At 54.3% G+C, this 47,016-nt stretch carries 64 protein-coding genes and 1 pseudogene (1 of these 65 cut by a window edge); 59 read left to right on the top strand and 6 right to left on the bottom strand.

The features are described 5' to 3' along the window. Positions 1–217 (top strand): hypothetical protein (locus BJ885_RS23530; RefSeq protein WP_259467247.1); only part of this gene is annotated, 217 nt, incomplete at its 5' end. Positions 218–432: 215 nt separating this feature from the next. Here the strand turns inward: BJ885_RS23530 and BJ885_RS22240 are convergent. The 3 genes from BJ885_RS22240 to umuD all read right to left on the bottom strand — a co-directional run bounded on the left by BJ885_RS22240 (position 433) and on the right by umuD (position 3,348). Next, positions 433–1,155, bottom strand: coding sequence for a replication initiation protein (locus tag BJ885_RS22240; RefSeq protein ID WP_029403849.1), 723 nt, complete (start codon positions 1,153–1,155; stop codon positions 433–435). Positions 1,156–1,645: 490 nt separating this feature from the next. Beyond that, complete coding sequence (locus tag BJ885_RS22235; RefSeq protein ID WP_121932814.1) at positions 1,646–2,917, bottom strand: Y-family DNA polymerase; 1,272 nt, start codon at positions 2,915–2,917, stop codon at positions 1,646–1,648. After that, the gene (umuD, locus tag BJ885_RS22230) at positions 2,917–3,348 is read right to left on the bottom strand and encodes a translesion error-prone DNA polymerase V autoproteolytic subunit (protein WP_045337362.1); all 432 of its coding nucleotides are present in this window, start codon (positions 3,346–3,348) and stop codon (positions 2,917–2,919) included. The genes BJ885_RS22235 and umuD overlap by 1 nt, the downstream gene beginning before the upstream one ends. Before the next feature lie 231 nt (positions 3,349–3,579). On the opposite strand from umuD, the gene parM reads away from it, so the two are divergent. The 10 genes from parM to BJ885_RS22175 all read left to right on the top strand — a co-directional run bounded on the left by parM (position 3,580) and on the right by BJ885_RS22175 (position 11,717). Next, on the top strand, positions 3,580–4,551 hold the full coding sequence (gene parM / locus BJ885_RS22225; RefSeq protein ID WP_121932813.1) for a plasmid segregation protein ParM domain-containing protein: 972 nt from the start codon (positions 3,580–3,582) through the stop codon (positions 4,549–4,551). A 2-nt stretch (positions 4,552–4,553) separates the two neighbouring features. Further along, complete coding sequence (locus BJ885_RS22220; RefSeq protein ID WP_029403854.1) at positions 4,554–5,216, top strand: plasmid partitioning/stability family protein; 663 nt, start codon at positions 4,554–4,556, stop codon at positions 5,214–5,216. A 3-nt stretch (positions 5,217–5,219) separates the two neighbouring features. Continuing rightward, positions 5,220–5,483: a hypothetical protein gene (locus BJ885_RS22215; protein ID WP_047650774.1), complete on the top strand. Its 264-nt coding sequence runs from the start codon at positions 5,220–5,222 to the stop codon at positions 5,481–5,483. A 28-nt stretch (positions 5,484–5,511) separates the two neighbouring features. Continuing rightward, entirely contained in the window at positions 5,512–5,715 is a 204-nt protein-coding gene (locus tag BJ885_RS22210) for a hypothetical protein (RefSeq protein WP_029403856.1), read from the top strand. A gap of 312 nt (positions 5,716–6,027) precedes the next feature. After that, positions 6,028–6,495, top strand: coding sequence for a hypothetical protein (locus BJ885_RS22205; protein ID WP_029403858.1), 468 nt, complete (start codon positions 6,028–6,030; stop codon positions 6,493–6,495). A 528-nt stretch (positions 6,496–7,023) separates the two neighbouring features. Then, positions 7,024–7,716: a DNA methylase gene (locus tag BJ885_RS22195; RefSeq protein ID WP_023337959.1), complete on the top strand. Its 693-nt coding sequence runs from the start codon at positions 7,024–7,026 to the stop codon at positions 7,714–7,716. Next, complete coding sequence (locus tag BJ885_RS22190) at positions 7,713–7,934, top strand: hypothetical protein (RefSeq protein ID WP_013087144.1); 222 nt, start codon at positions 7,713–7,715, stop codon at positions 7,932–7,934. Before BJ885_RS22195 ends, BJ885_RS22190 begins: the two co-directional genes overlap by 4 nt. Before the next feature lie 56 nt (positions 7,935–7,990). Beyond that, a complete protein-coding gene (locus BJ885_RS22185; RefSeq protein WP_121932812.1) occupies positions 7,991–8,413 on the top strand; it encodes a DUF1380 family protein in 423 nt (140 codons plus the stop codon). A 471-nt stretch (positions 8,414–8,884) separates the two neighbouring features. Continuing rightward, entirely contained in the window at positions 8,885–9,970 is a 1,086-nt protein-coding gene (locus BJ885_RS22180) for an SIR2 family protein (RefSeq protein WP_121932811.1), read from the top strand. A gap of 1 nt (position 9,971) precedes the next feature. Beyond that, complete coding sequence (locus tag BJ885_RS22175) at positions 9,972–11,717, top strand: ATP-binding protein (RefSeq protein ID WP_121932810.1); 1,746 nt, start codon at positions 9,972–9,974, stop codon at positions 11,715–11,717. Positions 11,718–11,943: 226 nt separating this feature from the next. On the opposite strand, the gene BJ885_RS22170 is transcribed toward BJ885_RS22175, so the two are convergent. Continuing rightward, entirely contained in the window at positions 11,944–12,915 is a 972-nt protein-coding gene (locus BJ885_RS22170; protein ID WP_121932809.1) for an IS110 family transposase, read from the bottom strand. 523 nt (positions 12,916–13,438) lie between these two features. Here BJ885_RS22170 and BJ885_RS22165 point away from each other — a divergent pair. The 18 genes and pseudogenes from BJ885_RS22165 to BJ885_RS22085 all read left to right on the top strand — a co-directional run bounded on the left by BJ885_RS22165 (position 13,439) and on the right by BJ885_RS22085 (position 25,019). Then, entirely contained in the window at positions 13,439–13,870 is a 432-nt protein-coding gene (locus tag BJ885_RS22165; protein ID WP_023337957.1) for an antirestriction protein, read from the top strand. 42 nt (positions 13,871–13,912) lie between these two features. Then, a complete protein-coding gene (locus BJ885_RS22160) occupies positions 13,913–14,110 on the top strand; it encodes a hypothetical protein (protein WP_102889977.1) in 198 nt (65 codons plus the stop codon). A 779-nt stretch (positions 14,111–14,889) separates the two neighbouring features. Continuing rightward, on the top strand, positions 14,890–15,162 hold the full coding sequence (locus BJ885_RS22155) for a hypothetical protein (RefSeq protein WP_121932819.1): 273 nt from the start codon (positions 14,890–14,892) through the stop codon (positions 15,160–15,162). A 43-nt stretch (positions 15,163–15,205) separates the two neighbouring features. Then, the gene (locus BJ885_RS22150) at positions 15,206–15,571 is read left to right on the top strand and encodes a hypothetical protein (protein ID WP_121932808.1); all 366 of its coding nucleotides are present in this window, start codon (positions 15,206–15,208) and stop codon (positions 15,569–15,571) included. A gap of 67 nt (positions 15,572–15,638) precedes the next feature. Next, the gene (locus BJ885_RS22145) at positions 15,639–17,651 is read left to right on the top strand and encodes a ParB N-terminal domain-containing protein (protein ID WP_121932807.1); all 2,013 of its coding nucleotides are present in this window, start codon (positions 15,639–15,641) and stop codon (positions 17,649–17,651) included. Positions 17,652–17,688: 37 nt separating this feature from the next. Continuing rightward, positions 17,689–18,123, top strand: a complete 435-nt coding sequence (psiB, locus tag BJ885_RS22140) for a conjugation system SOS inhibitor PsiB (RefSeq protein ID WP_121932806.1) — start codon at positions 17,689–17,691, stop codon at positions 18,121–18,123. Further along, positions 18,120–18,848 carry a plasmid SOS inhibition protein A gene (locus tag BJ885_RS22135; protein WP_029404097.1) on the top strand — a complete coding sequence of 243 codons (729 nt, stop codon included), beginning with the start codon at positions 18,120–18,122 and terminating at the stop codon, positions 18,846–18,848. The genes psiB and BJ885_RS22135 overlap by 4 nt, the downstream gene beginning before the upstream one ends. Next, the gene (locus tag BJ885_RS22130) at positions 18,845–19,171 is read left to right on the top strand and encodes a hypothetical protein (RefSeq protein ID WP_029404096.1); all 327 of its coding nucleotides are present in this window, start codon (positions 18,845–18,847) and stop codon (positions 19,169–19,171) included. The genes BJ885_RS22135 and BJ885_RS22130 overlap by 4 nt, the downstream gene beginning before the upstream one ends. Before the next feature lie 55 nt (positions 19,172–19,226). Continuing rightward, positions 19,227–19,601 (top strand): hypothetical protein, encoded by a 375-nt coding sequence (locus tag BJ885_RS22125; protein WP_121932805.1) that lies wholly within the window; start codon positions 19,227–19,229, stop codon positions 19,599–19,601. A gap of 170 nt (positions 19,602–19,771) precedes the next feature. Beyond that, positions 19,772–19,921 (top strand): annotated as a pseudogene (locus BJ885_RS23525) (DUF5431 family protein); the annotation flags it as partial. Then, positions 19,869–19,988, top strand: a complete 120-nt coding sequence (locus BJ885_RS22120; RefSeq protein WP_310886301.1) for a type I toxin-antitoxin system Hok family toxin — start codon at positions 19,869–19,871, stop codon at positions 19,986–19,988. The pseudogene BJ885_RS23525 and the gene BJ885_RS22120, both read left to right, overlap by 53 nt. Positions 19,989–20,865: 877 nt before the next feature. Next, positions 20,866–21,180: a hypothetical protein gene (locus BJ885_RS22115; RefSeq protein ID WP_121932804.1), complete on the top strand. Its 315-nt coding sequence runs from the start codon at positions 20,866–20,868 to the stop codon at positions 21,178–21,180. A 59-nt stretch (positions 21,181–21,239) separates the two neighbouring features. Continuing rightward, positions 21,240–21,701 carry a DUF1419 domain-containing protein gene (locus tag BJ885_RS22110; RefSeq protein WP_074173299.1) on the top strand — a complete coding sequence of 154 codons (462 nt, stop codon included), beginning with the start codon at positions 21,240–21,242 and terminating at the stop codon, positions 21,699–21,701. An 87-nt stretch (positions 21,702–21,788) separates the two neighbouring features. Then, positions 21,789–21,989: a hypothetical protein gene (locus BJ885_RS22105; RefSeq protein ID WP_031494497.1), complete on the top strand. Its 201-nt coding sequence runs from the start codon at positions 21,789–21,791 to the stop codon at positions 21,987–21,989. Between the two features lie 40 nt (positions 21,990–22,029). After that, positions 22,030–22,821 (top strand): N-6 DNA methylase, encoded by a 792-nt coding sequence (locus tag BJ885_RS22100; RefSeq protein ID WP_121932803.1) that lies wholly within the window; start codon positions 22,030–22,032, stop codon positions 22,819–22,821. A gap of 42 nt (positions 22,822–22,863) precedes the next feature. After that, positions 22,864–23,199, top strand: coding sequence for a hypothetical protein (locus tag BJ885_RS22095; RefSeq protein ID WP_023345479.1), 336 nt, complete (start codon positions 22,864–22,866; stop codon positions 23,197–23,199). A gap of 688 nt (positions 23,200–23,887) precedes the next feature. After that, positions 23,888–24,181, top strand: coding sequence for a hypothetical protein (locus BJ885_RS22090; RefSeq protein ID WP_032663725.1), 294 nt, complete (start codon positions 23,888–23,890; stop codon positions 24,179–24,181). 16 nt (positions 24,182–24,197) lie between these two features. Continuing rightward, positions 24,198–25,019: a DUF932 domain-containing protein gene (locus BJ885_RS22085; protein ID WP_063854612.1), complete on the top strand. Its 822-nt coding sequence runs from the start codon at positions 24,198–24,200 to the stop codon at positions 25,017–25,019. Positions 25,020–25,047: 28 nt separating this feature from the next. Here the strand turns inward: BJ885_RS22085 and BJ885_RS22080 are convergent, their stop codons facing one another. Then, a complete protein-coding gene (locus BJ885_RS22080) occupies positions 25,048–25,587 on the bottom strand; it encodes a lytic transglycosylase domain-containing protein (protein ID WP_032663727.1) in 540 nt (179 codons plus the stop codon). A 644-nt stretch (positions 25,588–26,231) separates the two neighbouring features. Here BJ885_RS22080 and BJ885_RS22075 point away from each other — a divergent pair. Beyond that, positions 26,232–26,618: a relaxosome protein TraM gene (locus tag BJ885_RS22075; protein WP_032663732.1), complete on the top strand. Its 387-nt coding sequence runs from the start codon at positions 26,232–26,234 to the stop codon at positions 26,616–26,618. Between the two features lie 38 nt (positions 26,619–26,656). On the opposite strand, the gene BJ885_RS22070 is transcribed toward BJ885_RS22075, so the two are convergent. Next, positions 26,657–27,298: an Arc family DNA-binding protein gene (locus tag BJ885_RS22070; RefSeq protein WP_121932801.1), complete on the bottom strand. Its 642-nt coding sequence runs from the start codon at positions 27,296–27,298 to the stop codon at positions 26,657–26,659. Positions 27,299–27,494: 196 nt separating this feature from the next. Between BJ885_RS22070 and BJ885_RS22065 the strand changes: the two genes are divergently transcribed. The 29 genes from BJ885_RS22065 to traG all read left to right on the top strand — a co-directional run. After that, the gene (locus BJ885_RS22065; protein ID WP_032645467.1) at positions 27,495–27,848 is read left to right on the top strand and encodes a type IV conjugative transfer system pilin TraA; all 354 of its coding nucleotides are present in this window, start codon (positions 27,495–27,497) and stop codon (positions 27,846–27,848) included. Positions 27,849–27,851: 3 nt separating this feature from the next. Continuing rightward, positions 27,852–28,154, top strand: a complete 303-nt coding sequence (gene traL, locus BJ885_RS22060; RefSeq protein WP_023338040.1) for a type IV conjugative transfer system protein TraL — start codon at positions 27,852–27,854, stop codon at positions 28,152–28,154. Positions 28,155–28,160: 6 nt separating this feature from the next. Beyond that, the gene (locus tag BJ885_RS22055; protein WP_023338039.1) at positions 28,161–28,742 is read left to right on the top strand and encodes a TraE/TraK family type IV conjugative transfer system protein; all 582 of its coding nucleotides are present in this window, start codon (positions 28,161–28,163) and stop codon (positions 28,740–28,742) included. Positions 28,743–28,753: 11 nt separating this feature from the next. Beyond that, complete coding sequence (gene traK, locus BJ885_RS22050; RefSeq protein ID WP_085841620.1) at positions 28,754–29,494, top strand: type-F conjugative transfer system secretin TraK; 741 nt, start codon at positions 28,754–28,756, stop codon at positions 29,492–29,494. A gap of 2 nt (positions 29,495–29,496) precedes the next feature. Then, a complete protein-coding gene (gene traB / locus BJ885_RS22045) occupies positions 29,497–30,900 on the top strand; it encodes an F-type conjugal transfer pilus assembly protein TraB (protein ID WP_121932817.1) in 1,404 nt (467 codons plus the stop codon). 95 nt (positions 30,901–30,995) lie between these two features. Next, positions 30,996–31,460: a hypothetical protein gene (locus BJ885_RS22040; RefSeq protein WP_085841619.1), complete on the top strand. Its 465-nt coding sequence runs from the start codon at positions 30,996–30,998 to the stop codon at positions 31,458–31,460. A 130-nt stretch (positions 31,461–31,590) separates the two neighbouring features. Next, positions 31,591–32,418 (top strand): prohibitin family protein, encoded by an 828-nt coding sequence (locus tag BJ885_RS22035; protein WP_196481024.1) that lies wholly within the window; start codon positions 31,591–31,593, stop codon positions 32,416–32,418. A gap of 61 nt (positions 32,419–32,479) precedes the next feature. After that, on the top strand, positions 32,480–32,875 hold the full coding sequence (locus tag BJ885_RS22030) for a hypothetical protein (RefSeq protein WP_121932800.1): 396 nt from the start codon (positions 32,480–32,482) through the stop codon (positions 32,873–32,875). A gap of 58 nt (positions 32,876–32,933) precedes the next feature. Further along, entirely contained in the window at positions 32,934–33,488 is a 555-nt protein-coding gene (gene traV, locus BJ885_RS22025) for a type IV conjugative transfer system lipoprotein TraV (RefSeq protein WP_063854606.1), read from the top strand. Continuing rightward, the gene (locus BJ885_RS22020; protein WP_121932799.1) at positions 33,485–33,739 is read left to right on the top strand and encodes a hypothetical protein; all 255 of its coding nucleotides are present in this window, start codon (positions 33,485–33,487) and stop codon (positions 33,737–33,739) included. The genes traV and BJ885_RS22020 overlap by 4 nt, the downstream gene beginning before the upstream one ends. Continuing rightward, entirely contained in the window at positions 33,736–36,345 is a 2,610-nt protein-coding gene (gene traC, locus BJ885_RS22015; RefSeq protein WP_121932798.1) for a type IV secretion system protein TraC, read from the top strand. Before BJ885_RS22020 ends, traC begins: the two co-directional genes overlap by 4 nt. Further along, positions 36,342–36,758 (top strand): type-F conjugative transfer system protein TrbI, encoded by a 417-nt coding sequence (gene trbI, locus BJ885_RS22010; protein ID WP_029403797.1) that lies wholly within the window; start codon positions 36,342–36,344, stop codon positions 36,756–36,758. The genes traC and trbI overlap by 4 nt, the downstream gene beginning before the upstream one ends. A 23-nt stretch (positions 36,759–36,781) precedes the next feature. Further along, on the top strand, positions 36,782–37,390 hold the full coding sequence (traW, locus tag BJ885_RS22005) for a type-F conjugative transfer system protein TraW (RefSeq protein ID WP_404851416.1): 609 nt from the start codon (positions 36,782–36,784) through the stop codon (positions 37,388–37,390). Then, positions 37,387–37,779 carry a hypothetical protein gene (locus BJ885_RS22000; RefSeq protein WP_121932796.1) on the top strand — a complete coding sequence of 131 codons (393 nt, stop codon included), beginning with the start codon at positions 37,387–37,389 and terminating at the stop codon, positions 37,777–37,779. The genes traW and BJ885_RS22000 overlap by 4 nt, the downstream gene beginning before the upstream one ends. Next, complete coding sequence (locus BJ885_RS21995; protein WP_029403802.1) at positions 37,770–38,048, top strand: hypothetical protein; 279 nt, start codon at positions 37,770–37,772, stop codon at positions 38,046–38,048. The genes BJ885_RS22000 and BJ885_RS21995 overlap by 10 nt, the downstream gene beginning before the upstream one ends. Continuing rightward, positions 38,039–38,584 (top strand): hypothetical protein, encoded by a 546-nt coding sequence (locus BJ885_RS21990; protein WP_183128645.1) that lies wholly within the window; start codon positions 38,039–38,041, stop codon positions 38,582–38,584. The genes BJ885_RS21995 and BJ885_RS21990 overlap by 10 nt, the downstream gene beginning before the upstream one ends. Positions 38,585–38,688: 104 nt before the next feature. Then, positions 38,689–38,904: a hypothetical protein gene (locus BJ885_RS21985; RefSeq protein ID WP_029403804.1), complete on the top strand. Its 216-nt coding sequence runs from the start codon at positions 38,689–38,691 to the stop codon at positions 38,902–38,904. A 55-nt stretch (positions 38,905–38,959) separates the two neighbouring features. Then, entirely contained in the window at positions 38,960–39,283 is a 324-nt protein-coding gene (locus BJ885_RS21980; protein WP_121932795.1) for a hypothetical protein, read from the top strand. Continuing rightward, positions 39,280–40,278, top strand: coding sequence for a conjugal transfer pilus assembly protein TraU (traU, locus tag BJ885_RS21975; protein WP_029403807.1), 999 nt, complete (start codon positions 39,280–39,282; stop codon positions 40,276–40,278). The genes BJ885_RS21980 and traU overlap by 4 nt, the downstream gene beginning before the upstream one ends. Positions 40,279–40,288: 10 nt before the next feature. Continuing rightward, complete coding sequence (gene trbC, locus BJ885_RS21970; protein WP_121932794.1) at positions 40,289–40,912, top strand: type-F conjugative transfer system pilin assembly protein TrbC; 624 nt, start codon at positions 40,289–40,291, stop codon at positions 40,910–40,912. Next, positions 40,909–42,768 carry a type-F conjugative transfer system mating-pair stabilization protein TraN gene (gene traN, locus BJ885_RS21965; protein ID WP_121932793.1) on the top strand — a complete coding sequence of 620 codons (1,860 nt, stop codon included), beginning with the start codon at positions 40,909–40,911 and terminating at the stop codon, positions 42,766–42,768. The genes trbC and traN overlap by 4 nt, the downstream gene beginning before the upstream one ends. After that, complete coding sequence (gene traF, locus BJ885_RS21960) at positions 42,765–43,547, top strand: type-F conjugative transfer system pilin assembly protein TraF (RefSeq protein ID WP_121932792.1); 783 nt, start codon at positions 42,765–42,767, stop codon at positions 43,545–43,547. The genes traN and traF overlap by 4 nt, the downstream gene beginning before the upstream one ends. A gap of 9 nt (positions 43,548–43,556) precedes the next feature. Further along, a complete protein-coding gene (locus BJ885_RS21955) occupies positions 43,557–44,024 on the top strand; it encodes a hypothetical protein (RefSeq protein WP_050485045.1) in 468 nt (155 codons plus the stop codon). Further along, positions 44,021–44,239, top strand: coding sequence for a hypothetical protein (locus BJ885_RS21950; protein WP_121932791.1), 219 nt, complete (start codon positions 44,021–44,023; stop codon positions 44,237–44,239). The genes BJ885_RS21955 and BJ885_RS21950 overlap by 4 nt, the downstream gene beginning before the upstream one ends. After that, positions 44,229–44,840, top strand: coding sequence for an F-type conjugal transfer protein TrbB (gene trbB, locus BJ885_RS21945; RefSeq protein WP_029403815.1), 612 nt, complete (start codon positions 44,229–44,231; stop codon positions 44,838–44,840). The genes BJ885_RS21950 and trbB overlap by 11 nt, the downstream gene beginning before the upstream one ends. A gap of 17 nt (positions 44,841–44,857) precedes the next feature. Next, the gene (locus tag BJ885_RS21940) at positions 44,858–45,121 is read left to right on the top strand and encodes a hypothetical protein (protein WP_029403816.1); all 264 of its coding nucleotides are present in this window, start codon (positions 44,858–44,860) and stop codon (positions 45,119–45,121) included. Beyond that, positions 45,118–45,522, top strand: coding sequence for a hypothetical protein (locus BJ885_RS21935; protein WP_085841608.1), 405 nt, complete (start codon positions 45,118–45,120; stop codon positions 45,520–45,522). The genes BJ885_RS21940 and BJ885_RS21935 overlap by 4 nt, the downstream gene beginning before the upstream one ends. Beyond that, positions 45,515–46,879 carry a conjugal transfer pilus assembly protein TraH gene (traH, locus tag BJ885_RS21930; RefSeq protein ID WP_085841607.1) on the top strand — a complete coding sequence of 455 codons (1,365 nt, stop codon included), beginning with the start codon at positions 45,515–45,517 and terminating at the stop codon, positions 46,877–46,879. Before BJ885_RS21935 ends, traH begins: the two co-directional genes overlap by 8 nt. After that, on the top strand, positions 46,879–47,016 hold the start of the coding sequence (gene traG, locus BJ885_RS21925) for a conjugal transfer mating-pair stabilization protein TraG (RefSeq protein WP_121932790.1). Its footprint extends 3,183 nt past the window's final position; 138 of the gene's 3,321 nt are visible here — the first part of the coding sequence; its start codon is at positions 46,879–46,881; the stop codon falls past the right edge of the window. The genes traH and traG overlap by 1 nt, the downstream gene beginning before the upstream one ends.

Here is a 47,016-nt window from a genome sequence, read left to right as displayed (position 1 = left end):
CTGTGGGAAACAGGTCAACTTCACAGACATCCCGGGCTGTGGGAAACAGGTCAACTTCACAGACATCCCGGGCTGTGGGAAACAGGTCAACTTCACAGACATCCCAGGCTGTGGGAAACAGGTCAACTTCACAGACATCCCGGAATGTGGGAAACAGGTCAACTTCACAGACAGCCTGGACTGTGGGAAACAGGTCAACTTTATGGCCAGCCGGTAGTGTGGGAAACAGGTCAACTTGGCGGGCAGTCAGGACTATGGGAAAGAGGTCAACTTTAAGGCCAGCAGGGAATGTGGGAAACAGGTCAACTTAGAGGGCAGCCCAAACTGTGGGAAATAGGTCAAGTTCGGCATGTAATGTGGGAAATACAGCAAGTTTAGTATCCCCCCAAATGTAAGAAACAGACCAGGGGGGGATATAGGAAAAATTTCAGATTATTGTTTTTTATCAAGAAAATTAAACAATAAGCGACCATCTTCTTCGGTTGTATAACTTACCTTTAAGGGCGTCTTCTCATTAATTTTCTTCAGCGCAGGTTCCAGGAAGGTACGTTTCATTTCCGCAATATTGTTCTTCTGCGAGGTTGGAAGCATAAACCTTTCACATAACCAGTCATGTGTGGTGATCCAGACACCTGTGCTCCGGAACTGACACAGGCTTTCATAAAGCCGGATGACACGAACACTATTGAGCTGGCCGCAGTCATACAGAGAATAGGTAGTGAACTGGGAGGTTAAGCCAACAAGGAATGGCATTACCTTGTAGTTAAACTCAATCTGCCAGGAACCCCGGCCTCTCTTCATTCCTGCTTCAGCAAGCCAAGGACGTTTAACTTCTTCAAACTCACCTTCTTTTGGATAGAAGGTAACCGTTGATTCGCCCAAAGCATTTACCCCAGCCTTTACATCACGACTGGCGACAGACGTAGCGACATTGAAGTATTTGACGTAATCGGAAACGCTAATTTTGAAGAGAGGTAATACGTCAGAATCATCATCCTGACTGTCGTTGAAATAGGCCTGCATAAGGCATAACCACAGCACACGTTTTGCCTGAAGAGGCAAGTAATATGCGGCTTCGGTCAATTCGTTAGATTGCTTTATACTGGCGCGTTTTTTAAACGTTTTAGTAGCTGGCAAGAGTGCTTGAGTATCCATTCCAAGACCTATGGGTAAATTATTATTCACCCATAATGACAGTGAAAACAGAAATTGCAAGCTATCGCGTTACTTATCCACTGGGAAAATATGCAATTTATCCACAAGTGGATAGTTGAGATCTAAACTTGACCTGTTTCCCATAGCTTGTTGATGCATATCCCATAGCTTGTTGCTATGGAACCCACAGATACGTGATTAATTACCCATAATATGTTAACCAGTTGCCCATAATGAACTCCTCTCAGGGCGTGCTGCACGCGGCTTTCAGGCTCCCTAAAAGGGGTAAAATAAAGAAAAAAGAATTAAAAAAGACTTTATAAAAATATGCCCGTGGATAAGTGGATAAAGCAGAGTGGGGTATCCATTTAACACCGAGCGTAAGCAGAAATTATCCGTGCAGTTCCCTGGTGCTTCCTCGCTCACTCGCGGGCTTCGCCCTGTCGTTCGGCTGCGGCGAGCACTACTGGCTCTCTCTGAAAAGCGAAATTTAACTGATCCTTGCTATGGGGATATCTTTCCAGCGGGTGGTGTACGCAGGGGAGAGCATGTCGCGTTTCATTTGCCAGGATGGCGCAATCCCTCGTCCGGCAAACCAGACCTGTCCCAGACCGGAATGATTAATGCCATCGAGAACCTTCATCAGCTCGGTGCTGTGAGGACGTGGCGGACGTTCGTCGAACAGCTGCAGCTGCGAAACGCCGGAGCCGGTGAAGTCATTCAGCATCACACCGGCTTTGGCATACCGGTGGCCATCCTTCCAGATACGCTCCAGAGCCGTTGTGGCGGCCGCAATGATGTCTCGGGTGTCCTGAGTAGGGGTAAGCAGTTTCTCGGTAGCCACGTTGCCATAGTAAGGCTCTTTAACGGCGAACGGGGACGTTTTGATGAATACGGAGATATGCCGGCAATACTGGCGCTCTTTCCGCAGCTTTTCTGAGGCCCTCTCTGCGTACTGACAGACAGCCTGCCGCAGCGAATCGTACTCCGTGATTTTCTCTCCAAAACTGCGGCTGCAGACGATCTGCTGTTTCACTGGCGGGGCTTCCTCAAGCGACATGCAGCTTTCCCCGTTCAGGGCGCGTACTGTTCGCTCGAGAACGACGGAGAAGTTTTTCCGGATAAAGGCCGGGTTCGTCAGGGCCAGATCGAGCGCGGTTTTGATGCCCAGAACATTGAGCTTGCGTGCAATACGGTTTCCCACGCCCCAGATCTCTTCGACCGGCTGCAGTGAAAGCAGTTTCCGCGTTCGCTGTGGATTTCCCCGGGTCAGGGCGAGCACACCACGAAACTGTTTCCACTCCTTTGAGGCCCACTGGGCTGATTTTGCAAGGGTTTTCGTCGATCCGGCGCCCACTCCGATGGTCAGACGGGTACAGTCATACACGTGCTGGCGCAGCTGTCGGCCGAAGTCCTCCAGGTCCATGCAGTGCTCCACGCCGGTCAGGTCGAGGAACATCTCGTCAATCGAATACTGTTCCACCCTGGGGGCCAGCTCTTCCAGGCAGCTCATCACTCGCGCTGACATCGAGGCATAAAGTTCATAGTTGCTTGAGAACGCGTATATTTTTTCCGGGTATCTTTCGTTTTTCATCTGAAACCACGGCGTGCCCATTTTGATCCAGGGCTTCGCCTCGGCACTTCTTGCGATTACGCAGCCATCGTTATTACTGAGCACCACAACCGGCTTTCCTTTCAAATCCGGGCGGAAAACACGTTCGCAGCTGGCATAAAAGCTGTTCACATCTGCCAGGGCAAACATCAGTACATCTCCCTCGGGCGGTGGATGATGTGCGTGACGACGCCAAAGATATCCAGATCGTCCGGGTCGGGGTAAATCGGCGACCAGGCCGCGTTCATGGGTTGCAGCGTGAGTCGTGGCGTGAGCAGAAGCCGTTTAACCGTAAACTCCCCCTGCACGCTGGCCACAACAATATCGCCGTGCCGGGGCTTCTCTGCACTGTCCACAACAAGCAGATCGCCATTGTAAAGACTGCCGTCGGACATGCTGTCACCGCTGGCACGCAGGTAGTAAGTCGCGCTCGGATGCCGTATGCAGTAATCATGGAGATCCAGGTCGGACTCGACATAGTCAGCGGCAGGGCTGGGAAAACCGCAGCTGGCCAGGTCGGCAAACAACGGATGGGCCTGTGGCGGGAGTGCTTTCCCGGTGCTGAAAAGCTGCAGTTTCATCTTTCCTCCTGACGTTTAAATATACTGGTTATGCATACAGTATATTTAACAGCGTGAGGATAATCCAGATCACCTGCTCAATGTGCCGTGTGAGTAACCTAAGCTACTCAAAATGTTCTTCTATATCATTTTGGTTATCTTAAATTACTCATAATGAGAAATAAGCCTTTTATTTTTCCATTCTGCTCTTATAATATGTATCAAATTGAGTTTAATTGACGGAGCATAATGATGAATATTTACTGCGATGATGGTTCAACTAATGTTAAGCTGGCATGGTTTGAAGGAAACGAGCTGCAGACCCGGGTCTCTGCTAACTCCTTCCGGCATGGCTGGAAAGTGGCGGAATTCAGTGCTGCAACGTTTAACTATCAGGTGGGCACGCTGAAATACACCTGGGACAGCGTCAGCCGGGATGCCATTCCGACCACAAACGTGGAATATCAGTACGGTGATCTCAACCTGCTGGCCGTGCATCATGCGCTGCTGAACAGCGGACTTGAGCCGCAGCCGGTGAGCCTGACCGTGACGCTGCCCCTGAGCGAGTATTACGACGGGGACTGCCAGCGGAACGAGGAAAATATCCGACGCAAACGGGAAAACCTGATGCGTGAGCTGGTCCTGAATAAGGGCAGGGTATTTACCGTAACGGACGTGAAGGTGATGCCGGAGTCACTGCCGGCAGCGTTCTCCCGTCTCGCGGAGCTGAAGCCCGGACCTGCGGAAACCACCCTGATTATCGATCTCGGCGGGACCACGCTCGATGCCGGCGTGATTGTCGGACAGTTTGATGATATCAGTGCGGTGCATGGTAATCCGTCTGTTGGCGTGTCACAGGTCACCCGAGCAGCTGCAGGCGCACTGCGCGCTGCAGACAGTGAAACCAGCGCGCTCATTGCTGACACGGTCGTCCGCAACCGCAATGATCGTCAGTATCTGCAGCGTGTGATCAACGATGCCGGTAAAATTGACGATGTCCTGAGCAAAATTACAGAGGCCATCACCTCCCTGGGCGCGCGCGTCACCAGTGAGCTGACGGCCTTCAGGAACGTTAACCGGGTATTCCTGGTCGGGGGAGGGGCATCCCTCATTGAAGAGGCTGTCCGTCAGGCCTGGCCTCTGGCTCCTGACCGTATCGAGGTTATAGGCGATCCGCAGCTGGCGCTGGCCAGAGAGATTGCCCTTTACAACAAAGAGGACTAAACGTGCCGGACGGCCTGTATTCTTTCTATCTGCACAGCGACGATCGCACCGACATCGCAGCGATGGCGACCATCAGCACCATCTCACAGCCCCTGCGCGGAGACTTCATCCGGACCGCAGCCACCGCCGGGGCGGTGATGTACCAGACGGATGCCCGTTTACCGGCACTGATCCCGGTGTTCTTTGACGGGCAGCTGAGCGCCATCCGGCTTTGTGCCGTGATGGCCCTGGTCTCCGGCACCTGGTCTTCACTTTCCGGACTTCCTGATGAGCCGGATGGCGGTGTGGCCGCGCTGGCCATGTCACCGGAGACGAAATATCAGCGCCGGCGTTACACCCTGACGCTTCAGGATGACCGTAGCAGTGAACGGGTTGAGCGTGTGCTGACGGGGGTGTCATCGCGCCTGCGTGGAGAGCTGCTGAGAAACCTGATTATCACCGGTCTGGCCCTGCACACGACCGCACCGGAGCTGCCGCGTCTGCTGGCCAGCATGCCGGTACCGCCCGGCACGGTCAGCGAGCTGCAGGTTCTGGTTCAGCAGATGGCCGGTACAGCTGTCGCGAGTAAGGCTGCAGTACCGGAGAAACCAGCAGAGCCTGCCGCACCGGCAACCGGTGATGCGACCAGGATAAAGAAAAATATGCGACGGGCATTCGGAGACTAGAACATGTCAGTGATTAAACAAAAGGCAGAGCAGTGCATTCATAACTTTCTGCGTGCCCGGAATGTGCCTGAATCTCAGTGGCCGGAACTGGTCAAAAAGACCGGCAGGGGAATGATACTGGCAGGCGTGGCCGTTGTGGTTCCCGGCGTTCTGGCTGATAACATCTCCCTGCCGGTGACAATCGCGATGCAGGTCTGCTACGCCTCACTGATCGGCCTCGGGGTTCTCCTGGCGTTTGACGAGAAAAAACCAAAGGGACGGGGATGAATATGAACATTAACCTGAAGGAAACGGTATGAAGCTTGAAGACCTGTCAGGAGACGAACGCACGCTGGTCGTTGTGGCACTGCAGGCGCTGCACCGTGAGAGATTAGCCGCATCAAATGCCGTCTTTACGGTCTGTAGTCTGGCCGGAAAGGAGCAGCCGCCGGAAGATATTTTTGGACTGCGGGAAGTGCAGGATGCTCTGAGGCGTATGGGGGCAGCTCCTGCGCGTTAAATCCTCGTGATACTTCAGGGCTAAAAAAATGGCAGGGTGACATCACATCCCTGCCGTCAAAACTAAACGCTTAATTTTCCTCCGCTTTACTTAAGCCGTAAAAATTACCCGCCGTGCCTTCACGCTAACCCGGCCGCTTCTGCCTCCAGGGAAGCTGTCGCCTCCGTCCTCACCCGTTCGCGCCCTGCACGGTGCATTCAGCCCGTGAAGGGCTTGCGCTGCGGCTTCGGCGTCGCCCTGGCGTCTTCCGCTTTTCGCCGGGTTTTTGTGGCGGCACGGCGCAAGAGGGTGCCGGATGCTGAGGACACAACCATGTTCAGACTGACCTGTATTGAACTGAATAACGGCGAATTTGCCGTGTATATCAACAACCACTACCTGGGGAGCGAGGATGCCAGCAGTGAACGACTGTGCCTGGGTGAAATCCGGGAGCAGCTTTCCCAGCTCCCGGGCGTGGAATTACAGACCCTTCATGAAGCGGTGCCGGAGGAGGATGACTGGTGCTGGAATGACATCGCCGATCGCGTGCTGCCGCCTGTTTCAGCCTGCCGGGATGATGTGACGGTGGCAGGACTCATGGCCAGGCTGAAGCAGTACCCACCGGATGCACTGTGTCTGGGGACATTCTGGCTGGCAGATGATTTTCTTTCACTTGATGACAGTCTGTCTGAAGAGAAAATTGCAGAAGCAATGCGTACCTGCGACCGAAGCCATGATGCCGGAATCGGATTTAACTGGGACACGCTGCAGATTGCCATTGACGGAGTGAAGGGGCGCTGACGAAAAACGCAGGACGCTTTCCGGGAAAAGAGCGTCCTCAAATGTGTCATATTCGTTTTAAGTGAAAACCCATCAGATGTTTTCGGCACAGATAATTGCACAATCGCTGCTTTTTTTCACCTGCCATATATCCGACTGAAAAAAAGGACGTCTCCGGTCGGGGACGTCCTGAAATCAAAGGCACACATGTAAGATAACGGCGCGAATCCATTATCAGTGTGCATTCTGCCATACCCTGCCTGACTCATCAGCTACCAGAACCGGCACCGAAGGATGTCGGTTCCCTCCGCCTTATTGCCGCCAGCCGGCGGCGTGTTCAACGCCGTGCCTTCACGCTAACCCGGCCGCTGCGGTCGCAAGGGTTCACGTTGTCTCCGTCCTCACCCGTTCGCACCTTTCACGGCGCATTCAGCCCGTGAAAGGCTTGCGCTGCGGCTTGCGGCGTCGCCCCTGCGCCCTCCGCTCAGAGCCGGGTTTTTGTGGCGGCACGGCGCAAGAGGGTGCCGCATATCAGAGAGGAGTGTGTCTATGTCCCGTTTTATTCTGGGTGACTGCGTGCAGGTGATGTCCCGTTTCCCGGCGCGTGCCGTCGATTTTATTCTTACCGATCCGCCGTATCTGGTTGGCTATAAAGACCGTACCGGGCGCACCCTGGCCGGGGACAACTCAGCAGAATGGCTCCAGCCCGCCTGTCATGAAATGTACCGCGTGCTGAAAAACGACAGCCTTATGGTGAGCTTCTATGCCTGGAACCGCGCGGATCTGTTTCTGAATGCGTGGAAAGCGGCCGGTTTCCGGGTGGTTGGCCATATCGTCTTCGCCAAGTCCTACGCCTCAAAATCGACGTTCGTGGGTTACACCCATGAGAGCGCCTACCTGCTGGCGAAGGGGAGGCCGCAAACCCCGGACCGTCCCATTCCGGACGTGATCCCCTGGAAATACACGGGCAACCGACACCACCCGACGGAGAAGCCGGTGCAGAGCCTGCGACCGCTGATTGAATCGCTCACGCATCCGGGGGCCATTGTCCTTGACCCGTTCGCCGGCAGCGGCTCCACCTGCGTGGCCGCCGCCGAAGCCAGCCGCCGCTATATCGGGATTGAGATGCTTGAGCAGTACCACGCCGCCGGCGTTCGCCGCCTGGCGCAGGTTGAGCGGGCGAGAAGGATGCCGGCGGCCAATGACGGTGCGTTTTATCCCGACTATCCGGAGGCGGCATGAACTACCCGGGCCTTGAACACCTGCGCGCGGACGTGGCCGCGCTCAGCAATGCCATGTGTGACGTGCGGATGCTGCTGAACCGCCTCGAATCGCAGCACCGGCACGACGCGGCAACGCTTACCGAACGTATGGCTGCGCAGACCCTGCGCCGGATCAACACCCTGCTTCTGGAAGCCTACCGTGAAGCCCTGGTGCTGGACGAAACCTTTCAGGACTGACTGACCCTGCCGGGCTGAGGCCCGGCCTGTAACCCCCTAGCAAGAGAGAAAAAACGATGTACGGAATCCGCGAAGAACTTTGTGTACAGCTTGAAAACATGTTCACGGCTGACGAACCCCTGGTCCTGCTGGTCTGGACGGAGGAGGGGATTAGCGTAGCCTGCCGTGAAGCCCAGCCAGAACCGGACGGGGCTGAAATCCGGGAGGTGATGAAGGCCCTCGGCGAAATGAAAATGACGCAATACCGCCAGGAAGGGGTAAATCATCAGACTATCAGCGATCTCCTGACCCGTCAGCGGGAGGCGGCAAACCATCAGGTGAGTGTTCCGGCGGTACTTCTGTCCCGCGTCCTGCGTAACTATGAATGCGAGCTGGAAAACCGGATCGGTATGGCCTGGGAAGCCGGGCGGCGGGAGCCTGAATCCGTCAGGGATGAGCTGAATAACGTTCGCGCACTACAGGAGGCGCTGGCCGCCTGAGAGAAAGCCGGGGTAACGCCCCGGCAACCGGTGGCCATCCACAGCGAATAAGATACCCTCTTAATTAGCAACCTTCTATTGGGGCCAAAAGGATTCAATCTAGTCGGGAGTGCATGTGAAGGTCAGCTTTGAACGAACTGCGGACATCGACAATGCTCCCCACAACTAACGGAAGCATTACTAACATTACGATTTGTTCATTAGTGGGAGTAGGTTTGACTGTGGGCCAAACATTAATACAGGGGACATTCTTGCTGCCATAACATCCATTTGTCTCAATGACGATCTAAAAGATGTTTTACGCGGAGCGAAACCTACGATTGGCAGAAACTTGATATAGCTCTACAAATGAGTGTTCTAGATTATTGCTCCGCAATAAAAACTTGAAGCATTAAAGCAAGAGAATAAAGTACTAATGCTGCAGAAGTTAGGTGGTAAACACTGAAATTTGATGTTTTAAGTGGGGGGAACATGGAGTTGACAAAAGAATCTGCATATCAAGCGATTGCAGAGTTTTTTACTGAGAAGCCGTTTGTTTTATTTGGCACAGGAACTTCATGTGCACTTGATCTAAATTTTGGGATGCCAGCATTAGAGCGCCACCTTCGAGCCGAATTGATCAGTGGTATGACGGATACCCAGGAACAACAATGGCAGCAAGTTATCTCTGCACTTGATGGGGGGAGCCATGATTTTGAATCTGCTATGGACTTCATCAAGGATGAGGCTCTGACCACTCGAATAGTCGAGCTAACTGCAAGCTTTGTTGCACATCATGATAACATTCACGCCCATCAAATCATTTCAGGATTACGCGATTGGCCTGCTGGTTCACTACTGAAAAAGCTCGTTGAGACTCTGCCACAGGCCGATAAACAACTTCACGTCGCAACGCCTAATTACGATTTATTAGCTGAGTACGCCTTTATTCGATATAAGATTCCATATATTACGGGGTTTTATGGCGGCTTTCTTCAACGTTATGACTGGAGTGAAGCAAAAAAAGCAGTTCAATCTATTCATAAAGGCTTAGGCAAGCCGAGACAGCCATCAAGAATCGTTGAATGTAAACATGTTCGACTACACAAACCACATGGTTCATTAAATACGTTTGAATGGGAAAATCACCTTATTGAGTGTAATAGCTGGATTCTCAACAAACCTGAAGGCGTTGTGCGAGCGATGATCACTCCTGGCACAGCCAAATATCAGCGATTGCATAAAGACAGGGCCCAGTTGGCTGAATATGATAATGCTGTTGGAAACCATACCTGTTTTCTGTTTTTAGGATTTGGCTTTAACGATTCCCAACTTGTAAATAACGCATTTAGACAAAAACTCGAACAAGATCAGTGCCGTGCGTTGGTTATTACTCGGGATTCAAACTCAAGAGTCGAGGAATGGTTAGATAAATGCCAAAATATGTGGCTTATCTGCAAACAGACAAATTCAGATAAAAGCAGAATCTACAATTCAAAGTTTGAAAACTGGCTGCATTTAGATGACAAGGAATTATGGCGTTTTGACGCTTTCGCTAACGAGTTTTTAGGGGGGTAATATGGCTCTTTTTACTTTAAATGACGACAGCTACATACTTGGCAATATTCGTGAGGTAGACACCAGAAAAGTAACCATACTTGTAAATAGTGACAAGGATCTGCGTAAGGCCAGAGTTGGACAACTTGTAACAGTGCAACTAAGCGGAGCAACAGAATGTTGGCTCATTGGCATGATTGATAAAGTAATCAAAGCAGTAGTTGCTCAGCCCCTTACCCAGGAAGTGCAAGAAGATGATGCGGACGAGATAGACGCATTTGAAGATAGTGTTATCAACACAGTCAAGATTACGTTAATGGGCGGGACCCGATGGGACGCAATTGAGCAAAAGTATAAGTTTTCAAGGTCTCTAGATCACGTCCCGGAAATCGACTCAACCTGTTACGTACTTAAAGACGCCCACCTCGAAGAATTCATGCGTGTGATTTCTGAATGTGGCGATGGAGAGCACTCACTGGAACTGGGCTCTTATAAGCTCAATGAAAATGCACGTGCTTATGTTGATGGCAATAAATTGTTCCAGCGGCATGCCGCTCTACTTGGTAGTACGGGATCTGGTAAATCATGGACGGTTGCTTCGATTCTGGAAAGGAGCTCGAAACTGCCATCTTCAAACCTCGTTGTATTCGACTTGCACGGTGAGTACAAAGAACTTTCCTATGCCAAACAAATGAGAATACCAGGGCCGGATGAGGTTGATACAGATGATGACTCACTCCTCTTCCTACCTTATTGGTTGCTCAATTCGGAAGAGATTCAGTCATTATTCGTTGACCGAAGTGAGTTCAGTGCACATAACCAAGTTGTGGTTGTGCAAGATGCGATTACAGAGCAAAAGAAATCTTTCCTACTAGCGAATGAACGAACCGATCTGTTGCAGTCTTTTACACTTGACAGTCCAATTCCCTTTTCTCTCGATAATGTCATTGAAAAGTTAAGGTTTTTAAATGAAGAAAGGGTTCCGGGGGCGCAAGCTGGAAAGGAAAAAAATGGCCCTTTTAATGGTGAGTTTTCTAGATTGCTAGTCCGTATGGCTAGTCGCTTGCAAGATCGACGTTATGGATTTCTTTTCAATAGTCCGGAAAAATACAATCAGTACAGTTCGTTGAGTATGATTGCCGAAAAGCTGATGGGTTTTGGTATTCAAAAAAAGAGTATTAAAGTAATCGACTTCTCAGAAGTTCCGGCCGATATACTACCAGTAATCATTGGGTTGGTTGCCCGTATCATTTATCAAGTTCAATTCTGGACTGATCCGACAGATCGCAGACCAATTGCATTTGTCTGTGATGAAGCTCACCTATACTTGCCAAAAAAAGAAGGCAATCCAGTTGAACGCAGAGCCGTTGAAGCATTTGAAAAAATCGCTAAAGAGGGCCGGAAATATGGCGTTGCATTAATGATTGTAAGCCAAAGACCTTCAGATGTAAGTACAACTATTCTGAGTCAGTGTAACAACATTATTTCACTGCGTTTAACAAATGCGGATGACCAGGCAACTGTACGAAAATTACTGCCAGAAAGCCTAGAGAGCCTATTGGAGGCATTACCCATCATGGATGTCGGGGAAGCTATGGTTGTCGGTGACTCAGTACTTCTACCAAGCAGAATTAAAGTTGACCCTCCAACAGAAAAACCGTTAAGTGCAACAATAGATTTTTGGTCTCGTTGGCAGGAGAACGTTACCAATGCAGACTTTGTATTGGCTGTAGAAAACATGCGTCGACAAAATAGAACGAAGTTATAACCAGAAACAACCCCTCAGGCGAGGGGCATAAGCAGGTCAGGTTTGTTCAACCTCGTATTCGGATGGAGTTGTATCCCTAAAAAATAACAAACTATGATAGGTATCCTGCTACTCGTTGATTAATACATCGTGATATCAGCAACGTCCGCCCCTGGCACAAAGCTGCCCGTTGGCCAAATGGAAGTAGGCACATTTGAACCTGTCCTGCATCAGTCAGTTCTTTAAGTCAGCTTGTAGTAACAGAATCTAGAGCTATACGTGAACTGAACGCTATATTTGACTTTAGTACCCCGAAGACTATATGGATTAGCTTCCGCATGACGGCTCCGACGACGAGCATTCTCGGTTTGCCTGCAAGCAACAAACGTTGCCCGAATGCCTTAATGTCGGGGTTATGCTTCAATGCAGTCAGAGCTGGCATATATAGGGCACTTCTTAGTCGCGCGTCTCCCATTTTTGACATGCGCGTCTTACCTCTGACAGAGCTACCTGATTGATGATGACGAGGATTTAGACCTAAATACGCAGTTACTTCCTTAGCTTTCCTGAATTCTTTACCAGATATGAACGATAGGATGAGATGGCTTGATATAGCTCCTATACCTGGAACTGACTGTATTAGCTCGTCCTGCTTTTTCAGCTCGTCATGGCTCCTTACATGAGCGTATAACTCCTGACGGACGGCCTCGATTTCCTTTTTCAATTGGTTAATGATGCGATCGAGAGAAGCCTGAATATTTGCGTCAGCATTCTCACGACGGTTGCACTCCATTCTTAACATGCCATTGAGCGCGCTGATACGACGAACGAGGGCCTGCAACTTTCTCACTGGTGCAGGCATCGGTTTCCATCTCTCAGGATTGGATGCTTTGCAGAAGCGGGCAATCAGTTTTGAGTCTGCCCTGTCAGTTTTAGTGCGCGAAAGCTCGGATGCGCCGTATCCCTTAATACGAGCAGGATTCACAACACTGACCTTTAAGTTCCTTTCATACAGAAAGGTTGCGAGCCCCGTGCCGTAGTCACCAGTTGCCTCTAAGCATGCGTGAATGTCCTGCTTGTTCTCTGTACTGAGCCACTTGTAAAAAGCCAAGAACCCGGCAGAAGTGTTTGCAAAAGCTCTGCATCGGTAATTTCCGTCACTGAGTTCTGCTACATCAAATTTCTTGCTGGCGATATCGATACCAAGATAAACAGTCATAACCTTTCCTCATTGAGTTCAGCACTGACCTACCTTGCAAATACAGGCTCACCGGTGTGCGGGGCCTTAGATACCCTTCGGTCATTCACTGAATGAAAGGCAAAGCGGTAGTTATCTTATTCACTGGCTTGTTAGCCACAGGATGTCACCGGCCTGCTTTGCCCTGAACATGGTCGTTAACGTAGAGAATTAACTCATTCTGTATAGCCGATAATACAAGGATGTCAGTGCCTTCCGCTTTTATCCGCCGCCGCCCTCCGGGCCGCGTCGGGACAATGAAACTCCCCTGAAGCTCCGTGCGGTGACGGCATGCGCCGTGACTTCACTGTAGCCCGGCCGCATCGGCCACAAGGGTTCGCTGACGCCTCCGTCCTCACCCGTTCGCACCCTTCACGGTGCATTCAGCCCGTGAAGGCTTTGCGCTGCGGCTTGCGGCGTCGCCCCTGTGTCCTCCGCTTTTCGCCGGTCTGTCGTGTCGTCACGGCGATGCCGGAACCGAGAATATGTTAACCGTGGAGGATCTATGAACCAGACCGTGACCTGTTGTGATGCCGTTCGTCTTGAGGGGGCGCAACGCCTGACTTTCCTGCCTGATTTGTTTGGCGGCGATTTTATGACGTCCGAGGCATCCGTGTACGCCTACGCCCAGCGTTACTGCCCGGAGTATCAGGGGGGATTCTGGCAGTTTTACCGGCTGCCGGACGGGGGCGGATATATGGCGCCTGACGTGGATAGTCTGACCCTGTGCAATCCGGAGAACTGGTTTGAGCAGACTGTCAGCGGGGAAGTGGCGGGGATCATCCTCACGGCGCTGGTACTGAATCACCGGAGCTGGCACCACAGTAACCATGACCATGAGGAGCTGTGTCGCCACTTCTGCCGCCGTTATGAGCAGCTTATGGCATTTGCTGATACCCATCCGGAAAGCGCCACTATCTGGCGTGCCCTTGACTGACTGACCACGGGCGGCAATGCCGCCCGATTAAAGGAGAACACCATGCAGCTTTCAACTGAAACCCGTTCCATATTGCGCCAGTACAAAACGCTCATCAACGAGCGACGTCGTGAATCCGGACTCAGCCCCGTAACCACGGCAAAAGTGATGGAAGAGATCTGCGAATCGGCGACCCGCCAGTGCGCAGTGTACCTCTGCGGCCACTTCATCCTTCAGGGCGGGAAGGGAGACGGTCAGTAACAGGACGGGCGGGGCATATGCGCCGCCTGTTCGCGCGCGAAAACCCTGTCATCCCTTCGGGCTGACGGGCGGAAAGGACAGCGCCTGCGGCGCTGCCTTACTCCGCCCCTGTATGCACAAAGCTCGGCCCTGAAAAAGTTGCGAGGGGAATTTGACTCAGACACGGTCCTGCGTGGCGTGGCGTGGCGTGGCGTGGCGTGGCGTGGCGTGGCGTGGCGTGGCGTGGCGTGGCGTGGCGTGGCATGGTCGCCAGCTCTGAAACCCGATCAGCAAATCCTCAGAAATTATCTTAATTATCCCGCTTATGGCCCCCTTCGGCTCCCGGCCAGCGTTGCTGCCCGGTCGTCGAGCCCCACTCCGCCAGGGCGGCCGCTGCGCACCCGCCGGGCTCCGCCGAACCCCTCCGGGTTTCGGGCTGACGCTAGGGTCTGATGGCTAAGGTCAAAGGCTGCGGCTTCTCCGGCCGTGCCGTCCGGAACGCCTTCACCGCGCCGGCTGATGCCGTCGCTTTAATGGCGCCACGCCGTTCCGCCGTGTCGGGTGTGTGCATCCTGTTTCCCCGGTGAGGCCATCCCCCGTGCGTCCTCACGCGGAGGGCTTGTCGTAGCACCGTCAGTTCGTCATCCGAAGGGTGAAATGCACTCCGCCAAAACTTTTTGCGTGCCGCAAAAACTTTCGTCTCCGCCCTTCTCCTGCCGCCCTGCCGTTGCTCCTTTGCCCTTTGCCGCGAGAGAACTCACCAGGGAGATGGACAACCATCACCACAGGAGAAAACCAGGATGCACACACGAAACGTCAACGTCAAAACCGCCGCTCAGGAATCTTCCAGGAAGATGGGGGAAGAACAAAACCCTGTTTCTGTCGCACGGGAGTGGGTGGCTCAGGCCACTTCGCTGAAAGCGGGGGTCACCATCACCCTGTCCGATGTGTCCCGGTACGGCGACGTTCAGGTGGAGATCCGTACCAACGGAACGCTTAACTGGCGCGCCTGGTCGTTTGAGCCGGATTTTCTTTTTGAACTGAAACGCAACCTGCAATACGTGCAGTTTTAACCGGAGGCCGGATGTCCGGCCTTAACCCAGAGAAGGAGGAAACATGCAGAACCTTAACACCCGTCCGGCGACCCGTAAGGTCGGGCAGAGCACCGAAATCGTGAAGCTGCTGCGCATTCAGGCCAGCGACACCCACGTGGTCGAGTTTGACAACGTGGACACCCGATTTAACGACTGCAACAACTGGCAGGTGATGGCAGGAGGCAAACGAGTCCTGTTCAGCAACCGCATGTATGAGCGTTTTTCAGATGTGAAATCGGGGATCGTGGCAACGATCAACGTATGTGAAAACAGCGCCAGCGTAACGGATAAAGCGATGCTGGAAGGGGCAAAAGTCATGATGCAGGTTCTTGATGGCTATCCGTCCTTTGCAGCACTGGCAGCACACCCGAATCGCATTACCGGTTAACCGAGTGCCGTGACCGGAGGGCAATCCGGCCACGGCTAACCACAACTATCACTGAGAGGTAAAAATCATGGTCGCCACCAATATTACGGCAAAAAAACCAGCCAGGACCACCCCTAAGGCAAAATCTGCGGAAAAAATCGCGCAGTCTACCGAGCAGAAGCTCGTCCAGCTGCTCGCTGATACGCCCGTGCAAATCTTCCCGTACTCCCGCCTGTCACGCACTGACTTAAACACGCGCATCATTCCGCATACCGATCGGGAAGTGGAAGAGATGGCAGACAGCATTCAGGCAATGGGCATCCTGCAAAACCTGATCGGTGCAGAACTGCCGGACGGTACGATCGGCATTGTCGGCGGGGAAGGTCGCCGAAGAGGCACAGGCATTCTGGTGATGCGCGGTGTGCTCGATGCAGACACGCCGTTTGTTCCCGTGAAAGTCCTGCCCGTGGAGATGGCGGTGGCGGCCTCGATGATCGAGAACGGTCGACGTAAAAACATGCATCCCGCCGAGCAGATTATCGGTTTTCGTACCCTTCAGCAGGAAGGTAAAACGGCTTCTCAGATCGGCGCACTGATGGGCTATCACCCGCGCCACGTTCAGCGCTGTCTGAAGCTGGCGAATCTTGCCCCCTCCCTGCTGGATGCGCTGGCGCGGGATGAAATCTCCCTTGAACAGTGTGAAGTCCTGACGCTTGCTGATACCCATGAGCGTCAGGAGCAGGTCTGGAAAGAGGCTGTTGTACAGTGGCGCGATCCTGCTGTACAGACCCTGCGCAAAATGGTGACCGACGACAAGATGGCCATCAGTCACCCGATGTTTGAGTATGTGGGCGAGGAAGCCTATACCGCCGCTGGCGGTACGCTGACCGCCGATTTGTTCAGCGATAAAGACAGCACCTTTGCCGATGCGGCGCTGGTGAAATCTCTGCTGGCTGGCAAGCTCACCGTGCTCGCCGCGCGCGTTAAGCAGGAGCAGGGATGGGGCTGGGCTGAGTTCCGTATGACGGAACTGCTCGCCAGCGGTGAGGACGGTGAACAGTACCGTTTTGCGATGCCGAAAGCTGTCCTGACGGATGCAGAACAGAAGCGTGTCAGTGAGCTGGAAGAACAAATGGAAGCTACTGAAACCTACGATGACGAATACGAGCTTCAGCAGCAGATCGATGACATTTACTGCGAGGCGGAGTACCGCGAAGCCACGCCGGAATTTCGCGCCGCACACGGTATCTGGGTGTCATGGGATGGTGACAGTTTTCAGGTTCAGCCTGGTATCCGCAGGCTGACCGACGAAGACCGGGCAGAAGAAGAACAGGCGCGTCAGGAACGTGAAAAGAACGTTATCAGATACACCACGCCTGACATTCCCGCTGACGCCTATCCGGCAACGCTGGTTAAGGCCATGTCTGCGGAGCGCACTCTCGCCGTTCAGGCAGAACTGGCGGGTCGCCCTGATGTATCGGTGGCACTCCTGACGTGGACGCTGTGTCTTGCGCTCTTTGACCGCACCCACGGCAAGCGCAATGAACCGCTGAAAGCCTCCGTGTCCTCGAATCAGTATCACCTTGCATCACTGGCTCCATCCGGTGAAGAAGGGAAGGCGCTGATGGCGCTCAAAGCACAGAAAGAGGCGCTTCAGGCAACGCTGCCCGAAAACTGGCATCTCGATTTCACCTGGCTGCTGTCATGGTCAGCAGAGCAGGTGAACACCCTGCTGGGATTCTGCGCGGCACACGGTATCAACGGTATTCAGGAACGTATGTATAACCATACGCAGAAAAGCGAACTGGACGGGCTGGAAGCGGCGCTGGACTTTGACCTGCGCAAATGGTGGCAGCCGGATGCTGAGAGTTACTTCGGCAAGCTCACGATTTCCCAGATTGGCAAAGCCTATGAAGAAGCCGGACTCAGCGCCCGTGCGGGTGAAGTTGTGAAGCTCAAGCGCCGCGATGCGGCGAAGGCCGCCGAGCAGGATCTGAATGCTCAGGGCTGGCTGCCTGACTGGATGGTGCGCACAGCGCCAGCCGCTGGGGCTGAAGAAGCCACCGAAACCGACGCTAACACCACTGACCACGCTGCTTAATACCGGAGGCCGCCGCCTTCGGGCGGCGGGAACAGACATGACCATGCAATATGACCTGAACCGAATCAACACCCTGACCGCATCCAACCTGGAGTTTATCCGTCAGCAGGGCGAGGACGCGCGCCGCGCCCTCAGCGATGCCGTGACCGGCCTCCTGTCGACACCTGAAGGATGGCGCGTCTGCACCGAGTTCCGCAGCGAGTTCGGCGGCTTCTTCCCCGTCCAGTGCCGCTTCAGCGCGGACGGCAGTGATGACTGGCATCTGTGCGTGTGCAGCCCCGGCGAAGTCTCGCCGTACTGGCTTCTGGTGCTGCTATCCTCCGGCGGTGACGTGGTGCGTACCCTTTACCAGAGCGACACGCTCCAGCCTGATCGGATAAACCAGCTGGTCGCGCAGCTGGCAGGTATGCGCCGCTTTAACTGCACTGCCAGCACCGTGGTGAAGCTGATGAATGTGGAGGTGACAGCATGATCCCGTCCTCACACGCGCTCGTTTCCCTGAAGCCCGCCCGTCAGGCTGCAATACAGGCTATCAGCCATGTTGAGTCTGCCCGCGAACGCGGCGCACGGTTGCCCGCCATGCCGTATGTCCGTACCTTTCTGCGCCTTCTCACGGGTAGCGGACGTCTCAACGCCACGGTGGCCAATAAAATACCTGGCCTGCACTGGGTGCCAAATAACCGTCATTCAAACCTGAAACAGGTCGAGGAGGCGCTTAACACGATGATCGCCACCAGTGGCGAAGCCTGCCCGCTGCCGCTCACGATTGACGTACAGGCCGAACTGTTTCCTGAAGTCATGCACACCCGCACGGGTCGACGGCTGCACAGGTCCGGCATTAAGACCACGCGCCAGCTGCGCCGCCAGTCCCGCGAGTACGAACAGCGCTGGAAACTGCGCCAGAACCTGCTGGAGCAGGCGAAAATCGACCTGAATTTTCAGTCACCGGAAACCGTCTGCACCTGGTACACCCGGTGGAGCGACGAGTTTGACGCGGCAGAGCTTGCCGGACCGTTCTGGCGCTGGCAGTCGCGGTTCGCGTCGCTGAAGGAACTTGACTGGCTTCGCATCAGCGGTGAGCCGCTGTATACAGTGATGTACGAAATCCCGTTTATCGTGCGGGAAACACCTGAGCATGTTCGTGTTGCTGAACGCTGGCAGGTGCCAAATAAGCTGGCTGATCGGAGCGGTGTATGAAGTGGCGCTATTCCCTGCGCTGGAAATTGCCACACAAGCCCTGCCCTGGCCCACTGGAGCTGGTTTCAGTTGTCGTGGAAGCAGGGCAGGCGGCACCTGAAGAGGTGATGTCGCGCTGGGTTGCTGGCTCAGGTTACGCTGTATGCGTGGATTTTCTCGGTCAGAAACAGCTCCAGCGCTGGAGCGATGAACGGAAAGCCGCAGTGAGAAGGCGCAATATGCAGGCACGTATTAACCGTGTTGCCCCTTTGTTTGCCGATGAGTTAATCGAGCGTGAGCTGGCAGCGCGTCCGGCGTATTTTGATGGTAAGTCCGTCCGGTGAGTCAGATACAATGCTGTCTGACTGCTCAGACGGAACATATAAGGAAAGCAGAATTATGAGGTACTGGTTACTCGTTATCTTACTGAACGTGCCGTTCTATGTAATCGTTAAGCATGTTGCGCCAGAATGGCATGGTACGCCTGGATATTATGCAGGCCAGCTCATCCTCACACTAATAGCTGTGGTCATCACATGGCGTGATCCGCCTGGCTGGTTAGATGAAATCCTGCTCGGCGTAATGAAATACGTCGTTCTGAGTGCCGGGATTATCTTCTTTGTCTGGGGTGTCGGGTACAAGCTGGCATTCTGGGGGCAAGGTAATTCTGATGCCGTATTTGTAAGTGCCGGGGACGTGATTCTGCCTAATCTTGCGCTTGTCACGGGCGTAGTGATCGCGGGATGGGGATACGTGAGATATTTCAGGCGCTAAGCAGAATAAAGCGTGGATATACCTGGTAAGAAATAGCACCTGCCCGGTATAATCGACGTGGCGCTTGAGGCTTTTTGCCTCATGACGTGAAGGTGGTTTGTTGCCGTTGTTGTGTGGCAGAAAGCAGAAAGCCCCGTAGTTAATTTTCATTAACCCACGAGGCCACCTGTATGCCTAGACAACATCAGGATAGCCTCTTAGATGCCGCAAGGCAAGGAGAAGAAGGCCATGAAACTGCCGCGAAACACCCTGCTCTGGTGCGTATTAATAGTGTGTCTCACACTGCTGATATTCACTTACCTGACACGGAAATCGCTCTGCGAAATCCGATACAGGGACACGGACAGGGAGGTGGCAGCTTTGATGGCTTACGAATCCGCTAAGTAGCTAACCCCGGCGGGGGGAAACCCCCGCCATTCAGGGGCTGAGACTGTGTGGACATGCCTGAAGCGCCTTTATGAAGGGGTTGCCGGTTTACCGGTAGCCCCTTTTTCCATCCCGAAGGGTGCAGTCGCATGCATGAACAACCCGGAAGGTCTGTTCCCCTGCGGGGAACGGGGGAAGGGGGACGCGCCTCCGGCGCTGCCCCTCGGCTCCCTCCGTCTTGTCAAAACGCCTGCCCTTCCTGCCTGATTTTGCTGAAGTCAGAGCGCCATGAGTTACCTGCCTGTACCTGGCTTCAGCCTGGTTTTCCCTGTGTTCTTCATCCCGGGCGTCATATCCGTCGTCCTGCTGGTTATCTTTCTCCGCTGCAGCTCCGTGGCCATAACCCGAAAACAGGGCAGGGCGATGGCCCCCTTCGGCTCCCGGCCAGCGTTGCTGTCCGGTCGTCGAGCCCCACTCCGCCAGGGCGGCTGCTGCGCACCCGCCGGGCTCCGCCGAACCCCTCCGGGTTTCGGGCTGACGCTAGGGTCTGATGGCGAAGGTCAGGGGCTGCGGCTTCTCCGGCCGTGCCGTCCGGAACGCCTTCACCGCGCCGGCTGATGCCGTCGCTTTAATGGCGCCACGCCGTTCCGCCGTGTCGGGTGTGTGCATCCTGTTCCCCCGGTGAAGCCATCCCCCGTGCGTCCTCACGCGGAGGGCTTGTCGTAGCACCGTCAGTTCGTCATCCGAAGGGTGAAATGCACTCCGCCAAAACTTTTTGCGTGCCGCAAAAACTTTCGTCTCCGCCCTTCTCCTGCCGCCCTGCCGTTGCTCCTTTGCCCTTTGCCGCGAGAGAACTCACCAGGGAGATGGACAACCATCACCACAGGAGAAAACCAGGATGCACACACGAAACGTCAACGTCAAAACCGCCGCTCAAGAATCTTCCAGGAAGATGGGGGGAAAAACCGTGTCGTACACGATCCTCGTCGCTGAGACGAAAAAAAACTCTGAGGAGGAATCGGACGTTCTGAAGTTCAGCAGCCTTGCTGAGCTGAAGAAACTGCGCAGACGTTGCCCCGAAACAATGCGCTGCACCTATTTCTACGCCCTCAGCAGCGGCGTCGATAAACAGTTCCGCCATATCCATGTGGCTGAAGCTGACCACTTCAAACAGTTTGTGCGCCTGATCGAGCGCGCAGGTATCGACATTTAAATCCGGCTCACCCCGTGCGGCAGCCGCCGCACGGAATCTCATCAGACAGGAGCATGAAGATGAACGTTAACACCCCGGCCGCTGCACCAATGGCCTTTTTCGTTCCGTCACATAACGCCGTTTATGACCGGGCAACACAGCTGGAAGGGCAGTGGGTGACTCAGCGTGAAGCGATAACGCTGGAATCCCTGCGCCGCCTCTATCCGGATGCGGAGCTGATCCCCGCGACTCTGGTACAGGAAAAGCAGAATGACGGCTATCGCCGTCCCTGGGTGGAAATCACCGAGGCCCGGTACATCGACCAGATGGAAACGCTGCCGCCTGTGGACTGGTGCCGAGGTTTTGGTGGGGAGTCGTTCAAGTCGATGGAGTTTACGGGCGGGGACGTGACCGCGATTTTTGTACGGTACGGCGCGCGTTTCTTTGAGAGCCATGACCTGCACACCCGCCATCACCGGGAGCTGATTGGCGACGTGATCGCCCGTTTCTGTCTCGATGCGCCGCTGAATTCCGCGCATTAAAAAAGCAGGGTTGCCCCTGCTTTCTCAACGCCGGTTAGCCGCTGGAACGGTGAACCGGCAATCACAACCAAAGTAAGGAGATTGATCGTGAAATTTGACCCGCAAACTGTCGCACAGGCGAAGGCATTTGTAAATGCCCTCCGCGCCGGGAAACGCGCACGCGTACCCGCGCTGCGCTTCTCACAGTGGCAGCCGTTCCTGTCCGTGGTAAATGCCGAAACGGGCTACGCCGCCGATGCTGACTGTGGTCTGGCTGTCAGCGTCTACCCGGCGCTTGGACTGGCATAACAGGAGACGGCCGCCCGCGGGCGGCCGGTAAGGAGAAACCATGTCACAACTGAGTTTTGAATCCCTGTTCCTGTCTGACCAGGCAGAGGCGCAGCCGCAGGCTTCTGCTCCTGCCCGAATGTTGTCGCCAGCTGAGGCGCGTAGAGAGTTCGCCAGTGTCTTCCGTCAGACGGCGAAACATATGCGCCGTTCAGAAGTATTCCGCGACTTTATCCAGCTTGCTGCCAACCAGCTGGATGTGGCTCGGGTGCGCACGCCAGAGGGCATGGAAAGTAGCTATCTGATCTGCAAATGTTATGAACCGTCCGATTTAGACGCCATGAACCAGCTGTTCTGCCTGTTGGTGGAGGGACTGGCGGGTGAAATTCATGATTTCCTCGGCGCACTGTATATGGAGCAGGAGCTGGGCGCGGACGAAATGGGGCAGTATTTCTCTCCGTCCTCCATCTCCCGCCTGATGGCCGGACTACTCATGCCCGGCGCTCAGGAGACGATAAAGCGTGAGGGTTGGATGACGCTCGATGAGCCTGCATGTGGTAGCGCCGGTATGGTCATTGCCTTTGCATACTGGATGACTGACGCGGGATATAACCCGTCAGAACAGCTGTATGCCACCTGCACAGATATCGATCCGATGGTGGCTGATATGGCCTTTATCCAGCTGTCACTGCTGGGTATTCCTGCGAAAGTCGTGACCGGTAATACGCTGATCCTGAAAGCAAATCGCGTGCGTTATACCCCCGTTTATTACTTCAATGACTGGCAGGGACGTCTGGCGTTCCGCAGCCGTTTCGAAGCTATGAAAAAATTTCTGGCCACCGTGGCCGCCTGACTGACAGAGCGGCAGGGCAGACCTGCCGCAGGGAGAGAGAAAATGACAAGCAACACACTGAACGCTGTTCCGGCGACCGTGCTGGAGACGATGGCAGAACGCCTGAACGGCCAGCCTGAACCGCTAAAAATCCGCAGCAACGATGATCACGCCGCACTGGCTGCAGATGTGCTATGGAAATTTGCCCGTAAAACCGGGCTGAACAGGGAAAGCGAAAGCGTGCAAACTGTTATCACGGATTTTCTGGCCAATCTGCTGCACCTGTGCGAACAGTGCGAGCCGGACGGGGCTGGCATTGAGGGATTTAATGCCCTGCTGAATATGGCCATGATGCACTATGAGCAGGAAAACGGAGGTGACAGCGAAGAACCGATCTGATCGGAAATCCTTGCCCCGGTGCATATCATCGGGGCAACCGCAAAAAAATGCTTCCCCTTCGGGGAAACGGGGAGGGCGAAAGCGCCTCCGGCGCTCCTGCCTTTCCCCGTTGCAGTGCTTCTCTCCTTACCTGCGATCATAACCGGCGTCCTGCTGGTTATCTTTCTCCGCTGCAGCTCCGTTATGGCCATAACCCAAAAAACGGGCAGGGCGATGGCCCCCTTCGGCTCCCGGCCAGCGTTGCTGTCCGGGAGCCGAGCCCCACTCCGCCAGGGCGGCTGCTGCGCACCCGCCGGGCTCCGCCGAACCCCTTCGGGTTTCGGGCTGACGCTAGGGTCTGATGGCGAAGGTCAAAGGCTGCGGCTTCTCCGGCCTTGCCGTCCGGAACGCCTTCACCGCGCCGGCTGATGCCGTCGCTTTAATGGCGCCACGCCGTTCCGCCGTGTCGGGTGTGTGCATCCTGTTCCCCCGGTGAAGCCATCCCCCGTGCGTCCTCACGCGGAGGGCTTGTCGTAGCACCATCAGTTCGTCATCCGAAGGGTGAAATGCACTCCGCCAAAACTTTTTGCGTGCCGCAAAAACTTTCGTCTCCGCCCTTCTCCTGCCGCCCTGCCGTTGCTCCTTTGCCCTTTGCCGCGAGAGAACTCACCAGGGAGATGGACAACCATCACCACAGGAGAAAACCAGGATGCACACACGAAACGTCAACGTCAAAACCGCCGCTCAAGAATCTACCGGAAGATGTGATTCAAACCTCACCATGTCCCAGTTCATGGATCTGTTTTGCTGGGTCCTGGCAGCATCGGAAGGGGAGCCACAACCGGCAATTTTTACGCCGCCAGAGAATGCCACTGAGCTGACGTTAATTAATGACGAATGCCCGGATTATATCTCTGTTTGGGTTGCAGATGGTCGCCCGGTGGCAGCTGCAATGCCGCTGGATAATTTTCACCGCGTTATTCCTTCATCACTTACTAAATAATCAGGAGTAAATAAAAATGGTCAGTTTAGCAAGCCGCTATCGTATGCCTACCTCGATCCGTAAAGACCGTCCGTTGACGAATGAGGAATTACAGCTCATCGTTCCGAGCGCGTTTTCATCGGATAAACACGATTCACGCTCTGAACGCTATACATATATCCCGACCATAAACATACTTGATCGTTTACGTGATGAAGGTTTTCAGCCGTATTATGCAACGCAGTCACGTACACGTGACCAGGATAAACGCGACTTTACAAAGCATATGCTTCGCCTGCGTCGTCATGACCAGATTAACGGAAAAGAAGTACCGGAAATTATTCTGCTGAATAGCCATGATGGTTCAAGCAGCTATAAAATGATCCCCGGTATGTTCCGTCAGGTTTGCAGTAATGGGTTGGTTGCGTGGAAGGATTTTGGTGAAATCCGCGTACCCCACAAAGGAGATATTGTTGGGCAGGTTATCGAAGGCGCTTACACGGTGCTGAAAACATTTGACGCGGTTGATGAAAATATAGACCTCATGAAAAGCATTCAGCTGACTTTGCCTGAGCAACGCCTTTTTGGTGCGACCGCCCTAGAACTTAAGTACGATGGAAAACCAGCGCCTATTACACCGGAGCAAATTATTAACCCTCGCCGTGTGCTCGACAGAGGCCAGGATTTATGGACCACGTTTAACGTGGTGCAGGAAAATGTGATCCGTGGGGGGATTCGTGGCAGAACGGAAAAAGGGAAGATCACCAGAACGCGGGAAGTCACCGGAATAGATGGTGACATCAAATTAAATCAGGTGCTCTGGAAAATGGCTGAGGAGTTTGCAAAACTGAAGGCCTGAAAATTAAGCCGCTCAACAGAGCGGCTTTTTACTGTCCGCTGTTAAGCGATGCTGTTTCTGCAGTTTTTATCTCATGCTCCTTACCCGCAGCTGGCGCGAGACGTTCAGAAAGTATTTTTTTTCTGGCCAGTAATACGCGATATATATTCTTGATATTCTGTGCATAGGCCTTGCGCTGCGCAATGAGCTTTTTGCTCGGCCCCGTATTATACATCCCTACACTGTCCCAGTTTTTTCCGTATGACCTGAAGTTGTGCGCCAGTACCCATGCACCCGTATAGACGCAGATACATGGATCATTCAACAGGCGCTCACGGGTAATATTGAAGTTTTTAAGTTTACCGTAATGGGAACTGTTCACCTGCATACCACAGACATCTTCCGTTCCATTCCTGTTTGATCCATTTATCGCATCCGGTACCAGATGGCTCTCTTTAATCGAAATTGACATAAGCAGTAGTGGATCAATTTGATAATCTTTCCCGGCCTGATCAAAGCACATCTGCGGAGTTGCGCCAGCAGATAGCGAAAGAGTCAGCAAAGCAGCAGGCAGTAACGATATTTTCATGGTTTGGCCTTTTAGCGAAATAAACGGGCCCTGGAGAGGCGCTTTAAAAAATACCCCGGCGGATCGTCGTAATCAAGTAAATTCACTACAAACGCGCGTGAACGCTTTCCTGATGGGATTTTACATCTGTCCGAAATAAACATGTCAGAGCAGTAGGCGGTATTAACATGCCGCTCTTTACTAACCCTTTAAAACATCACACCCCACGCAAGACTTCGTCTTGCAGATTTTTTCTTTAATTTCAATTATATGAATGTGCCGACTTTTCGAGATGTTAAAGTGTATGCTCTTAATGTGTGTTGATTAACACACATTACAGTGCCTTTACCCCACACACACCAGTGCTTATTTAGGCACTGCTGTGTGTGTCAATCAAGCACTGCTCAGTGTGGGGATTGTGTGTACATAATAAATAGAGTAACTTAAAACGAAGCAGTGCCTAATCAGCACACTTGATGGTGCCGGATTAACACACATAATAGTGCCGGATTAGCACACTCCACGGTGCTGGATTAGCACACACCCAGGCAAGGTATTCATACTGAAATTCAATAGCTTGCCACAGGAACTAAACACATATGGTCACCACAGAACTCAATTGCAGTGCCGCATTAGGCACTGCATGAAATTCACGAGAAAATACCATGCCAAGAAAAAACATCTACTTCAAAGACAAAATCGACCGTGAGATACAGGATATTCTGGAAATAGAACTTCAGAAGGGCGCCACAACCTCAGATATGAATTATTCGTCCATTGTGAACGAACTAGTCAGACTGGGACTCATGGTGTATAAATCGAAAGAAGAAGGCAACTCTTTCGACCTTGAAGGTTTCAGGCGGGACCTCATTAAAAAAGTATCAGGGTCACGTGAAGGCATTATGATTCTAACCGCCCTGATTTCCGATATCTTCGTAATGCTCAAAGGACCAGACTCCGGACTGAAACTTGAAGAACTTATAAACACGAACATTAGTGCAATTAATGATGCAGAAGATAAAGCTGAAAAGGACCATTTCCTCACAGAGTAAATCAGCACAACTGGCCGGAAAGCTCCGGCCAGAATCGATCACTGAGACGGCTTTTCATCCCACGGGAGGTCACTTTTTTCCACCTCCCTTATTTTTTCCTTCAGAAACACTTCGAATTCCATACAGAGAATTTTAAGCGCCTGCGCATCCTCGTTCTGTCCAAGCAACCTTTCCGTAAAATAACCCAGAGTATTCATCAGACGGGTAAGCATTTCATCATTCAGACTACGGTTATGCACCTTCGCCATTGCTCTGATTTCATCCGCAAGATTCTCAGGAATACGCATGCTATATCCGGTTGTTTTTCCTGGAAGCAAAACCCTTTCACCCTCACGCCACATCCATAATTGCTCCTGTTTTGGCGGAGTTTTTACTTCACTCACGGCATCAACGGATTCACTATCAAGTAATTGCCCTAGCCATTCTTCAAATCTCACCGCCAGTGCAATAAGCCGCTCACCCTCCGCAGTTTTAATGACAGGTTTCCCAGGCTGATAATTCAGCGACAACAAAAGCCTGGCAATAATTTCCTCATTCACACTTCTGTTGCCAGCCCTGGCACATATTCTCAGCTCCATAAGCAGATTATCCGGAGCACGCAATCGCCACTCCACCGCTTCACCCGGCTGGAACTTGCGAGGACGGCCGCGACCATCCCACATTTTCTCTTTTACTTTCATAGCTATAGATCCCGGAGGCCATTTCCGAACTTTCTGGTCAACAAAGCCTACTCACTTACATATTCAGATAAATCCGAATGATTCTAAAAAGTGTGATATGCGTCACAGTTTTTTTTTTTTAGGGTCATGGGACAATTGCGCCCGCGTAAACAAGTACTTACGCGAATCACTTTTGTTTACTTCGGAGAAAACAAACATGTTAACCAAAGGCAGTGCCCTTAACGTCGGTAAGGGATGGGCGGTAGCGTCTTTATTCCGCAAAGCACGCGAAAATCGCAAAGCTAAATTTTACTTAAAGTCAGCAGGCGCTTTTTTAATTGCACTTATGGTCACTCACCCGGCATTCGCATCTGGTACTGACCTTCTTTCCTCACAGAACACCACGGTTAATTCCACCTTCGGTTCTGGTTCCTCACTGGTTAAATGGTTCTACATCGCCGAAATCATCATGGGCCTGTTTATTTACATTAAGGCCCGCTCACCACTGGTGTTCGTCGGTATCGTTATGGCAATCATCTTTACCCGCGTCGCCTTCGGCATCGCGAGCTAAATGATGAATGGGGAAGGAGATAAATATAACTTCCCGGAAACAATGAACCAGCAGGACCGCTATTTAGGCTTACCGATTGACGAATTGATTGTTACTGCACCCCTTTTAGTTTTGGGGGTGCTTAACAATCTGTCACTCGAACTTGGTGTAATCGCGGGAATCCTCTGGTTTATCGTCAGATATCTGAAAAAAGGGCAGGGGTCATACTGGTTACTTAATTTCTGTTACTGGCACCTACCATCACTTTTATTCAAAGTAACCTTTCGCCAGATACCTGATTCAAGTTTCCGGCACTGGAGGGCATAGTTTTTCATGAAACTGAATATTAAAGGAGAGCGCGATAAACAACTCCGCTATGCGTTTATTGGTCTTTCAGCTTTAACTTTACTCATGGGCGCAGGGAATGTACTGACAGGGTCACTGGCATGGTATTTCGCCACAACCCAGAAAACCATCACCACGCCATTAACGTTTAACCGCCCATTTGCATCAGATTCTAAAAGTGTCGATGCCACCGGCCTGACACAGTTCGCCGCTTCCTTTATTTACTGGCGACTCAACGTTACCCCGGAAAACATCGAACATAACCAGAAAATGATTCTTGGATTTGTCCCTTCCGCCGAACGGGACGTACTCAAGAAAGCCCTGGACATAGAAACTGAGCGCATCCAGAAAGCGGGCATCACCACCCAGTTCGACACGAAAGAAATTCGCGTCATGGATGATGGCTCCGTGCAGTACAGCGGGGTACTGAAATCCTCCACCACAAACGGCGCAATCATCACGCCACTGAAAGACCAGGAAAAAACCTACCGACTGAAACTGAGCTATGACAACGGTGTGATTAACCTCCACAGCTTTGAAGAACTCAGGCCGGTATCTTCCACCAACTGACAGGACTGCCCATGAAATTTCGCATTTCACCGGCAGCTGCTGCTGTGTTTCTGGCAGCGGGATTATTTACCAGCGGCCTCCGGGCCGCTTCCGCACCCGCAGCCATTCCGTTTGAGAACGACGCCGCCTTTAACGTCACCCTCAGCAACACCAACCCGAGCAAGGTTGTTGTAGACGGAGAACTCATTACCAGCATCAGCGGACCAACCGGTGCGTATGACCAGAGCCAGACCGAGGACGGAGCGCTTATCCTGTCTCCGCTTGTCGGCCAGAACTTCACCCTGTTTATCCAGACTGACCACGGTTCATCGCTGAGCCTGAACGTCAGACCGCAGCCGGGTAACGGCAAAACACTGCGCTTCACCCCGATGTCACCACCACTTCGCAAGAACGACGATGCGAAGGCATGGGAAGAAGGGCAGACCTATGAAAAAACGCTGGTTGCGCTATCCCGCGCCGTAGTCAATGGTCAGGTGCCGGACGACTACCGGGAATACCCGGTCAGCCGCATGCCGGCTTACTCACCCGCCAGTGATGTACGCCTGACGCCTGAACGCCAGTTCGTAGGCAACCACCTTCGCGTGGTTCGCTTCCGGATGAGCAACCCGGGCAGCATCACCCGCAGCCTCCGCGAGCGCGATTTCTGGCGCAAGGGCGTCCGGGCCGTAATGCTGTCACAGAATCAGCTCTACGCTGGCGGTGAGGGGTATGCCTGGATTGTGTTTTCAGATGACGGAGGCACCCGCCCATGACCATCAGCCTGAATGAAAACCTGAAAACCCGCCGCAAGCAGCTGGCCATCCTGGCCGCCGTCATCATTGGCGGCGCAGCTGCAGCAGGCGGCGTAATGTGGTACGGGCAATACCAGCAAAAACAAAAGCAACCCGCACCAGCTGCAACACCAAACCTGACCGGCGTGGTGACCGCGACGTTTAACGAGCAGGTCAACGATGCCGCACTGACGCAGCAGCAGGCAAAGACCTCCGCTCTTGAGCAAAACCTTGCCACGCTTGCCCAGCAGTTCGCGCAGAACAAGCTCACTACCGAGCAAAAGCTGGCCGAAAAGGACGCTGAAATTCAGCGCCTGAACGACCAGCTTACGAAAGCCCCCGGCAGCAACGTGACCACTGGCCAGCAGACACCACCTGCAGGTCCGAACGGAACACCACTCCCCGGTCCCGTTGCTGCCGGTCAGGCCCGACCACCCGAATACAATGTGACCCCCGCAGGTGCACCGGCCGCCACAGGTGTGAATATGGGGCAGGGCGCAGTGTTCTACCCGGGCGGCTCCGGCCAGCGCATGACAGGCGGTCTGTCGACAACAAAGTTCAGCTACGACAGCCTGAAGAAAAAGCCAACTAAATTGCCCTGGATTCCTTCTGGCTCATTCTCTGATGCCGTCCTGATTGAAGGGGCCGACGCGAACGCCAGCGTCACCGGTCAGCAGAATACCAGCCCTGTAACCATCCGCCTGCAGGGCAACATTCAGATGCCCAACAACAAGGAGTTCAACGCTGACGGCTGCTTTATTGTGGGTGAGATGTGGGGCGATATCTCCAGCGAGCGCGGAAACGTCCGCACCCAGTCCATCAGCTGCATCCTGAAAAATGGCAAGCACGTGGACATGGAGTTTCAGGGGCATGTCAGCTTCCAGGGTAAAGGCGGCATTCGCGGCAAGCCCGTTATGCGAAACGGCATGATTGTCGGTTACGCCGGCGCAGCAGGCCTGCTGTCAGGCTTTGGCGAAGGCATCAAATCTGCCGCCACACCATCCGTCGGCCTCGGTGCAACAGCGGAGGTCGGTGCCGGTGACGTGTTTAAGCAGGGTATAGGAGGCGGGGCCAGCAAGGCGGCCGACACGCTGAGTCAATACTGGATTAAGCGCGCCGAGCAGTACCATCCGGTAATTGATATCGGTGCCGGCAACCAGGTCACAGTCGTGTTCCAGAAGGGTTTCCGCCTTGAAACCATCGAGGACGCCGAGGACGCTAAAGCGAAAGAGGAACTACAGAAAGCCGGCAATGCCGCGCAGAACGCCGTGACCCCTCAACCGGCGAGCCAGACCACTGCATCCAGTACCACCTCAGTCGGCAACATCAACCCGGATGACGTTCTCCGTCAGGCCAGTCAGCTGCGCCTTGGTGACACCATCAATTGATGAGGAAATGCAGATGTCTGCTCGTAAAACAACAGCACAGGGAGGCGGTTACAAAGGACCTGACATCCAAAGCGGCAGCAAAAAGGATAAACGTAATGCGTGACGAAGAGCGTAATAACAGCCTGCTCAGGAGCATGCGGATACATATTGCTGAATGGGAGGCGGGACGCGCCACTCCGGAAGGAAGCCGGTTCATGTTTATCTGGCTTGTCATGTACCTTGGGACCGCGTGGCCGGCTCTCGCGTACTGCCAGCCACTTTTGGCGCTGGGTTTTCTGGTTATCTGGTTCTTTCCGAGTCAATGGATATGCAGGCGAATTGTCCCCCGCTACAACGAAAGCTGGGCGGAGGTATTCGACAGGAAGCTTTCTGATTATGAACCCTTGAATTTGCCCGCCTGGGAACACCTTAAGCACCAGGCCGAAACGGAGGGGCTGACGGTCAGCATTGTCAGCAACTGGTATCAGGAGGAAGCGAGGTCCGTCTGGCCAGAAAAGAAACCAGACCTGAAGTTTCTCCATAAAACTACTGACCGTCGCGGGAAAACGGGAGAGGAGTGAAACGTAATACGGCAATCCTCCTAATCACCCCACCTCCCGCATCAAAACTGAAATCAATATCAATGGTGGCTATATGAGATACACAACCGATTCAGAAATAGGTCTTAACCCTCGCGGGCTTTTCCTCATCATGGGGGGAGCTATCGTCATCGCCAGCCTGCTTATTGCCTGGCTCTCATTTTACAGTATTAACGAAGGTGAAAGGGGAGTGCTGCTGCGAAACGGGCGTATTGTTAAAGTCGCTCAGCCCGGCCTGGGACTGAAATGGCCGATCATCGAAAGCGTGGAGAAAATAACCGTAAGGAATGAGGCCATGCTTTATGAAGGTATGAGCGCCTACAGCTTCGATCAGCAACCCGCAAAAATGACCGTATCCGTGAACTTCCATGTTCTGCCGACCGAAGTGGAACGCGTCTACAGTGGTTATCAGACGGTTGAGAACATGAAAACGCGGCTGATTGCCCGGCAGATACCTACACAGCTGGAAAACGTTTTTGGACGATATACCGCAATAAGCGCGGTTCAGGACAGAGCGAAGCTGGTACAGGATATGCAGGCCGCGCTGCGGAAAAGTGTTGATGGACCGGTGGTGATTGATACCGTACAGATTGAAAACATCGACTTCTCGCCGGCGTATGAGAAATCCATTGAAGACAGAATGAAAGCAGAGGTGGCCATTGCCACACGGACGCAGAACCTCCAGACAGAGAAAATTCAGGCTCAGATAGCGGTCACTCAGGCTCAGGCCCAGGCTGACAGTAAACTGGCGGCAGCAAAGGCAGAAGCTGAATCAATACGCCTTCGCGGAGCCGCAGAAGCTGAATCCATACGCCAGCGCGGCGATGCACTTCGGGATAATCCCGGCCTGGTCAGTCTGACGACGGCTGAACGCTGGGATGGAAAGCTTCCGGCATCAATGATCCCCGGAGGTACCGTACCTTTCCTTTCGGTGAAGTAACCTCTGACAGCCTCTAATTGTTCACCATCACAACCCTGTAATTCATTTCACTGGAGTGTCTATGTCTGCAATTAGGGCACGTTCTTCATTACTAAAAACCCTGCACAACTATCGCTATTTCCTCATTCCAGCACTGGTATTCACTATCGAACTGACAGTGTGGGCAGCGCTCAATCTTAAAGGCGTGGGTGATATGGGCTGGGTCTCCTGGCGAGTGTCCCTGCTATTAAGCGTGTTCCTCGTATGCTTTAGCGGCTCTGCCTTTAACAAACGCGATGACTGGTACTTTATATATGGTTCAGTCGTTCCGTGGGGAGGAATGCTGATAGGGACCATTGTTTATGGCTTCATCCAGATGAACCTGAACTTCCTGACGCTGGACATGTTTTATGTCGGCGTGTTTTGTAGCCTTGCTGTGCAGTTGCTTTTCACTGTGATTCAGTGCAGCTGCAAATAATCGAAATTGAGTATTACCCCTCCCTGAATACCCCTTAAATTAAAACCGGAGTTACCCCATGAAAAATCTACTGGGTGCTGCACTGCTGTGCAGCGCACTGACCGGCTGCGCCGGTCTCAATTCTGATTTCGACTGCAACAAGACTGCGACCGACCAGTGCCTGACTACCGCCGAGGCCAACAAACTGGCCGCTCAGGGTAAAAGTCTGGATGACCTGACGGCAGAGAAAACCGCAAAAAAGCCTGCGGGTGAAACCCTGCCGGCACTGCGCAATTCAGCACCGGTCGTGAATCCCTTCCGTCCTGTCTCCGCCGCAGCAACCGGAACCACTGCCGCTAAGCCTGTTGCACCGCGCCCTCTGACCACTGCGCCGGCGAAATCGTCTGGCTCGCTGGTCACGCCGCTGACCACGTCCAGTCATGCTACTCCCGTGCCGGTTAACACGGCGGGTCGCGTTCCGGTTCAGCGTATTCCTGACGCCACGCAGCGCCTGTGGATTGCACCCTGGGTGGACACGGACGACAACTTTCATCAGCCGGCTGTGGTCGAGTTCGTGAAAAACAAATCCCACTGGGATGAGAGCTACCGCGTCATCGGGGAGGGAGGGGAATGAGCAGCCACTACATTTCCGGCAGGAACGGCGTCGATCATCTGGCGAAATCGTTAGTCCATTCACGGAAAGGAACGACGCAAATCACCGCCACACAGTCAGTCGATACCGACGATGAAACGCTGGCCGTTCTGAGCGTGAGCTGTGACTGGCAGATTAAAACGGCCGGTGATGCCTCGCACTCCGGCCAGATGAACGAAGAGAAGCTGCGTCGCCTGGAGTTAATCCGGGCCGCTGCGGAGGGCCGAAAATGAGTTTTGTCGACAGCCTGATGGATATGCTGAAAAACGGGAAAGAGGAAGACGGCGCAGCAACGGCCCGCAACAACCTTTCCCAGACCTGGGACTATCCGTCCCTGGTTGCTGCGCTGCCTTACCGGTATTACGACGACAAAAATGAAATTTTCGTCAATGCCGGCTCTGCGGGCTTCATTATGGAAGCCGCGCCGCTTCCCGGCGCGAACGAACAGGTGATGGCCGCGCTCGATGACATGCTGCGTAAGAAGCTGCCCCGCCAGACCCCTGTGACCGTCATTATGCTGGCCAGTAAGTGTGTCGGGGAACGTATCGATCGCGGCGTGAGTAACGACATGTGGAAAGGGGGGATGGCCGATCACCTCAATAAAATTACCCGCGCGTTCTGGCAGCGTTCCGCGCTGCACGGCCTGGCCAACGAACGGGAATACCCGCTCTACCTGCGTAACTACCGTATCTTTATTGTCTACGGTCAGCCCATTAAGCGCGCTTCCCAGGTTCAGCGGGTGATGGATGACCTGATTCAGATACGTAACACCATCCGCGTCTCACTGGGAGCCGCGCGCATCGACAGCATGAATACCGATGTGCACGCTTTCCTGTCTGCGGTACGCGAGCAGATGAACTACCGTCAGGAACAGGTGCTGACGTCCTCCGGGGACTACAACGAGGATGAGAAGCTTAACCGCCAGGTGGTTGATCCCGGGATTGACCTGAAGGTGCATCCATCGCATATCCGGATGGAGCTGCCGGAAACCATTGACGCGCGCGGGACACGTCTTCCGGCATCGTCATGCCGCATCATCAACATGCAGCTTGCTAAAAACCCGCGTCGATTCGCACTCTGGCAGGGGGCTGACAATCTGCAAAACCTGCGCTTTCCCGATCTCGGGATACCCTGTCCCTTTATGTTGACCTGGACGACGGCGCTGGAAGAACAGACCAAAAGCCAGAGCGAGGCTTTCCGTAAAGACCAGGACCTCTCGAAAAAAGCCAACTCAGCCTACGCTGCACTGTTCCCCAACACCAAAAAGGCTGCAGAGGAATGGCGGCGCACCCGGGAGCAGCTGCACAGCAATGAAATCGCGCTCTGCAATACCTACTTCAACCTGACCCTGTTCGCCCCGGATAACAATACCGAGGCACAGAAGTGTGAACTGGCCGCCGTCAACGTGTTCCGTAAGAACGAGCTGGAAATGGTGACGATACAGTACCAGCAGATGCGTAACTGGCTGGCCAGCTTCCCATTCGTCATGCAGGAAGGGATGTGGGAAGACCTGAAGATGACGGGGGCAACGCTGCGCTCCAAGTCATGGAACGCGGTGAGCCTGATGCCGGTCGTCGCCGAGCGCCAGCTGTCCAACGTGGGTATGCCATTGCCCACCTACCGGAACCAGGTTGCGTTCTACGACATGTTTGGTGAGGAGAACGGCAGTACCAACTTTAATATCGCCGTCACCGGCACGTCCGGGGCAGGTAAATCCTTCCTGACGCAGGGCATCCTTCGCGATGTACTGAATGCCGGGGGGTACGCCTGGGTTATCGACATGGGGGACAGCTACAAGAACTACTGTCACCAGGCCGGCGGGGTTTATCTCGATGGCTCTAAACTGCGCTTTAACCCGTTCGCCAACGTTAAGGACATTAATCATTCAGCGGAAGGGATTGTGCGCCTGCTGACGGTGCTCGCCAGTCCGACGCAGCCGCTGGATGGCGTCTGTGAAGCGATCCTGCAGAAAGCGGTAATGGATGCGTGGGAGAAGAAGGCAAATAAAGCCCGTATCGACGACGTTCATAATTACCTGACCAATGAGGATGTGAACCAGGCGTTTTCAGACAAGCCGACCATCATCGCGCGCCTTGCTGAGCTGGCCATGCTGCTCGATACCTACTGCACCTGGGGGCCTGACGGCGAATACTTCAACGCCGATGCCCCGACGCTCGATGGTGAAACCCGCTTCGCGGTGCTGGAACTGCTGAGCCTGGAAGACAAGCCGAAGCTGCTCTCGTCCATCCTGTTCTCGCTCATTCTGGCGATACAGGAAAAGATGTACCACAGCCCGCGCGACCTCAAAAAAGTGTGCATTATCGACGAAGCCTGGCGTCTGCTGGGCGGCTCCAACCCGCACGCGGCACGGTTTATCGAAACCGGCTACCGCACCGTGCGTCGTCACCGTGGGGCGTTTATCACTATCACCCAGGGCATCAAGGACTTCAGCGCCAGTAAGGAAGCGGAAGCCGCCTGGAACAACAGCTCCACCAAAATCACCCTCTTGCAGGATGCGAAGGCGTTTAAACAGTACCTTGCCGATAATCCGGATCAGTTCTCGGACATGGAAAAAGAAGTTATCCGTGGCTTCCAGCCCGCCCTGCAGACCGGCTACAGCTCCCTGCTGATAAACGCCGGTGAATACAGCTCCTTCCATCGCCTGTTCGTCGACCCCGTGACGCGTGCCATGTTCAGCTCGCGCGGCGAGGACTTTGCTTTCATGCAGAAAGCGCAGAAAGAAGCGGGGGCGACCGCGGAAGAAGCGGCGTATCTGCTGGCGGAGAAAAAATACGGCAGTGAACTTCGTGAACTTGAAGAGTGGGTGAAAGCGGCATGAGTGAACAACAGAGCAAACCGTATGACGGCGACACCGTTCGGGACGGTGCAACTATGGCGGGATGGTTGACCTCCCGAAGAATGAAATTAGCAATCTGTGTGCTTGTCTCGCAGATGGTTATGACGGGGATAACATGGATTTACATGAAAACCACAGAGCCAGAGATTGTCGTTTTCGACATGAAGGGGACGGTGGACCTCTTCATGCAGCAGTCCGCTCAGTTACAGCTCGATGAAAACCGGGCTAAAGCGATGACCCAGCAGTTCAACGCGGCGCTGACCGGCAGTCTGGATGCATGGCAGTCCTCACATAACGCCATCATTCTGGTGAAGCCGGCGGTGATGAGCCCGCAGCGCGATATCACGAATGAAATCCGTGCTGATATCGCACGACGTACCCAGGGGGGCCAGTGAAAAAACGAACGCAGCTGACGGCCATGATGCTGCTGATGTTCTCCGCCGGCAGCGGGGCTAAAGATCTCGGTACCTGGGGCAACGTCTTCGAGCCTGCAGAGCAGGACATGCTGGCGTTTATCCAGAATCGACTGAAGGGAATGGAGCAGACGGGCGAGCTGGACCGCCTTCGCAAAGAGGCAACGGAAAGAGTGAAGGAGCATGCGGTACGTCCGACTCCGGTGGAAGGGCTAACGAAAGCGAAGGAATACCGCAGCTTTGCCTGGGACCCGACATTTACCGTGAAGGAAACGATCACAGACATGCAGGGCAACGTGATCGCCCGCAAGGGCGATACGGTCAATCCTCTGGATAAGGTGCCTTTCAGCCAGGTGCTCTTTTTTATCGACGGCGATGATAAGGAGCAGGTGAACTGGACCCGACAGCAGCTCGCCGGCCAGACCAGCGTGAAGGTCATCCTGGTGAACGGCAACATCAAAGAAACCAGTGATGCGCTGAATGAACGTATCTACTTCGACCAGTCTGGCGTACTGACCCGTAAATTCGGTTTTGAACACATCCCCGCGCGGATATCGCGCGACGGCCACGTGATGAAAGTGGAAGAAATTCCGGTATCAGGAGCGAAAAAATGAGTGCAACAACGTTAGGGGACCTGTTTCCCGAAATGCGTCAGGCGGTCCCGTCCCATCGGCGTTACGCCAGAAAACCGCGTAAACCCGCTGAGACAGCTCCGCGCCAGGGAACAGCAGAACGGCTGAAGACGCTGTTCCCCGAAATTGACTCCTGGCATCCTGTACTGGTGACCAAAGCCTGGCTCCACTGGTGTGAGCAGAACCAGCAGGACAGCCGGGAGCCGTCCAGGCGTGATGAACGTTTCCCTGACTACATCATTCACCTATTACTGGAGAACATGCGGGCCGAGGACAGCGCGAAACGTAAAAAGGACCCGACGCTGTCACTTTCCGAGCGTCTCGACAGGTTGTTTGCAGGCGAAGGGCAGGAGAACGCCGAATGTCACTGATACACAATACCGCTGTGCCGCCAGTGTATCAGCATATGGCTGGTCACAATGCTGATACCAAAAGCTGTGACGAAACCGTAAATCAACTCTGTCAGCTATACCCTGAGATCGCTTCATGGCAACCGGCGCTGATCGCCGGTGCCTGGCACCAGTGGTGCGCGAATAACCAGCGTCAGCCTGTAGCGCCGGAAGAACGAGATGAGGCGTTTCCCCTGTACCTCGTCAGGCTTATCCGCAACAGAATGGAGGAGATGAACGCATGGCGTTAATCAGCTGCTTCACCGGCCCTCAGGGGCTGCAGGGGATGCTCACCTGTTTGCGTGATACTGAGGGCATGACCGGTATTCTGGTCGTCGTTGCGCTACTCGCTGGCTGGATTGTTGTTCAGTTCGTGGCATGTGCCCGGCGTGAACGCCGGGCGTGGGAGAGCAGGCCGGGAATACCTGTCCATCTGGCGCAATTTGGCAGTGCCCGGCATGCCGATGCGGTTCACGCCTTTGCTAACCGGGAATACTATCAGATATTGCTCTCAGAGCTGGAAAAAGGCCTGACTGAGGCGGGCTATGCACTGACACGCGATGAATCACTGCGCGTGACGATCCCAGAGGCTGACCGGCTACAAATTAGCCGCCGGATTTTCCGGGCACGCCAGAACTATACGTCGCCGAGAGTCTCTGAGGAGGCGATGCAGGACAACTTAGATGCGGCAGTGAACGATGGGTACGCCGGCTCCTGGCTCAGCTTACTCATACGTGGCAGTGAGCGCATTGGCTGGTACATCACGAGACCGGAAAACAGCCAGTGATCAACCGCGCTGCCCTTCAGGATGTTCGGTGCTCACTGCGTTGCGCTCCGCCTCAGCCTGAATGTCATCCCGGTTTCCGATTAACCCCCCGACCAGGTAACGCCATGAAAAAAGACCCTGTTACTGAAAAGGGCCGGAATGTCACCTCAGTACGTCACGATGAGGGTTCGGCCCGACAGATGGATGAAATCCTCAACGATAATCCACTGTACAAACCCTCGCATGTTCTGCGCGGAGCCATTCTTGCCCTGTACGAAATGAGCCAGGAAGAACGTCTGGCCATCATTATGAAAGCGGCCGGCAAAGCCAAAAACCATTAATCCTTTTATAAGCCCTCCCGCCGTCCGGTGGCTGCGGCACTCCCGGAGATACCCCATGACTCACCCTGAATCTGTCAGGCCGGTGACGGTTACCCGTGACCGCAATGGCTTCTGGACGCACCCTCATTATTTTGTACCTGCCAGTGATGAGGCCACACAGACTGAATTCGGCGACTGGATGCGCCAGCACAATCTGATCTGTGCCACCCGCTGGATGGAAAACGACGCGCCTCCCCAGGTGATCGCTGACTGGGAAAAGGGAAAACAAAACATCAGTGAATGGCTTCCTTCCGCGCCAGAGGGGGAGGGCTGGTTCATTGGCTCCATTCATGACACTGAGGACGGCCCGATCTGTGTATGGCTGCGGGAGGTGAAATGAAGCGTTTCTCATGGCTTGCCGGCGTGATGCTGGTCCTGCTGTCCTGGATGCCAGCTCAGGCAACGGCCGCAGCCAGCAACGCGGGTGATGGCCGCTGGGTTAACCCGATAAGCGATGTCTGCTGGAAGTGTCTGTTTCCGATGACGCTCGGCAATATTCAGCTGGCCGCCGGTCCACAAAAGGATACCAACAACCCGGCTTCGCCGATCCAGATTTGTCCATATGGTGTGTTTTATCGTATCGGTCTGGCCATCGGGTTCTGGGAGCCAATGGCGATGGTGGACGTAACCCGTGAGCCTGGGGTCATGGTCAACATGGGCGGCTTTAAAATAGATCTCGGACGAACGGGAACGGGAACCGCAGGGCAGAGTGACCGGCCCGCTGCCGGCACGTTCTACCATGTTCACTGGTACAAATACCCGCTGATTTTCTGGCTGAACATCATCACCAGCCTGGGGTGTTTGCAGACCGGCGACATGGATATTGCCTATCTCTCCGAAGTCGATCCTCTCTGGAATGACAGCACCCTCTCGATGCTGATTAACCCCGAGGCAGCGCTGTTCGGCAACCTGATCGCTCAGGGGGCCTGTGCTGCTGACGCAGCTGCATCATCAGCTGGCCTTCCTCTGTCACCGCTGTTCTGGTGCGCAGGTAGTCAGGGTTCTATCTACCCGCTAACAGGTTTTACCAGCGGTGAGTTTTCTCCGCTCGAGGCCTCTTTGCTGGTCGGAGAGCGAATGGCCTTCAAGCTGCATCGTGAGGGGTTGGTATGGAACTCTGTGGGCGCGGACGTCGCCGTATGTAACCAGTATCCATCCCCGATCATCCCGAAAGAGCGATGGCGATACCAGATGGTGAACATGTACCCCGAACCGGGCAACTGCCATCCCTTCGGGGCCAGCACGCAGCTCTGGGGCACAACGCATAACTCTCCATCCTCCAAAAAGAACTTCGGCTACCTCTTCTGGCGCAAACGTAACTGCGTATTCCTTTAAGGACATGACAATGAAAAACGCTTATCTCCGGGCGCTGACGATCAGCGTCATGATTGCTTTCGCGCCGCTGGCCCTGGCGAGCGCCCAGACCGATATCTCCGTCTCCGACCATAACTGGATCAAAGGTCAGCAGGATGCGCTGGCAGCGATGAAGGAAGACCAGCAGGGGCATCCGGCGGTCGCACCCGTCTTACCGCAGCAGCAACTGGACCTGATTAACCGCCTGCAGGGCGATATAGCAGCCCAGACCAATAAGATGGGGGAAAAAGACACGTTCCCGGCTATTTACTTTGTGAGCCTCGGTATTCCGCGTGAAGGTCTGCTGCCGATGCTGAAGGATGCCCGTCGTTACAACATACCGCCGACGCTGCGCGGCCTGGTTAATAACGACATGCGACAGACCGCAGCGGCAATGTTTGAGCTGAGTAAGGAGGACAAGGACGCCGGCGTGCAAATCGATCCAACGTTGTTCACTCAGTACAACATCACCACGGTACCCGCCCTGGTGGTGACCTGCCCAGGCCGCTATGACGTAATCAGGGGAAGTCTGCCCCTGCAGCAGGCTCTCGAAAAAGTAGCTGAAAGTGGTGATTGTGCGGCAACGGCACGCCATCTTCTGGAGGCCGGAAAATGAAAAAACTACTTTCAACGGTGCTGATGCTGTTTCCGCTTCTGGCTGGCGCAGCTGATCCTGCCTTTGAGGCGGGAGCGAGCTTTGGCAAAGGTAATGCTTCCGCCGGGACGGGAGCCCTGAAAAATCCGGATACCGTCACGGGGGCAATACCAGGCTATACCGCTAACCCACCGGAGAAAGGGTATTACGGCGGCGTGGATGGTGGTGACGGTGGGCTCGCCAACAAAGGGCAGGCCGCTCTGCAGGGCAATGACGCAGCGCAGTCGGTTATCAACTCCGGAAAAACGAACCCGACGCCCGCCATAGACCCGAACGCACCTTTCATCACTATCGGTAAAAATGCGGAAGCTGGCGCTGACGGTGTGCTAAACGGGACCGCGAACCAGTGTAAGGAGGTGACGGTATCGAAAACCACCTTTGAAAATTACACCTGCGATAAGGATGTGGCCTCAGTGGAAGCCTGTTCAAGAACGGCAACACCTGGCGGACATACTTCCACCACGACAGTGCAGAAAACTTTCACACTGACGGCGGCCAATGGCGATGTTGTTTTTACGAATAACGGTACTTCCTTAAGTTTTAGTTTTAAAGCGCCGGCATCAGGACCGGTGATCAGCGCGCATTTTTACTGGGCGGATCGCGATGTCAATGCCGGGAAAATCTCCTGGTGGGGCGTCAGTCAGACGATTGTCGGAAAAGCCTTTAACTGGGAAATGCCGGGCGCTCCGGGGACACCGTTGTCGCAGGGGGGCTCGTTACCTGCCGGTTCCTATCAAAGCACCGGATGTGTTAGCGGAAAGCAGGATGTTTGTAGAAAACATATCCGGGAGCAGATAGCTGACTTTCAGTCAGGCGCGTCAGGCTTCACGCTCGTGCTCGTTATGAATGCAGTCGAGACTACTTTTGTCCCGGAAGTGAACTGGTCCTCATCCTGTGGCCTGGATATGTCGAAGGCGAAAAAAACCACGTCAACCTGCACCTCTCCGGGAGGAAATAAAACCATTGTTAACAACGGTCAGAGCTATAACGTTTACAGCGACTGCTGGCAGTACACCGATAACTATGTCGTGCCGTCAGACTCCACCGGAACCTGCGGAACGCTGATGACGAACCCCTCCTGTACGGCGGCAGGCAACACCTGCACTGAATCGACCGACGGGCAGTGTACCCATATGAGCTACACCTACCAGTGTCAGACCACGCATCAGTCGGGCGGCCTGGTCTGCGGCGGCGACTACATCTGTAAGTCAGGCGAGTGTGACGACACCAATGGTGCCGGAAGCAGCGGTTTTGATACGGCCGTGGCCAAACTGGCAGGACTTGCCTCGGCGGCTGAAGACGCAAAAGACGCCAGCAGTACCATTGAGGTCAAAGCCTTCACGGGGAAAGCCATGCGCTGCCGTAAAGCCTTTGCTGGTTTCTCTAACTGCTGCAAAGACTCTGGCTGGGGACAAAGCGCCGGACTGGCCGCATGTGATGACGAAGAAAAAGCAATCGGCAAGGCCAAAGCCAAAAAAATCACCGTCAGCGTTGGCGAGCGGTGCGATCGCCAGGTGCTGGGTGCCTGCATCCAGAAAAGTCAGGTCTACTGCGTCTTTGACGGCAAGCTTGCCCGCATCATTCAGGAGCAGGGGCGTCGCGACCAGCTGGGCGTTAAGTTCGGCAGCGGTGACAGTCCGAACTGCCGGGGTATCACTGTTCCGGAGCTGCAGAGCATCGACTTCGACAAAATCAACTTCTCTGACTTCTACGAGGATTTGATGAAGAACCAGAAAATCCCCGATACCAGCGCGCAGGTCCAGCAGATTAAGGAGCGTATTGCCGCGCAGGTGAATCAGCAGGGAGGTGGCAAATGAACCGTGTCCTCTGTGGCCTGCTCATGGTGCTGGCGAGCCATACGGTGCTGGCCGAGGAGATTATTACGCCGGCAGAGCCGTTCACCGGCTGGTCCTGGTACAACGAACCGAAAAAGCCGCCGGAGCAGTCCAGAAAGCCACAGCAGCCTGCACCGCAGGCCATTCCGGATCTCAGTAAAATGTCCCCGATGGAGCAGGCCCGGGTACTGAAAGGATACACCCAGGAGGCGCTTAACCGCGCGATTCTGTTCCCGTCGAGGGAAAACACGGCGACGTTCCTGCGCTGGCAGAAGTTCTGGACAGATCGGGCATCGATGTTCAGTCAGTCCTTTGCGGCGGCGCAGCTGAGCCACCCGGACCTCGACTACAACCTGGAGTATCCGCACTACAACAGCATGGCGCCGTTTATGCAGACCCGCGACCAGCAGACGCGGCAGAGCGCCGTGGAGCAGCTGGCGCAGCAGTACGGTTTGTTCTACTTCTACCGGGGCAGCGACCCGATTGACGTGCAGATGGCGGGCGTGGTGGCGGACTTTGCGAAAACCAACGGTATTTCGCTTATCCCGGTATCGGTTGATGGCCAGGTGGCAGCCTCCCTGCCGCAGAGCCGTCCGGATACGGGCCAGTCCCGGTCGATGAATATTACGCACTTCCCGGCGCTCTACCTCGTTGACCCGCGCAGCAAGAATTACCGCGCGCTGTCATACGGCTTCATGACGCAGGATGACCTGTCGAAGCGATTCCTGAACGTGGCCACCGGCTTTAAACCCAACTCCTGAGAGTCTCTTATGACAAAGATGCTTTTACCCCTCATCCGTGATGCAGGGCGTTTCGCCCTGTACACCTTTGTCTTCGGCCCCGCGCTGTTGCTGTACGGTATTGTGATAGCCATCTCGCTGGAGGGCTCGCTGGCGGGACAGTTTGTGAAAGAGGCGCAAACGCTAACCGAAGGCGCGCCCGCCGGAAAGGTGATGCAGTGCGTTACGCATCATGAAGCGGCACCACAACCCCGGCTACCTGAGCCCGGCGAGGACGCAAGTCCCCCTCCTTATGAGTTCCCGCCGGTACAGTTTTGCCATCGTGAACCGGTTGACAGCGAGCTGTGGATAAAGCCGATGAATGCAACGCTCCTCAACCTCTGGCTGATGGGCGCGCTGTTCGGCGCGGCTGTGGCCTTTCTGGCTCATCTTTATATTCATCGTTCCACCACCTCACGGCAGATGCCGGGGGTATGGCAAAAGGAGACACACGAATGAAACCCGCTATTCTCGCAGGGCTGATTTTCTGGGGCACGATGGCGCGCGTACTGAGCGAGCTGATAACCTGGTCGGTTGAGCATACGCAGCAGGGGCTCTTATGGTTGTGCAATGGTATGTGGGCCGTGGCGGCTGGCATGGTGGCGTATGCCGTCTATCGCTGGTTCCGTTACGAAAGAGGGCAGGCGCATAAGGAAGCCGATCATGAACATTAAAACCGGACTCACTGCGCTACTGTTATCCCTGCCCCTGCTGGCGAATGCCGGTGCGCGAGAGGAGTTAATGGCGCTTGAAGCATCAAAAACGGCCTCATCTGCAGACGCTGCAGCCATCACCGCTTCCACCATTCCTGTACCCGCGCAAGCCAGCCTGATGGCGCTGCCGGACGGACGTCGGGCTAACATGAAAGATTATGCTGTGGTGCTCTTTATGCAGGCGCACTGCCAGTACAGCGCTAAGTTTGACCCGCTGCTGAAGGGCTGGGCCGATGAGCATGCCATCAGGGTGTACCCGTACACCCTTGACGGCGGCGGGGACGTATCTTACCCGACCCCGATGATCCCGCGTAAGACGGACCCTAACTCTCCCATCGCAGACGAGATTGTCACCTTCTTCGGAAACGGTTTGCCGATTGCGACACCAACGGCCTTTATGGTCAACGTCAACACCCTGAAAGCTTATCCACTCACCCAGGGCGTGATGGACATCCCGGCACTTGAGAGCCGGATGGCCAGCCTGATTCAGGCTGACATGGATAACGTCGATCCAAAAATGCTGCCGCCAATGCCGGCAAGCGCGCAGGTCACCCCTCAGTAATACAAACGGACTACAAAATGACGACAAATACGTATGCGTTATCGCGTACCGAGCGCGTGTGGCTGTTATTCAGCGTGACGCTGCTTGTGTCCGCAGCGTTCTATGGAGTGCTGGCCCACCGGGTGGTCAGCGTCATGGATCGCCCTGAACTGACAACCTGTCTGCAGGACTTACCGGTGCTTCTGCTCATCTCGTTGAGCATCGGATTCTTTTTCACCGTCACCGGGCTGTACGTCTGCCGGCAGACCCTGGCCAGGAAACCCCGGGAGGAGATTGCATGAGGCCCATCAGACTGAAGACGCTTATCCGAAACCAGGCTTTCGCGATACTGAAAGACTGTAGTGCAGATACTGAAGCCCGAAAATGGACAGACGTGTTAACTCTGAAACTGTTTTATGCCTTAATTTTTACCGCCGTAGTCGAAAGGGTATATGTGACGTGCGCCATCACAACGCTCAGTGCGATGTCCGTTGACCGCTCCGAACAGTTTACGCTCTCGCTTCTTATCCACTATCCGCAATACCTGCTCTGGGGTGTTCTTGTCGCGATTTGCGTGCTCATCGCGGTGAATTTACTCGTCTGCAGCGGGTTCTGTCTGGCCAGATATTTATGCCGCAAACTGAACCGTGCTGACAGCCCGGCAGACAAGGATACACAGGCTGTGGAGGTGCCAAATGATTAAGGCGCTTATTACGGCAGGGGTCGTGTTCTTCTCAGGGCTGGCAGCTCTGCCTGCTCAGGCGGACGTCAACGGCGATCTTAACGGCTTCTTCAATAATCTGGGCTACAGCGGCAACGTCACTCAGGCACAGGCCTGGCAGGGACAGGCGGCCGGTTACTTTACCGGTGGCTCGGTTTATCTGCGCAATCCCGTCAAAAACGTCCAGCTGATCTCAATGCAGCTGCCTTCCCTGAACGCCGGCTGCGGCGGTATCGACGCCTATCTCGGGTCGTTCAGTATGATCAGCGGTGAGGAAATCCAGCGATTCGTGAAGCAAATCATGAGCAACGCCGCCGGCTATGCATTCGACCTGGCCCTGCAGACGATGGTACCGGAGCTGAAGCAGGCTAAAGACTTCCTGCAGAAGCTGGCCAGTGATGTTAACTCCATGAACATGAGTTCGTGCCAGGCCGCTCAGGGCATTATCGGCGGGCTGTGGCCAGTGACGCAGGTTTCCCAGCAGAAAATCTGCCAGGACATTGCCGGCGAAACCAACATGTTTTCCGACTGGGCGGCTTCCCGGCAGGGCTGCACCGTCGGAGGACAGGGCGACAAAGTCACGGCTAAGGCAGGAGATGCTGAGAAGGATCAGGTGCTGAAGAATAAAAACCTTATCTGGGACACCCTCAGTAAGAATGGTCTTCTCGGCAACGACCGCGCGCTGAAGGAGCTGGTCATGAGTACCGTCGGCTCCATCATTTTCAACAAGAATGGCGATGTAACCATTCTGACGCCGCTGGTTGATAACCGCGACCTGATTAAGGTTCTGATGCGCGGGGGAACGGCGAAGGTCTACGGATGTGACGAATCCGATCTCTGTCTGGGACCTGTCGTCACCAACCTGACGATTTCCGAGTCCAATGCGCTGGTCACGCTGGTGAAAAACCTGATGCTCTCAATGCAGAACAAGCTGGTCGACGATACTGCGCTGACCGATCAGGAAAAAGGCTTTGTGAACACCACTTCTGTGCCGGTACTGAAGTACCTGACTAACGCCCAGAGCATGGGTCAGAGTGCAACCTATTTGATACAGGTAGCCGACTTCATTGCCCAGGACCTGATGATTCAGTACCTCCAGGAGCTGGTAAAACAGGCAAGCCTGTCGCTGGCCGGCAAGAACTTCCCTGAAGAGGCTGCCGCCAAACTACGCGACAACATCATTCATGCGCAGGGACTCCTCGCAGACATGAAGCTGCAGTCAGCCGCTGATCAGAACGCGCTGGACGGCATCGACCGCAACATGCAGTACCTGCAGCAGCAGGTATCCACCATTGTTTCAGGCTCCTATCAAAGCAACTATCACTGGGGTGATCGCTGATGCTTGAGATATACACCATTTATGGCGGGGGAATGTGGAAAACGGCGCTGGACGCCGTTGTCACCCTTGTCGGTCAGAATACCTTCCACACCTTAATGCGTATTGCCGGCACCTTCGGGGTGCTGGCCGTACTGCTC

The organism is Enterobacter sp. WP_7_1, from assembly GCF_003688535.1.
GTDB lineage: Bacteria > Pseudomonadota > Gammaproteobacteria > Enterobacterales > Enterobacteriaceae > Enterobacter > Enterobacter asburiae.
This window is presented reverse-complemented; position numbering and strand designations above follow the sequence as displayed.

Coding starts and splice junctions, on each gene's coding strand:
- BJ885_RS22240 (WP_029403849.1), bottom strand. CDS start 1,155: ATGGATACTCAAGCACTCTTGCCAGCTACTAAAACGTTTAAAAAACGC.
- BJ885_RS22235 (WP_121932814.1), bottom strand. CDS start 2,917: ATGTTTGCCCTGGCAGATGTGAACAGCTTTTATGCCAGCTGCGAACGT.
- umuD (WP_045337362.1), bottom strand. CDS start 3,348: ATGAAACTGCAGCTTTTCAGCACCGGGAAAGCACTCCCGCCACAGGCC.
- parM (WP_121932813.1), top strand. CDS start 3,580: ATGAATATTTACTGCGATGATGGTTCAACTAATGTTAAGCTGGCATGG.
- BJ885_RS22215 (WP_047650774.1), top strand. CDS start 5,220: ATGTCAGTGATTAAACAAAAGGCAGAGCAGTGCATTCATAACTTTCTG.
- BJ885_RS22210 (WP_029403856.1), top strand. CDS start 5,512: ATGAAGCTTGAAGACCTGTCAGGAGACGAACGCACGCTGGTCGTTGTG.
- BJ885_RS22205 (WP_029403858.1), top strand. CDS start 6,028: ATGTTCAGACTGACCTGTATTGAACTGAATAACGGCGAATTTGCCGTG.
- BJ885_RS22195 (WP_023337959.1), top strand. CDS start 7,024: ATGTCCCGTTTTATTCTGGGTGACTGCGTGCAGGTGATGTCCCGTTTC.
- BJ885_RS22190 (WP_013087144.1), top strand. CDS start 7,713: ATGAACTACCCGGGCCTTGAACACCTGCGCGCGGACGTGGCCGCGCTC.
- BJ885_RS22185 (WP_121932812.1), top strand. CDS start 7,991: ATGTACGGAATCCGCGAAGAACTTTGTGTACAGCTTGAAAACATGTTC.
- BJ885_RS22180 (WP_121932811.1), top strand. CDS start 8,885: ATGGAGTTGACAAAAGAATCTGCATATCAAGCGATTGCAGAGTTTTTT.
- BJ885_RS22175 (WP_121932810.1), top strand. CDS start 9,972: ATGGCTCTTTTTACTTTAAATGACGACAGCTACATACTTGGCAATATT.
- BJ885_RS22170 (WP_121932809.1), bottom strand. CDS start 12,915: ATGACTGTTTATCTTGGTATCGATATCGCCAGCAAGAAATTTGATGTA.
- BJ885_RS22165 (WP_023337957.1), top strand. CDS start 13,439: ATGAACCAGACCGTGACCTGTTGTGATGCCGTTCGTCTTGAGGGGGCG.
- BJ885_RS22160 (WP_102889977.1), top strand. CDS start 13,913: ATGCAGCTTTCAACTGAAACCCGTTCCATATTGCGCCAGTACAAAACG.
- BJ885_RS22155 (WP_121932819.1), top strand. CDS start 14,890: ATGCACACACGAAACGTCAACGTCAAAACCGCCGCTCAGGAATCTTCC.
- BJ885_RS22150 (WP_121932808.1), top strand. CDS start 15,206: ATGCAGAACCTTAACACCCGTCCGGCGACCCGTAAGGTCGGGCAGAGC.
- BJ885_RS22145 (WP_121932807.1), top strand. CDS start 15,639: ATGGTCGCCACCAATATTACGGCAAAAAAACCAGCCAGGACCACCCCT.
- psiB (WP_121932806.1), top strand. CDS start 17,689: ATGACCATGCAATATGACCTGAACCGAATCAACACCCTGACCGCATCC.
- BJ885_RS22135 (WP_029404097.1), top strand. CDS start 18,120: ATGATCCCGTCCTCACACGCGCTCGTTTCCCTGAAGCCCGCCCGTCAG.
- BJ885_RS22130 (WP_029404096.1), top strand. CDS start 18,845: ATGAAGTGGCGCTATTCCCTGCGCTGGAAATTGCCACACAAGCCCTGC.
- BJ885_RS22125 (WP_121932805.1), top strand. CDS start 19,227: ATGAGGTACTGGTTACTCGTTATCTTACTGAACGTGCCGTTCTATGTA.
- BJ885_RS22115 (WP_121932804.1), top strand. CDS start 20,866: ATGCACACACGAAACGTCAACGTCAAAACCGCCGCTCAAGAATCTTCC.
- BJ885_RS22110 (WP_074173299.1), top strand. CDS start 21,240: ATGAACGTTAACACCCCGGCCGCTGCACCAATGGCCTTTTTCGTTCCG.
- BJ885_RS22100 (WP_121932803.1), top strand. CDS start 22,030: ATGTCACAACTGAGTTTTGAATCCCTGTTCCTGTCTGACCAGGCAGAG.
- BJ885_RS22095 (WP_023345479.1), top strand. CDS start 22,864: ATGACAAGCAACACACTGAACGCTGTTCCGGCGACCGTGCTGGAGACG.
- BJ885_RS22090 (WP_032663725.1), top strand. CDS start 23,888: ATGCACACACGAAACGTCAACGTCAAAACCGCCGCTCAAGAATCTACC.
- BJ885_RS22085 (WP_063854612.1), top strand. CDS start 24,198: ATGGTCAGTTTAGCAAGCCGCTATCGTATGCCTACCTCGATCCGTAAA.
- BJ885_RS22080 (WP_032663727.1), bottom strand. CDS start 25,587: ATGAAAATATCGTTACTGCCTGCTGCTTTGCTGACTCTTTCGCTATCT.
- BJ885_RS22075 (WP_032663732.1), top strand. CDS start 26,232: ATGCCAAGAAAAAACATCTACTTCAAAGACAAAATCGACCGTGAGATA.
- BJ885_RS22070 (WP_121932801.1), bottom strand. CDS start 27,298: ATGAAAGTAAAAGAGAAAATGTGGGATGGTCGCGGCCGTCCTCGCAAG.
- BJ885_RS22065 (WP_032645467.1), top strand. CDS start 27,495: ATGTTAACCAAAGGCAGTGCCCTTAACGTCGGTAAGGGATGGGCGGTA.
- traL (WP_023338040.1), top strand. CDS start 27,852: ATGAATGGGGAAGGAGATAAATATAACTTCCCGGAAACAATGAACCAG.
- BJ885_RS22055 (WP_023338039.1), top strand. CDS start 28,161: ATGAAACTGAATATTAAAGGAGAGCGCGATAAACAACTCCGCTATGCG.
- traK (WP_085841620.1), top strand. CDS start 28,754: ATGAAATTTCGCATTTCACCGGCAGCTGCTGCTGTGTTTCTGGCAGCG.
- BJ885_RS22040 (WP_085841619.1), top strand. CDS start 30,996: ATGCGTGACGAAGAGCGTAATAACAGCCTGCTCAGGAGCATGCGGATA.
- BJ885_RS22035 (WP_196481024.1), top strand. CDS start 31,591: ATGGGGGGAGCTATCGTCATCGCCAGCCTGCTTATTGCCTGGCTCTCA.
- BJ885_RS22030 (WP_121932800.1), top strand. CDS start 32,480: ATGTCTGCAATTAGGGCACGTTCTTCATTACTAAAAACCCTGCACAAC.
- traV (WP_063854606.1), top strand. CDS start 32,934: ATGAAAAATCTACTGGGTGCTGCACTGCTGTGCAGCGCACTGACCGGC.
- BJ885_RS22020 (WP_121932799.1), top strand. CDS start 33,485: ATGAGCAGCCACTACATTTCCGGCAGGAACGGCGTCGATCATCTGGCG.
- traC (WP_121932798.1), top strand. CDS start 33,736: ATGAGTTTTGTCGACAGCCTGATGGATATGCTGAAAAACGGGAAAGAG.
- trbI (WP_029403797.1), top strand. CDS start 36,342: ATGAGTGAACAACAGAGCAAACCGTATGACGGCGACACCGTTCGGGAC.
- traW (WP_404851416.1), top strand. CDS start 36,782: ATGATGCTGCTGATGTTCTCCGCCGGCAGCGGGGCTAAAGATCTCGGT.
- BJ885_RS22000 (WP_121932796.1), top strand. CDS start 37,387: ATGAGTGCAACAACGTTAGGGGACCTGTTTCCCGAAATGCGTCAGGCG.
- BJ885_RS21995 (WP_029403802.1), top strand. CDS start 37,770: ATGTCACTGATACACAATACCGCTGTGCCGCCAGTGTATCAGCATATG.
- BJ885_RS21990 (WP_183128645.1), top strand. CDS start 38,039: ATGGCGTTAATCAGCTGCTTCACCGGCCCTCAGGGGCTGCAGGGGATG.
- BJ885_RS21985 (WP_029403804.1), top strand. CDS start 38,689: ATGAAAAAAGACCCTGTTACTGAAAAGGGCCGGAATGTCACCTCAGTA.
- BJ885_RS21980 (WP_121932795.1), top strand. CDS start 38,960: ATGACTCACCCTGAATCTGTCAGGCCGGTGACGGTTACCCGTGACCGC.
- traU (WP_029403807.1), top strand. CDS start 39,280: ATGAAGCGTTTCTCATGGCTTGCCGGCGTGATGCTGGTCCTGCTGTCC.
- trbC (WP_121932794.1), top strand. CDS start 40,289: ATGAAAAACGCTTATCTCCGGGCGCTGACGATCAGCGTCATGATTGCT.
- traN (WP_121932793.1), top strand. CDS start 40,909: ATGAAAAAACTACTTTCAACGGTGCTGATGCTGTTTCCGCTTCTGGCT.
- traF (WP_121932792.1), top strand. CDS start 42,765: ATGAACCGTGTCCTCTGTGGCCTGCTCATGGTGCTGGCGAGCCATACG.
- BJ885_RS21955 (WP_050485045.1), top strand. CDS start 43,557: ATGACAAAGATGCTTTTACCCCTCATCCGTGATGCAGGGCGTTTCGCC.
- BJ885_RS21950 (WP_121932791.1), top strand. CDS start 44,021: ATGAAACCCGCTATTCTCGCAGGGCTGATTTTCTGGGGCACGATGGCG.
- trbB (WP_029403815.1), top strand. CDS start 44,229: ATGAACATTAAAACCGGACTCACTGCGCTACTGTTATCCCTGCCCCTG.
- BJ885_RS21940 (WP_029403816.1), top strand. CDS start 44,858: ATGACGACAAATACGTATGCGTTATCGCGTACCGAGCGCGTGTGGCTG.
- BJ885_RS21935 (WP_085841608.1), top strand. CDS start 45,118: ATGAGGCCCATCAGACTGAAGACGCTTATCCGAAACCAGGCTTTCGCG.
- traH (WP_085841607.1), top strand. CDS start 45,515: ATGATTAAGGCGCTTATTACGGCAGGGGTCGTGTTCTTCTCAGGGCTG.